We start from the raw sequence: 54714 nt of genomic DNA, 5'->3' as shown, positions 1-54714 counted from the left end.
CGAGCCCCGGCCCTCCTTTATCGGCCTGGACGCGCTCGACTAGAGCATCCCGCGACGCACGACCAGCAGCCGCCGCAGCCGACGCCGCGCCTCGGGGGCGGCGCTATCCGGCCATACCCAGAGCCGTCGCGCCCCCAGGCGCAGGCCGATCAACCAGGGCCCCAGGTAGTCGCAGTCCAGTCGGACGCGTCGCCACTCGCCCCGCGGCTCGGCCCACTGCCACTCCCCGCCATCGCCCAGCGGCACGAAGCGCAGCCGCCCCTGCGGCCGCCGCCGAGCCAGCCACCCCAGCCCGACCACCAACGACAGCGCCGCCAGGGCGGCAATCCCCGGCGGCGCTTGCCAGACCAACAGCAGGATAACGCCACCGCCGCTCAGCAACGGCGGCAGCAGCGCCCACCTAGAGGGCGCGAAACTGATCGCGATCGCCGTGCTCGGCATGCTCGATGATCTGCGCGACGATGCGACGCAGCGCCGGCGCTTCGGGGGGCTCACGGCGCATCAGCCAGACGAACAGGTCCTGATCCTCCTCCTCGAGCAGGGCCCGGTAGGCGGCACGATCGTCGGCATCCAGGCCGTCATAGCGCGTCTCGAGAAAGGGGAGCAGCAGCAGATCCAGCTCCCACATCCCACGCCGGGAGTGCCAGTGGAGCCGCTTGCGTTCGACGTCTTCGGAGGGGGTCGCTTCGCTCAAGGGAGAACCTCGGACAAGTCTTCGATGGGTGTGGCGACAGTATAACCGAGGTGGCACCGACAAGCAGAACCCCGACCGTCGCCGGCCCGCCTCGACCACTGTGTTGTAGTTCGTTGTTTTATCACGATTTGCACAGTATGCTGAGAACAAACAAGAACCGTAGACCCGGCATTGCCCTTGGAGAAGCGCCGATGACCAAGTCCGAGTTGATCGAGCAGATCGCCATGCGACAGCCAGAGCTGTCGATCAAGGAAGTCGAGGCCGCCGTACGCATCATTCTCGACGACATCACCAATGCCCTGGCCGACGGGGGGCGGGTCGAGATCCGCGGCTTCGGCAGCTTCTCCCTGCACTACCGGGAGCCGCGCGTCGGCCGCAATCCCAAGACCGGCGACCCGGTCGCCTTGGACGGTAAATTCGTGCCACACTTCAAGCCCGGCAAGGAGCTGCGCGAGCAGGTCAATGCCAGCCGTGCCCTGGGGTACTGAGGGCGAAGGGCGCCCCGCGCCATGACGACAGACAAGATCGAAGGAAGCTCCATGCGTTGGTTAAAAGGCGTGATCCTAGCCGTCATCCTGATCGTGGTGCTGCTGGTCGGCATTCTCTTTGCCGTCAACAACCAGCAGGCCGTGCCCCTCAACCTGATCTGGCTCGACCTCCCGCCCGCCTCGCTGTCGGTCTGGCTGCTGGCCGCCCTGACCTGTGGCGTATTGCTGGGCATGCTGGCCATGAGTGGCGTCTACCTGCGCCTGCGCACTCGGCTGACCCGCGCCCAGCGACACAACCAGCAGCAACGCAAGGAGCTGGACCAGCTGCGCGTCCAGGAGCTCAAGGAACTGCCGTAAATGATGGACCTTCTGCTGCTGGCCCTGTTGTTGGCAGCGGTCGCCATCGGCTGGTGGCTGGGCCGGGGCAGCGTGGCTGGCAACGACGAGACGACCTCCCAAACACGCCTCTCGCGCGACTACTTCGTGGGCCTCAACTACCTGCTCAACGAAGAGCCGGACCGGGCCATCGAGACCTTCGTCGGCGCCCTGGAGGTCAACAGCGACACCATCGAGACCCATATCGCCCTGGGCAGCCTGTTTCGCGCCCGGGGCGAAGCCGATCGCTCGGTGAAGATTCATCAGAACCTGCTGGCCCGCCCCACCCTGACCCCCGCCCAGGGGCAGCGAGTGCAGCTTGAGCTGGCCCGGGACTTCCTCAAGCTCGGCCTGCACGACCGCGCCGAGCGACTGCTCCAGGGGATCACCCGCGAGGCCCAGGACGAGGAACTGCGCCTGGCCGCCAAGCGCCTGCTGGTCGACCTGCTGGAGCGGGAGAAGGCCTGGCAAGCGGCCCTGGAGGTGGCGGTGCCGGAGCTGGTGCGCGAGCAGGAGGAGCTACGCCGCGCCGCCAGTCACTGGCTCTGCGAGCTGGCCGAGCAGGCACTGCAGCAGGCCAGCCCCGGTCCCGCTCGCAAGCAGCTGCGCCAGGCGCTCGGCATCGACCCGCAATGCGTGCGCGCCACCTGGCTGCTCGCCCGGCTGGAGCATGACACCGGCCACTACAAGGCCGAGGCCAAGCTGCTCAAGCGAATTCCCGACCAGGACCTCGACTTCAGCCCCATTATCCTCGAGCCCCTGGCGGAGGCCTATCGTCGCCTGGAAGATCCCCAGGGGTTCGAGGACTACCTCACGACCCTAATCGAGCGCGCGCCCTTTACCAGCGCCCTGTTGGCCCTGGCCAGGAGCCGCCAGCACCACGAGGGCAATGCCGCCGCCGAGGCGCTGATTCGCGAGCAGCTGCTGCGTACTCCCAGCCTGCGGGCGCTGGACTACCTGATGGATCTCTATGCGCGTAGCGCCGACGCCGAAGAGCGCGAGCGCGTCGAGCTGCTCAAGCAGCACACCGAGGCGCTGCTGGCCCGGCACCCGCGTTTCCGCTGTCGACGCTGCGGTTTCTCGGGAGAGCGCCTGCACTGGCAATGCCCCAGCTGCCGCGAATGGGGCACCACCAAGCCGGTCACCGGCATCGAGGGAGAGTGACTGCACCGGCACCGAGGGGGAGTAACGAAGGGACGGCGTCAGGCGTCGGCCAGCTCGGTCTCGATAGCGGCCAGGGCCGCCATGGGGTCCTCGGCCTGGGTCACCGGCCGCCCCACCACCAGGTGCGTACTGCCCGCCGCCATGGCCTGGGCCGGGCTCAGGATGCGCCGCTGATCCCCCGCCTCGGCGAAGCTCGGCCGAATCCCCGGCGTCACCTTGAGGAACGCCTCGCCGCACAGCTCCCGTAGCCGCGCCGACTCCTGGGCCGAGCAGACCACGCCATGCATGCCGCTGTCCTGGGCCAGGCGTGCCAGGCGCTCCACCTGCTCGGCCGGCGAGACGCTCACCCCCACCTCGGCGAGGTCGGCCGCCTCCATGCTGGTCAAGACGGTGACCGCGATCAGCTGGGTCGCGAGAGCGTGGCGCTCGAGCCGCTCGCGAGCCGCCTCCATCATCCGCCGCCCGCCCCCGGCATGCACATTGACCATCCAGACGCCCTGCTCCGCCGCCGCCTGGACGGCGCCGGCCACGGTATTGGGAATATCATGGAACTTGAGGTCGAGGAACACCTCGAAGCCGCGGCCATGCAGGGCCTCCAGCACGTCGGGCCCACTGCGGGTAAACAGCTCCTTGCCCACCTTGAGCCGGCAGCGGCTCGGGTCGAGCCGGTCGGCCAGGCACAGGGCGGCGTCCAGGGACGGGAAATCCAGGGCAATGATCAGGGGGGAGTCGGTGGACATGGGGCGGGCGTCTCCTCGGCGCGTTGATAGGGCGCCTCAGTATACCAGCCGCACCGGGGCGCGTCGGCCCGCACGCGCCGCCAATCGCCCACGGAGAAGATCGCTAAAGGCTGACAGCACGGCGGAGGTCAGGGGCTAGGGTTAATTTGTAACCCACCGGTTACACAAGAACCTCTAACCCTTAGGGAGGATAGGCAATGAAAGCAACCCTCAAGGGGCTGGTATTCGCCCTGCTACTGGGCCTGGCCCCGCTGACCCTGGCCCAGGAGATGGCCCCGATCAATGTCAATCAGGCCGATGCGGAGATGCTCGCCGAACTGCCCGGCATCGGCCCCAGCAAGGCCCAGGCCATCATCGAGGATCGCGAGAGCAACGGCCCCTTCAGCGACCCCGACGACCTGACCCGGGTCAGCGGCATCGGTCCGGCCACCGTGGAGGCCATGCGTGATCAACTGGAGTTCTGAGCCGCTCCCGGGGGCACAGGCCCCCGGGCTTCTTCTTTCCTCCTTCTCAGATCCTCAGGCCACCATCACATTCGATGACGCGACCAGTGAAGTAGGCGTTATTGAAGATAAAGGCCACGCTCTCGGCGATATCTTCCGGCTGCCCCAGCTTGCCCAGGGGAATGCCGCGGGCGATCTTCTCGAGCATCTCCGGGCGAATCGCCGCCGTCATGTCGGTTTCGATAAAGCCCGGCGCCACGGCACCCACCCGCACCCCGTGACGCGCCAGCTCCTTGGCCCAGGTCACGGTCAGCGCCGTCACCCCGGCCTTGGCCGCGGCATAGTTGCTTTGTCCCATGTTGCCGGCCTGGGAGATGCTGGAGATATTGACGATCACCCCGCCCCGACCCGCCTCGACCATCTGCTGGGCCGCCGCCTGGCCACACAGGAAGACCCCGGTCAGGTTGACGTCGATAACCTGCCGCCACTGACTCAGCGAGAGGCCTTTCTCGACCTTGCCGTCCTTGGCCTTGATCAGCAGGCCGTCGCGGGTGATACCGGCGTTATTGACCAACCCCTGCACGGGCCCCATCCGCTCGGCGATATCGGCGAAGGCCTGGGTCACCGAGGCCTCGTCGGCCACATCGGCGACGAAGGCTTGGGCCTCGATGCCCGACTCGGCCAGTGCCCCCACGGCGCTATCCAGGGCCTCGGCCTCGCGATCCAGGAGCGCCAGTCGCGCACCCTGGCGACCCAGCCGCTGGGCCATCGCCAGCCCCAGCCCGCGTGCGCCACCGGTAATGGCGATCACCGTCTTGTCCATCGACATCCGTCTTCTCCTCATCGTCAGGGAGCGGCGCGGGGCGAACCCGCCCGCCCGTAATTTTGTGCAATGCAGCAACCCATATAAGCTAGCATGCCCAGGTGAAATCGCCCAGGCGGCGCCTTGAAAACCCTCCCGCCTCCCCCCATCTCCTGGCTATTGCGATGCCCGGAGGCCTCATGCCGTTTCTGCTCTTCTTTACCCTCTTCGCCCTGCTCGACTTCGTGATCCTCTTCTCGGTGGGCAGCCAGATCGGCTTGCTGACCACCCTGCTGATGGTGCTGGCCACCGGCTTTATCGGCCTGCACCTGATCCGCCGCGAGGGCGTGGCCACCCTGGCCCGAGCCCAGGAACGCTTCGCTCGCGGCGAAGTACCCACCGGCGAGCTGCTCACCGGGGCGGCCCTGATCTTCGGGGGTGCCCTGCTGATGGCGCCGGGCTTTGTCTCCGACGGCCTGGGCCTGCTGTGCCTGATACCCGATGCCCGGCGACTGCTCGGCAAGGGACTGGCGCGTCTCGGGCTGCGCTTCCAGGCCGCCTCGATGGGCGCCGGGGGTCGCCGGCACCATCAGCCGGCCGACGACTGGCACCAGGCCGGACGCGATAGCGGCGAGTACAGCGCTCGGACCACCCCCGAGGACGGCCCCCTGGAGGGCGACTTCATTCCCCGGGGCGACGCGCGCCGCTGATCAGTGCTCCCGAATGAAAAAATTTTCTTCCGGGGCCTTGAAAGCCATTCACCCGCCCCCACTGTTGGGCTAGCAACGGTTTCGGCTCGGCGCCCCGGCGACGAGCCAACGACACGGAAGGCATTCGCCTTCACTTCGCGGCCCCGCTGCGGAGCCGATAACGACCACCGTCACGCCAGGCGTGACATAGCCAACCATCAGGAGTACGTGAGCAATGAACATCCGTCCTCTGCACGATCGCGTCGTCATCCGTCGCGTGGAAGAAGAACAGAAGACCGCAGGCGGCATCGTGCTTCCGGGCAACGCCCAGGAAAAGCCGACGCGTGGCGAGGTTCTCGCCGTCGGTAACGGCCGGATTCTCGATAACGGCGAAGTGCGCCCCCTGGACGTCAAGGTCGGCGACACCGTGATCTTCAAGGAAGGCTTCGGCGTCGAGAAACAGAAGATCGACGGCGAAGAAGTCCTGATCATGAGCGAGTCCGACATCCTCGCCGTGGTGGAAGGCTAAGCCCCAGAGCCCGCCAAACGACGTTTGCGTTCTTGTTTGACAACCGATGCATAGGAAGTAACGAAAATGGCAGCGAAACAGGTCAAGTTTTCCGACGACGCCCGTAAGCGCATGGCTCGTGGCGTGGACGTCCTCGCCAACGCCGTGAAGGCCACCCTGGGGCCCAAGGGCCGCAACGTGGTGCTGGAGAAGTCCTTCGGCGCCCCCACCGTCACCAAGGACGGCGTCTCCGTGGCCAAGGAGATCGAACTCAAGGACAAGTTCGAGAACATGGGCGCCCAGATGGTCAAGGAAGTCGCTTCCAAGACCTCCGACGTGGCCGGCGACGGCACCACCACCGCCACCGTGCTGGCTCAGGCCATCGTCAATGAAGGCCTCAAGGGCGTGACCGCCGGCATGAACCCGATGGATCTCAAGCGCGGCATCGACAAGGCCGTGATCGCCGCGGTCAAGGAGATCCAGGCCCTGGCCGTGCCGTGCACCGACTCCAAGGCGATCGCCCAGGTCGGCACCATCTCCGCCAACGGCGACGCGCGCATCGGCGAGATCATCGCCGAGGCCATGGAGAAGGTCGGCAAGGAAGGCGTGATCACCGTCGATGAGGGCCGTGGCTTCGAAGACGAGCTGGAAGTCGTCGAGGGCATGCAGTTCGATCGCGGCTACCTCTCGCCGTACTTCGTCACCAACCAGGACACCATGGCCGTCGAGCTGGAAGATCCCTTCCTGCTGCTGGTCGACAAGAAGATCTCCAACATCCGCGAGCTGCTGCCGGTGCTGGAAGCCGTCGCCAAGGCCGGCAAGCCGCTGGTGATCATCGCCGAGGACATCGAAGGCGAGGCCCTGGCCACCCTGGTGGTCAACACCATGCGCGGCATCGTCAAGGTCGCCGCCGCCAAGGCGCCGGGCTTCGGCGATCGTCGCAAGGCCATGCTGCAGGATATCGCCATCCTGACCAACGGCACCGTGATCTCCGAGGAAGTGGGCCTGACCCTCGAGCAGGCGACCCTGGACCACCTGGGCAGCGCCAAGCGCGTGACCATGTCCAAGGAGAACACCACCATCATCGATGGCGCCGGTGCCGAGGGCGATATCGAAGCTCGCGTCAACCAGATCCGCGCCCAGATCGAGGAGACCTCCTCCGACTACGATCGTGAGAAGCTCCAGGAGCGCGTCGCCAAGCTGGCCGGCGGTGTCGCCGTGATCCGCGTCGGTGCCGCCACCGAAGTGGAGATGAAGGAGAAGAAGGCTCGCGTCGAGGACGCCCTGCACTCCACCCGCGCCGCCGTCGAGGAAGGCGTGGTGCCTGGTGGCGGTACCGCCCTGGTCCGCGTGCTGACCAAGGTGGCCGGCCTGACCGGTGACAACGACGACCAGACCCACGGCATCACCCTGGCCCTGCGCGCCATGGAAGCCCCGCTGCGTCAGATCGTCACCAACGCCGGCGAAGAGGCCTCCGTGGTCATCAACCGCGTCAAGGACGGCGAGGGCAACTTCGGCTACAACGCCCAGACCGGCGAGTTCGGCGACCTCTTCGAGATGGGCGTGCTGGACCCGGCCAAGGTGACCCGCACCGCCCTGCAGTCCGCCGGCTCCGTGGCTGGCCTGATGATCACCACCGAGTGCATGGTGGCCGATGATCCGGAAGAGAAAGAAGCCGCCGCTCCGGACATGGGCGGCATGGGTGGCATGGGCGGCATGATGTAAGCCGACCCGGGCAACCCGCCTGACCGACCCCGCCGGCTCGCGCCGGCGGGGTTTTTTTATGCCCTGAAACGCATCAGGCCCCCGAGTGGGGGCCTGATGCGTTTCAGGGCATGTCAAGTGACTAGGGGTTACTCCAGCTCCATGCACAGGTACTTGGTCTCCAGGAACTCCTCCATGCCCTGATGGCCGCCCTCGCGACCCAGGCCGGAGGCCTTGACCCCGCCGAAGGGCGCCGAGGCATTGGAGATCAGACCGGTATTGATGCCCACCATGCCGTACTCCAGGGCCTCGGCGACCCGCCATACCCGGCTCAGGTCCCGGGAGTAGAAGTAGGCCGCCAGGCCATATTCGGTGTCATTGGCCTGGGCCACGGCATCCTCCTCGTCCTCGAAGGGGAAGACCGCCGCCAAGGGCCCGAAGGTCTCCTCGCTGGCCACCGTCATCTCGGCGCTGGCGAAGTTGATCAGGGTCGGGGTGAAGAAGTTGCCACCCAGCGGGTGCGGGTTGCCTCCCAGCAGCAGCTCGGCCCCCTTGTCCACGGCATCGTGGACATGCTCGGAGACCTTGGCCACCGCCTTGTCATCGATCAGCGGGCCGATATTGACGCCGGCCTCGGCGCCGTTACCCACCCTGAGCTCGCTGTTCATGGCCGCCGCCAGCTTCTCGCAGAAGGCGTTGATCACGCTGGTCTGGACCAGGAAGCGGTTGGTGCAGACGCAGGTCTGGCCGGCGTTGCGGAACTTGGCGGCCATGGCCCCCTCGACGGCGGCGTCCAGGTCGGCATCCTCGAAGACGATAAAGGGCGCATTGCCGCCCAGCTCCAGGGAGAGCTTCTGGATATGCCGGGAGGCCTGGGCCATCAGGGTGCGTCCCACCTCGGTGGAGCCGGTAAAGGTGATCTTGCGCACCGCCGGGGATTCGGTCAGGGCCGCGGCGATCTCGCTGGCCTTGCCCGGCACCACGTTGAAGACACCCCGCGGCACCCCGGCCCACTCCGCCAGCAGCGCCAGGGCGGTAGCCGAGAAAGGCGTCTGACTGGCCGGCTTGATGACGATGGGGCAGCCCGCCCCCAGGGCGGCACCGGCCTTGCGGGTGATCATCGCGGCGGGGAAGTTCCAGGGGGTAATGGCCCCCACCACCCCCACCGGCTGCTTGGTCACCAGGATACGCTGATTGGGCTTGGCGGCGGGCAGGGTCTCGCCGGAGACCCGCCGCGCCTGCTCGGCGAACCAACGCAGGAAGCTGGCGGCATAGGCGATCTCGCCGGCGGCCTCGGCCAAGGGCTTGCCCTGCTCCAGGGTCATGATCCAGGCCAGCTCGTCCTGGTGCTCGAGCATCAGGTCGTGCCACTTCATCAGGATGTCGGCACGCTCCAGGGCGGTCAGGGCCCGCCAGGCGGGAAAGGCCGCCTCGGCGGCCTCGATGGCACGCTCGGTCTCGCCACGCCCCAGGCGGGGTACCTGGCCGATCTGCTCGCCGGTGGCCGGGTTGATCACGGCGATCTGCTCGCCGCTGTCGGCGGCCACCCAACTGCCATCGATATAGGCGAAGGGTCGATAGAGGGTACTCTCTTGCAGGGATTGCATGGTGTTTGCTCCTTCCCGGGAAGCCGGCGACCCAGGCCGCCGAGAGAAAAGGGGATCCCGACGGCGCCTAGCTTACCGGCACCGCCGCGGAGGGGGCGACCAGGGCGCCCAGCACCGCCACCAGCAGTGCCAAGGCAATCGCCAGCCAGCTGAACAGCCGGCCCCGATAGCGGGCCGGATCGCGCTGGACCTGGCGCAGGCCCCACCAGGCACAGGCCGCCGCGGCGGCGGCGAGCAGCGGCACCTGGCCGTCGAGAAACAGGGCAAGAAAGGCCAGCAGCAGACCGCCCAGGCTCCAGCCGGAATAGCGGGGGCGCTCGCCCCCCTCCCCCCCCTGGGCGGTACCGGCACGCAACTGCGGCACGGGGCGCAGGATCACCTGCACCGCCTGGCCATCACGGGGGGTAAAGGTCACTTCCTGGCCGGCGGCGGGCAGGCCCCTGCCTCGCCAGCCACTCAGGTCGAAGAGGTAGCGGCGGCCGTCACTGGCCGCGATCTCGCCCGCTTGGGTCGCGTCGTCGAAGGCAATGATGTCGCCATTCAAGGCGAGTCTCCTTGGATAGGGGGCTTCTCCCCCATGCTAAGACGAATCGGCCCTGGCACCAACCCCGCAAGGGGCCGATTCGATCACGCTACTCGGGTCGGTGGGCGGGCAGCTCCCGAGAGTCGGAGAGAGTGATGGAGACGGAGTCGGCGAAGCGCAGCGCATGGGGCTTATCGATCTCCACCTGGGCCGTCAACACCTGATCATAGGACATGATGATATCCAGCACCTCGCGGGTCATGCGCTCCAGAAGCAGGAAGCGATTCTCCTCCACATGAGCGATCACATGCTTGGTGATGGTGCGGTAGTTGAGGGCCTGATCGATATGGTTGAACTGCACCGCCCGGGCGGCCCGATAACGAATCACCGCATTGATCACCACGTCCTGGCGGTTGGCGATCTCCTCTTCCTTGATGCCGATATAGGTGCGCAGCCGCAGGTTCTTGATGCGGATGGTGGCCAGGTCATGATCGAGGTGCTGATCATTCAGGGAGTGCATGGGCATGGCAAGGCTCCGGCTCAGCGACCATTGATCAGGGTCAGGAATTCCTGACGGGTCGGGGCATTCTCACGGAAGGCGCCCAGCATCACCGAGCTGGTCATGCTCGAATTCTGCTTCTCCACGCCGCGCATCATCATGCACATGTGCTTGGCCTCGATCACCACGGCCACGCCACGCGCCTGGGTCACCTGCTGCACCGCCTCGGCGATCTGCCGCGTCAGGTTCTCCTGGATCTGCATGCGCCGGGCATACATGTCGACGATACGCGCGAACTTGGAGAGTCCCAGTACCTTGCCGCTGGGCAGGTAGGCGATATGGCACTTGCCGATAAAGGGCAGCAGATGATGCTCGCACAGGGAATAGAGCTCGATGTCCTTGATCAGCACCATCTCATCGGTCTCGGACTCGAAGACGGCACCGTTGACCAGGGTCTCCAGGGACTGCTCATAGCCCCGGGTCAGGAACTGCATCGCCTTGGCGGCACGCTTGGGGGTGTCGCGCAGCCCTTCTCGCTCGGGGTCTTCCCCGAGGCCCAGGATGATCTGGCGGTAGTGTTCGGCGAGTGCTTCGGTCATGGTGTGGCCCACTTGTCGAATAAATCGCTACAAAGTATTGCAGCTAGTACATGTCTTGTACAACAAAATCCTTGCCAGGACACGCCTTCCAGCGCCTCGATCATGGCGGGTCATGCATCGTGTCCGGGCAAAGGGGCGATTCTAGCGCATGGGCGCCCGTCTCGCAGGTCCTGATGCGCCATCGCACCTTGGCGCCGAGACGCGCCACAACGCCGTGGCATAATGTCACGCGGGCCCGGCGGCAGCGCTCCCGGCTGTGCTAGCATGGGGGGCCTAGCAACATGCTGCTTGGCCGTTATCGCCCGCTATCGTCAGCTATTGATCAAGAGTCCCGCCATGGCACAACGCACCCTTCGGCTTACCTCCCTGCTCACCGGCCTGTCGGCCTCCCTGCTGCTGAGTTCCGGGATGGCCCAGGCCGAGACCCTGCACCTCCCCAACGAGGCGATCATCGAAGTCGCCGTGATCGAGTCCACGGCTTTCACGCCCGAGGCGCCACGTCGCGGCGATATGCTGCTGCGCCCGGTGGCCAACGCCGCCGGCGACATTGCCCTGCCTTCCCACTGCCTGATCACCGCCGATGGCCTGCTGGATGGCGGGCGGTTGCGCGTCTCGGCCCAGACTCTGACCTGCATCGCCACCGATGGCGGCGAGAGCGAGATCTTCAGCGGCGAGATGTCCGCCACCGCCTACGATGCCGATGGCCGCTTCGGCCTGGACGCCTGCGTCGATGCCGAGTGCCGCGAGGCGCGCCTGCTGCCCTCCCGCACCTTTATCATGCGCCTGGGCCATGACCTGACCCTGGAGCCCAAGGACAACCCCTCGGCGCGGATCAACGAGGAGCGCCGACAGGCGAGCGGCGGCGACACCCCCTGACGTCACGCCCGCGACCGGCAGTATCGAAGAGGCCCCGCCAATGGCGGGGCCTCTCGCGTCGGCTGGCGGCCTCCGACCTCAACCGGGGCCCGCCAGCCAGCGCGGCTGGTTCGTCAAGGCCAGGCTCTGCTGCTCCAGATCGCGGATATGCTGGTCCCAATAGCCCGACTCGGCGACCCAGGGAAAGACCCGCGGAAAGGCCGGATCTTCCCAGCGCGCCACCAGCCAGGCGCTGTGGCGCATCAGCCGCAGGCCACGCAGCGCTTCGATCCAGCGCAGCTGGCGACGATCGAAATCACAGGCCTGCTCATAGCCTTCGAGCAACTCCGAGAGCTGCATCTGCCACTCCTGTTCATGCTGGGCGCTGAGCAGCATCCAGAGGTCCTGCACCGCCGGCGCCATCAGGCAGTCGTCGAAGTCAACCAGGGCGAAGTCGCCGCCGCGGCCGAGCATATTACCCAGGTGGCAGTCGCCATGGGCGCGAATCATCGAGGCCTCGGGCCAGGCCAGTTCGAGAATGGCCGCCGCCAGCTCGCCGCTGATGCGCTCATAGGCGCGCCGCTGGCGGGCATTGAGCCAGGGCCCGGCCAGCACGATGGCGCGGCTCTCCTCGGCCAGGGGGCCGGGCTCGAGGCGCCGACGATGGACGAACTCGCCGCGCCCACCCACCGCATGCAGGCGGCCGATCAACTCGCCCAGGGCGAAGAGGTGATCCGGGTTGTCGAGTTCCGGGGCGCCCCCCGGCAACTGCGGGAAGAGCGCAAAGCGAAACCCCTCATGGCGATGCAGGCTGACGCCCCCGGCATCCCGCCAGGGCGCGGCCACCGGCACCGCCTCGGCCAGCAGCTCGGCGAGGAAATCATGCTCCTCCTGGATCGCCTCGTCCGTCCAGCGCTGGGGACGATAGAACTTGACCACCCAGCGGCGCCGCTCCTCGTCATGCAACTGGAAGACCCGGTTCTCGTAACTGTTCAGCGCGAAGGGCTCGCCGGGCAGCCAGAAGCCCAGGGACTCCACCGCCTCGACCACCCGGGCCGGAGAGAGGAATTCGAAGGGGTGTGGATCCGGAGTCATGGCGCGTCCTTTGCTGGTGCGTTGCGAAGATCGACAGTGGGCATCATAGCAGCCCCGGGGCCTTCAATCGCCGCTTATTCCAGGGGCGCCCGCGGCTGACTCTAGAGGCGTGCGCGCCATGGCCCAGGCCTCGACCGTCTCGGCCCCGGCCCGTCGACAGGCCAGCGCCAGGGCCTCCAGGGTGGCCCCGGTGGTCATGACGTCATCGACCAAGGCGACCCGCGCCGGTAGCGCCGAGTCGATGCGGAAGGCCCGACGCAGGTTGGCGCGTCGAGCCGGACGATCGAGGCCGCGCTGGCTCGGGGTGTCGCGCACACGCCGGGCCTCGATCCACGGCAGCTCCAGGCGACGCGCCAGGCGCCGGGCCAGCCAGTCCGCCTGGTCGAAGCCGCGCCGTCGCGCCCGCCGGTCATGCAGCGGCACCGCCACCAGCGCCGCCACCGGGGGCAGCGTCAGGTCGCGCAGGAAGAGCTCCAGTAGCACGCTGCCGGCTCGCGGCGAGGCATGGAACTTGAAGGCCCGCACCAGCCCCTCGACCGCCCCCGCGTAGCGCAGCGGCGCCCGGGTCCGGTCGAAGGCCGGAGGACGCCTCAGGCAGGCGCCGCAGGGCCTGCCGAGCCCCTGCCCCGCCTGGGGCTCGCCGCAGCGGGGACAGGCCGGCAAGTTCCAGGGCAGGGCCAGCAGGCAGTCATGACACCAGGGCGCCTGGCGCTCGGCGGGGCCCAGGCAGAAGGCGCAGCGCCCCGGCAGGGCCCGGCGCAGGGCATGGTCAACCCAATGTATGATCGAAGTTGACAAGGCGTGGCCACGCCCTATCATCGTGGTCAACCTAAAGTGATTCATATAGTTAACCAAATCAGCCGCGAGCCCTACCCATGACTCTAGCCAGCCCCACCCCACCCCGCCACGACTGGACGGTGGAGGAGATCGAGGCACTCTTCGCCCTGCCCTTCAATGACCTGCTGTTCCAGGCCCAGCAGGTACATCGCGCCCACTTCGATGCCAATGCGGTGCAGGTCTCTACCCTGCTGTCGATCAAGACCGGCGCCTGCCCCGAGGACTGCAAGTACTGCCCCCAGTCGGGGCACTACACCACCGGGCTGGACAAGGAGAAGCTGCTGGAGATCGAGAAGGTGGTGGCCCAGGCCGAGGCCGCCAAGGCCGCCGGCGCCAGCCGCTTCTGCATGGGCGCCGCCTGGCGCAGCCCGCGGGAGAAAGACCTCGAGGTGGTGCTGGAGATGGTCAAGCGGGTCAAGGGCCTGGGCCTGGAGACCTGCATGACCCTGGGCATGGTGAATGACGCCCAGGCACGGCGCCTGGCCGAGGCCGGTCTTGACTACTACAACCACAACTTGGACACCTCCCCGGAGTACTACGGCGAGATCATCACCACCAGAAGCTATGCCGACCGCCTGGAGACCCTGGGACATGTCCGCGATGCCGGCATGAAGATCTGCTCCGGCGGCATCCTCGGCATGGGCGAATCGGGCCGCGACCGCGCCGCCCTGCTGCAGCAACTGGCTCGCCTGGCCCCCCACCCGGAGTCGGTGCCGATCAATATGCTGGTCAAGGTGCCGGGCACTCCCCTGGAAGGCGTCGATGACCTGGACCCCATCGAATTCGTGCGCGCCATCGCCGTGGCGCGTATCCTGATGCCACGCAGTCATGTACGACTCTCCGCCGGACGCGAACAGATGGACGACAGCACCCAGGCCCTGGCCTTCCTGGCCGGCGCCAACTCGATCTTCTACGGCGAACGCCTGCTGACCACCGAGAATCCCGAGGCGGCGCGGGACAAGCGCCTCTTCGAGCGCCTCGGCCTGCATCCGGAGCGCCGCGAGGCCTGCGCCGACGACACCCAACAGGCCGCGGCGCTGGAAGACGCCATGCGTCGCCAGGCCAGCGCCGGCCTCTACTACGACGCCACGGTGGCCTGATGACCTGGCGGCAACGACTCTCGGCCCGCCTCGCCAGCCAACGCGAGGCCGGACTGTGGCGCACCCGCCTGACCATGACGCCGGCCCCGGGCAGCCGGGTGCGCGACTTCGCCAGCAACGACTACCTGGGCCTGGCCCGGGACCCGCGGCTGGCCGAGGCCCAGGCCGAGGGGGGGCGGCGCTTCGGCGCCGGCGCCGGCGCCTCGCACCTGGTCAGTGGCCACCTGTTGCCCCATCAGCTGCTGGAGGAGCGCCTGGCCGAGCTGACCGGCCGCCCGCGGGCGCTGCTCTTCTCCACCGGCTACATGGCCAATTTCGGCACCCTCCAGGCGCTCTGCGACCGCCAGACACACCTGTTTCAGGATCGCCTCAATCATGCCTCCCTGCTCGATGGCGCACGGCTCGCCGGGGCCCGCAGCCGGCGCTACCACCACGGCGACCTGGCCGACCTGGAGCGCCTGCTGAGTCGTGCCGAGGCGGGCCCGCGCCTGGTGGTCAGCGACGGGGTCTTCAGCATGGACGGCGACGTGGCGGATATCGACGGCCTGGCCTCGACCTGCGCCCGTCACGACGCCTGGCTGATGATCGATGACGCCCACGGCCTGGGCGTGCTGGGCGAGCACGGCGATGGCTGCGTGGGGCGGCGCTTCCCTGCCGAGCGGGTGCCGGTACTGGTGGGCACCCTGGGCAAGGCCCTGGGCACCGCCGGCGCCTTCGTCGCCGGCGACGATCTCCTGATCGATACCCTGATCCAGTTCGCTCGCCCCTATATCTACACCACCGCCCAGCCCCCCGGAGTGGCCATGGCCACGCTTCGCGCCCTGGACCTCCTCGAGACGGAGCCGGAACGCCGGCGGCGACTGCACGAGCACCTCGATCACTTCCGCGCTCGCGCCAAGGCGCTGGGGCTGCCGCTGCTGCCCTCGCCGACGCCCATCCAGCCCCTGCTGCTCGGCGATAGTGCCCGGGTGATGCGCTGGAGCCTGGCGCTGCGCGAGGCGGGCTTCATGGTCGGGGCCATCCGTCCCCCCACCGTGCCCCAGGGCCAGGGGCGCCTGCGCATCACCCTCTCCGGCGGCCATCGCCGGGCCGATATCGACGAGCTGCTGGAACGCCTCGCCGAGCTGCTCGCCGCCGACCCGGAGCCGCTGCCGTGAGCCATCTGGTGCTGCTCTCCGGCTGGGGCTGCGATGCGCGTATCTGGCGCTCCCTGGCGCACCACTGGTCGGCGGACGTGACGCCCTCGACGCCGGACTGGCCCGGCTATGGCCAGGCGCCTGCTCTGGCCAGCCCCGCCGGCCTCGACGCGCTGGCCACGGCCATGGCCCCGAGCCTGCCCGGCGAGGCGCTCTGGGTGGGCTGGTCCCTGGGCGGCCTGCTCGCCGCCAGCCTGCTGGAGCGACTGCCCCCGCCCCGGGGCCTGGTGCTGCTAGGCTGCGCCCCGCGCTTTACCGACGGCCCGGTCTCCCCCGCCGCGCTGGGCGATTTTCGTCGCGCCTTCGCCCGGGACCCGCGGGCCACCTGGCGCCATTTCCTACGCCACCAACTAAGCGGCGAGCCGGCCCCGCGCCAGGCCCTCGGCGAACTGCGCGCCCTGCTGGGGAGTGTTCCGCCCGCCGACGACGCCACCCTGGCGGCCGGCCTGGAGCAACTGGCTGACCTGGATATCGGCGCGACGCTCGGCGCCCCGCCCTGCCCCATCCGGCGACTGCGCGGCGCCCGAGATCCCCTGCTGCTCGCCCCACGGCCGGAGGAGCGGGTGCTCGAGGAGGCGGGCCACTGCCCCCAACTCAGCCAACCGGCGGCCCTGGTGCGGCAGCTGGAGTCCCTGGCGATGGAGGTGAATGCATGAGCGTACCGATGCCTGCGGCCACCGAGCTCCCGGACGCGGACGATCGCGCCTGGCGCCGCCGCGTCGCCCGGGCCTTCGGCCGCGCCGCCCCCCACTACCGCCGGCGCGCCGCGGCCCAGGCCGCCCTGGGAGAGCGCCTCTGGGCCCATCTGCCGGAGCACGCCGAGACCATCCTCGACCTGGGCTGTGGCCCCGGCCACTGGAGCGCGCGCCTGGCGCACCACTACCCCGCGGCCCGGGTGATCGGCCTCGACTTGGCCATGGCCATGCTCGACGAGGCCCGCCGCCGTCACCCCGAGACCATCGCCTGGGTACGCGGCGATGCCGCCGCCCTGCCGCTGGCCGACCAGGGCCTGGACCTGCTCTTCTCCAACCTGGCGATCCAGTGGTGCCCCGACCTCGAGGCGGTGCTCGTCGAGGCGCGTCGCGTCTTGCGTCCCGGCGGCCGCGCCCTGATCAATACCCTGGGCCCGGGCACCCTGGCCGAGGTCGCCCAGGCCTGGTCACGACCCGGTCGCCCCGCCGCCCTGCTCGACTTCCTCGATGCCGGACGCCTGGAGGCGGCGGCGCGGCGGGCGGGCTTCGCCACGGTACGCCTGGAGCGCGCCCGGGAACGCTTCTTCTACCCGGACCTGGCCGCGGTGATGGCCTCCATCAAGGGCGTCGGCGCCCAGGTAGCCCCGGGGGCCGGCGCGCCACGACTGGGCCGTGCCGACCTGGAGCGGGCCAAGGCCCGCTTCGAGGCCCTGCGCGAACCCGCCGGCCTGCCGGTCAGCTACCAGCGCCTGACCCTGATTCTCGATAGATAACTCGGTCCCCGGGGCCGACGCTCGATAGGTGAGTCAAAAATGCGTGCTTATTTTGTTACCGGAACCGATACCGACGCCGGCAAGACCCTGGTCGCCGCCGGCCTGCTGGCCCGGGCCCAGGCCGCCGGCCTCACCACCCTGGGCCTCAAGCCGGTGGCCTCCGGCTGCGAGACCACACCACAGGGCCTGCGCAACGCCGACGCCCTGGCCCTGCAGGCGGTCAGCGCCCCGGCCATGGACTATGCGGCCATCAACCCCCACGCCTATGCCCCCGCTATCGCCCCCCACTTGGCCGCCGAGCGCGCCGGCGACCACCTGACCCTGGCCGGGTTGGTGGAGTGCCTGGCCCCGCAGTTGGCCCTGCCCCGGGACCTGATCCTGGTGGAGGGCGCCGGTGGCTGGCGAGTGCCCCTCAACGACCGGGAAGACCTGGCCGGCCTGGCCTCGCGACTGGCGCTGCCGGTGATCCTGGTGGTGGGACTCAAGCTGGGCGCCATCAACTATGCTCGACTCAGCGCCGAGGCGATCCGCGCCGACGGCCTGACCCTGGCCGGCTGGGTGGCCAACGGCATCGATGCCGAGATGCAGGAGCAGGCCGCCAACCTGGCCTGCCTACGCCGCCACCTGCCCGAGCCCTGCCTGGGGGTGGTACCGCCCCTGGGCGACGGCTCGCCCCAGGCCCTGGCGAGTGCCGCCGCGGCGCACCTGCGGCTGCCCGGCGAGGCCAATAACGCCTTGACTTGAGGCACTATTCACCTAGAATATGGGGCCCTGTCGACGAGTCATCTGACTCCGTTCACCCTGCGGATGTGGTGGAATTGGTAGACACGCCAGATTTAGGTTCTGGTGCCTTCGGGCGTGGGAGTTCAAGTCTCCCCATCCGCACCATTTTATTCTTATTTTTCAAAGCACTGGCTGAATATTCCGGCCTAATCGACAGCTTCGAACACTCGACGACGCCCCGCTTGTTGCGGGGCGTCGTCGTTTACCAAGACCGCCTGCGAAGCCTAGAAGGTCGATAGCCCCGAGGCCTCCATCAGCCGGTAGCGCCAATAGCCCCAGGGCCCCACCCGATCCTCGCCGTTGAGGGCCTGGCTGGTGCGTCGCTGTGGACCATTGTCCCAGCGCGCCTCGAAGAAGGCGGCGGCCTCCGCCAGGGCCGGGGCCTCCGATCCCCCCGTCAGGCGCACGCTGGTCTCCAGGTTGAGGTTATCCAGGTTGCGGCGGGTAAAGTTGGCCGAGCCGAGGAGCAGCGTCGCCTCCCCCGCACCGGCGGGCCGATGCAGCAGCAGCTTGCTGTGGCACTGCTCGCCGCGGGTCAGGCACCAGCGCACCGCGACCCCCGCCGCGGCCAGCTCCTGGGCCACCGGCCGGTTGGGAATGCCGTTCTTGGCGAAGCCGAAGGCATCACGGTTGGGGTCCAGTAGTACCCGCACCCTCACCCCTCGCGCCTGGGCCGCCGCAAGGGCCTCGATCACTCCGCGGTGGGCGAGGTAGAAGACCGCCAGGTCGAGGCGATCCCCCGCCTCGGCATCGGCGATGGTGGCCAGGAGGGCATCGCGGATCGCGCCTTCGGTCAACAACTGCAGGGCCAGTGCCGACGCCGGCTCGGCGACCGGCGCCGGTTCGGGCAGGCTCACCCCGCTCCAGGCCGCCACCACCCGCTCGCTGGCCAACAGATCCAGCGCCGCCGGGCCGCGGAAGCGCAGGGCCACGTTGCCGTGCCGGCTGCTGGCATCATGGGGGTTGGCGGAGGTCACCAACCCCAGCCAGTCATCGCCGCTGTCCACCACCAAGGTCTTGCGATGGTTGGCATTGAAGTTGAGCAGGCTCAGGTAGCTGCGCAGGGTGACACGGCCAGGGCCCATGGCATTGGGCAGCCAGCCCGCCTCGGCGCTGTTGCCGAACCAGCGGGGTCCCAGGTGCCAGCCCCCGGACCACAGGGGATTGGAGGCCCGCAGCCGGGTCAGCTCGGTCTCCACCACCCGAATGCCCGCCGCGCGCAGCGCCTCCAGATGCTCGAGGGCCAGGCCCCCATAGAGGGTATTCAGCGGGTCGGTGATCACCACCACCTCGAGCTCGGGATAGCGACGCTTCTGCGCCAGCAGCGCCTGGCTCAACTCGCTGGAGAGCGGCCGAAATCCCGCCCCCGCGGCCTCGCCGGCAAAGTCATTGAACAGGAACATATCGACCACCACCAGGCGCCGTGCCTGACGGATCATCGCCAGCACCTCGTCGAAGATCGCCTGCTCCTGATGGCGCCGTCCCTCGGCGTCATACCAGGTGTGGTCCGCCAGGAAGCGCACCTCCTCGACGCCACGCACCGGCCAGGCCCGGCCGATGCCCTCCGGCAGCGGCTTGACGCTCTGCCAGAGCCCCATGGCCATCCAGGCCAGCAGGATTGCCCCCAATACCCAGGGCCACATAGGCCGCCTCCGTTTTTCCATTCCGGTCTCCCTACCCAACACTGCGACTCACTGCCGCGGCGCCAGCATAGCCGCTTCCGAGCCGAAACGCAGCGCGCCCGGCCAAGGCCGGGCGCGCGACGCCTGGGTGCAGATAGCGCTTAACCGACGACGAACAGCGCCCCCACGCCAGCCAGGGCGACGCCCAGCCCACGCAGAATCCGGTTATCGCGGGCCATCAGCCAGCCCCCCGCCAGGCGCCCGGCTAAGGTGATCGCCAGGGTCGCCAGGGTAAAGCCGGCGAGATAGGCGATCAGGGAAGCGCCAAGCGGCATCTCGCTACCATGGGCATGGCCATGGAAGAGCATAAAGAGCAGGATCACCCCGGCACCGACGAGGCTCGGCAGGCGCACCAGGGCGGCGATCAGCACGCCCACCAGCAGTAGGCTCAGGGCGATGCCGAACTCCACTCCGGGCAGGGCGATACCGGACCAGGCCAGGCCCGCCCCCAGCAGCATACCGGCCACGGCCAGCAGGGGCATAAGGCCCCCGCCAGGCTGATGCCGGCTCCACAAGCCCACGGCGAGCATGGCCAGCAGGTGGTCGGGGCCCAGCAGGGGATGGGCCAGGCCGGCGACGAAGCCGCCGCCATGGGCATGATCATGGCCCGGATGCGCCAGGGCCGCCCCGACGAACAGCAGCAATAGGGGCGCGGCGACCAGGGCGGCACGGCGAGAGGGGGTAACGTTCAACATGGTGGCATATCTCCTTGCCGGGGTGTCTGTGTCGGTAATACGTCTTAGGCGGACTCTGGGCGACGCTCCGGCGGCCGGCGCTCCGGGAGCATGCCGCGGTCGAGGAGAAAGCCGATGATCGTCTCCAGCCCGATGCCGTCGTAGAGGTTGGTGAAAACGAAGGGGCGCTCGCCACGCATCTTGGTGGAGTCGCGTTCCATCACCTCCAGGGAGGCATGCACCTGGTCGGCGATATCGATCTTGTTGATGATCAGCAGGTCCGACTTGGTGATGCCCGGCCCGCCCTTGCGGGGGATCTTGTCGCCGGCGGAGACATCGATCACATAGAGGGTCAGGTCGGAGAGCTCGGGGCTGAAGGTGGCCGAGAGGTTGTCGCCGCCGGACTCCACCAGCACCAGCTCCAGGCCCGGATGGCGCGCCTGCAGCTCGTCGATGGCGGCGAGATTCATGGAGGCATCCTCGCGAATGGCGGTGTGTGGACAGCCGCCGGTCTCCACGCCGAGGATGCGATCCGCGGCCAGCGCCTCATGCTTGAGCAGGAAGTCGGCGTCCTCGCGGGTATAGATATCGTTGGTGACCACGGCGATATCGTAGTGGTCGCGCAGCGCCAGGCAGAGCTGCTTGAGCAGCGCCGTCTTGCCGGAGCCCACCGGGCCGCCGACGCCAACGCGTAAACAATGGGTCATATCGTCACTCCTCTTGCACTCTTTCGTCGTTTTTCTGTCTGCGCGGGCGACTCACTGGACTCACCACACCACGCGTCCGAAACCCTGGCGCCCCGGCCGTTCTCCCGCGGTCGGAAAGACGGTACGTCCCTGTACCGACTTTCCTAAATCTTCTTCCCTGAAGATTTCCCGCGTCGCCTCGGCCGAGTCGCCAGCGGCCGCGCGAGGTGGATTCGCCAGTGATCGCCCTACCATCCTGTCTTAGCCCGCGGCGCTCGGCGCTAACTTCTGAACAGCCGCGAGTACTGGGTCTCGTGCAGGGCGCTGGCCAGTGCCAGGCCGGGCAGCGCCGGGCCGAGCTCGTCATCACCCAGCGAGAGCGCCTCGTCCACCGCATGAACCAGGGCCGGGCGCACCCGTTCGACGAGCTGCTGGGCGGCGGTATGGCCAAGCGGTAGCGCCTTGCAGGCCACCGCCAGCTGGTTCTCCAGCCAGGCCCAGGCGAAGCCGAGCAGCGCCTGGCGCGGGGCGATGCCGCGCACCCGGGCCGCCCAGGCGAAGACCGTCACATGGCCCGCCTCCGCGGGGAGCTCCGGGGCATCCGGCGCGAGCCCCAGGCTGCCCAGCAGCCGCGCCAGCGACGCCCCCAGCCGGCTATCCTCGGCGACGAGTTCCGCCGTCTCGCGATTGGCGGCCAGCCACCGGTCCCACGCCACCAGTGCCGGCTCATCGCCCTCGGCCCAGGCGGCATAAAGGCGCGCCAGCACCGGCAGCTCGCAGCGGGTCAGGCCATCGGCGAGTACGCCCTCGAGCCAGTCGCCGAGGCTCGCCTCATCGCTGACCCAGCCCAGCTCGAAGGCGCTTTCCAGCCCCTGGGAGAAGGCGAAGGCGCCGATTGGCAGCGCCGGGCTGACCAGTTGCAGCAGGCCCAGCAGCGCCAGGTCGTCGCCCTGCCCGCTTCCCGACTCAGTGGGCATGAGGGTGCCGATGCTCGTGGTGGTGATGCCCCTGTGCATGGGAATGACCGTCCAGTTGCTGGTAGGCCCCGGGCTCCGGATCGAAGGGGGCCTCGTGGCGCTCCAGGCTAGCGCCCAACCGCTCGGCCAATGCCTCCAGCACATGGTCCGGCGGGAAGCGTACGTAACTACCTCGCGCGTCCTCGCCCAGGGCTAGCTGCACATGACGGTTGCCCAGGTGGTAGGCGAGGCGTGCCAACGGCAGGCCGGGGGCGATACGGGCGGTGACCACCGGCTCATCGGCCGCCCTCACCCGCACGATCTCGCCGCCCTCGGCGCGCAGCCCCTCGCCGTCGCGCAGCACCGATCCACGCTCGAGGAACCACCCCAGCGCGCGGCCGCCATCGCTTTGCGCCTTGAGGCGGCCCAGCACGCGCCGCTCATAGGGCAGCGTCAGGGTGTCGGTGGCCTGGTCCGCCGCGATGGGCCCCAGGCGTTGGGTCAGTTTCAACATGATTCTCTTGACTCCTCGGACAGTCCGGCTGGAGGCCGTCGGTTCTCTCTTCAGGCTGCTAGGCAGGCGCACTAGAACAGGTGATAGCGCTGCGCCAGTGGCAATTCTGTCGCCGGCTCGCAGGTCAATAACTCGCCATCGCAGCGCACCTCGTAGGTCTGGGGGTCGACGGAGAGCTCGGGGCAGGCGTCGTTAAGCTTCATATCCCCTTTCCTTACCCCCCTGACGTCGCGGCAGGCCACCAGCCGGCTCTGCAGGCCCAGCCGCTCACGGATGCCACCCTCCAGCGCCGCCTGGCTGACGAAGCTGACCCGGGTCTCGCTGGCGGCACGCCCCAGGGCGCCGAACATCGGCCGGTAGTGCACCGGCTGGGGCGTGGGGATCGAGGCGTTGGGGTCGCCCATGGGGGCGGCGGCGATCATGCCGCCCTTGAGGATCAACGCCGGCTTGACGCCGAAGAAGGCCGGGCTCCACAGCACCAGGTCGGCGAGCTTGCCCACCTCGATGGAGCCCACCTCGTGAGCGATACCGTGGGTGATCGCCGGGTTGATGGTGTACTTGGCGATATAGCGACGGGCGCGGAAGTTGTCGGCGCCGAGCGCCTGGTCCTCCGGCAGCAGGCCACGCTGCACCCTCATCTTGTGAGCGGTCTGCCAGGTGCGACACACCACCTCGCCGACCCGGCCCATGGCCTGGGAATCCGAGGAGACCATCGAGATCACGCCGAGATCCTGGAGGATATCCTCAGCGGCGATGGTCTCGCGGCGGATCCGCGAGTCGGCGAAGGCCACGTCCTCGGGAATGCTCGGGTCCAGGTGGTGACACACCATCAGCATGTCCAGGTGCTCGTCGATGGTGTTGACCGTATAGGGCCGCGTCGGATTGGTGGAGGACGGCAGCACATAGGGCTTGGCGCAGGCGGTGAGGATATCCGGCGCATGGCCGCCCCCGGCCCCCTCGGTGTGGTAGGTATGGATGCCGCGCTCCTTGAAGGCGGCCAGGGTGTCCTCGACGAAGCCCGACTCGTTAAGGGTGTCGGTGTGGATGGCGATCTGGACGTCATAGCGCTCGGCGACCGACAGGCAGGTATCGATCGACGCCGGGGTGGTGCCCCAGTCCTCGTGGAGCTTGAGGCCCATGGCCCCGGCCTCGAGCTGCGCCTCCAGGCCTTCGGGCAGGCTGGCGTTGCCCTTGCCCAACAGGCCGATATTCATGGGCAGCGCATCCACCGCCTGGAGCATGCGGCCGAGATGCCACTCGCCCGGGGTGCAGGTGGTGGCCTTGGAGCCGGTGGCCGGCCCGGTGCCGCCGCCCAGCATGGTGGTGATACCGCTGGCCAGCGCCTCCTCCACCTGCTGGGGGCAGATCAAGTGGATATGCGCGTCGATGCCGCCGGCGGTGAGGATCATGCCCTCGCCGGCGATCACCTCGGTGCCCGGGCCGATGACGAGCTCGACCCCGGGCTGGGTATCCGGGTTGCCCGCCTTGCCGATGGCACTGATCCGCCCGGCCTGGATCCCCAGGTCCGCCTTGACGATGCCCCACCAGTCGAGGATCAGGGCGTTGGTGATCACGGTATCCATCACGGCGGCGTCCTGACGCTGGCTCTGACCCATGCCGTCACGGATCACCTTGCCACCACCGAACTTCACCTCCTCGCCGTAGTGGCTGGCGTCCCGCTCCACCTCGATCCATAGCTCGGTATCGCCCAGGCGCACCCGATCGCCCACCGTGGGGCCATACATATCCGCATAGGCTTGGCGGCTGATCTTCATGACTGCCCTCCTTGATCTGCATCACCGGAAGGCGGCCTTTGCGCGGTGTCGGGCGCGGTAGACGGCCTTCGCGCGGCGTCGGGCGCGATAAAGAGCGCGCCCATGACCTCGCCGCGAAAACCATAGATATGCCGGCGGCCGACGAAGGGAATCAGGGTCACCTCGCGGGTCTGGCCCGGCTCGAAGCGGATCGCCGTGCCGGCGGCCACGTCCAGGCGATAGCCGCGCGCCTTGGCGCGGTCGAAGAGCAGCGCCGGATTGGTCTCGGCGAAGTGGTAGTGGGAGCCGACCTGGATCGGCCGGTCGCCGGTGTTGGCCACCTCGACGGTGATCCGTTCGCGCCCCGCGCAGAGTTCGATCTCCGCGTCCTTTAACTGATATTCACCGGGAATCATGGGGTTCTTCCCTCTCGTTTAATGCTGCTGAACCGCGAAAACTGAGCGAACGAAGGCCAGGCAAGGCGGCGAGCGGCAAAAAAGCGGAGTTTGCTTTAGTAAATGAGCAGTTTTTGTCGTGAAGCCAACACAGCATGGCCGAGTGCAGCCAGTCTTAGACAATCGGGTCGTGGACGCTGACCAGCTTGGTGCCGTCGGGGAAGGTGGCTTCGACCTGCACCTCATGCACCATCTCGGCCACCCCCTCCATGACCTCGTCACGGCTCAGGATCTCGCGGCCATGGCTCATCAGCTCCGCTACCGCGCGCCCGTCCCGGGCGCCTTCCAGGATCTCGAAGCTGATCAGCGCTACCGCCTCGGGATAGTTGAGCTTCAACCCGCGGGCGCGGCGCCGCTCGGCCAGTTGGGCGGCCAGGAAGAGCATCAGCTTGTCTTTGTCTCTCGGGGTGAGTTCCATGGGCCTCTCCGGGTAGGTGTCAGGTAAACCAGATGCGTGGCGGATGTGCCTCGCGTCCGACGAGCCGCGGTCGCAGCACTCGCCAGGCGGCCTCGCAGAGCGACCAGGCCGCGTTGCGCTCCTGGCCCAGGTAGCGCAGCAGCAGCACCCCGTGGCGCAGCGTCACCGCCCAGCGAGGACCGGCCGGCAGGGCCTCGCGCAACGCCTCGATGGCCTCGCGCCCGTCGGCCAGCCCCACCGCCCAGAGGGTCGCCTGGACGCTGGCGCCGCCCTGCCCCCAGCGTCCGTGAAAGCGCGGATGCCTCGGGTCCAGCGGCTGGCGCTCCAGCCATAGCGGCTTGCCGTCGCGACGCAGGGCGAAGCGCTGCTCGATGCGCCCGCTGACGTAGGGCAGGTGGCTCGCCGGACGCCCCAGCGCCAGCACTTCCCAACCCAGGCAGCGGGCATTGCCGGAGAGATCGATGCTGGTGGCCTGCTCGCCCCAGGAGCCATCGAAGGCGATCGTCTCCTGGGGCAGCCATTCGAGGACGCCGCCATCGGCCACCTCGAGCTCGGTATGTTGCCGCCAGGCCACGCCATGGCTGTCGGCCCGGTAGAGCTTGTTGGCCGCCGGGGTAGTCAGCAGCACCCGGGTCCCCGCCTCGACCCGGGCCCGGATGGTCAGGGCATCGCCGCTGACCAGGCCACCGGGGGGGTGCAGCAGATAGACATGGCAGGCCTCGTCCCGCCCCTCCGGATAGAAGGGGCGCTGGACCCGCAAGGGTCCCTGGTGACGCGCCCTGATCATCCGCGTGGCCCCCCGGCGCGCCGCGAAGCCGAGTTCCAGCGAGGCCACCCAGCGGCGGCCGGCATCGAAACGATGCCCCGAATCGGGGCAAGGGGCGCGGAGATCGAGGCGGGCCGTCATCGGCGAGGCTTCCTGGCGGTGGCGTTACCCAGCACAAGGCAAGGCTCGTACCAGAGCACGCGATTTTTCTAATTTATCAATGATAAACAAATAGTTATTTTGTATACCCGGATGTACACCAGGACCTCGACAGGGCCCCGGCCGCGGGGCACGGCACCAAAGGAGGGCGCCGCCATGGCGGACTGCACCATGGTGGCGCCTAACGGCTGGGCACCTTGACCCACGCCGGAGGAGCAAGCAAAAAAAAGGGGCATCGGCGCTGCCGATGCCCCCGAGGCGACGAGAGGTCGCCTTCGTCATCAATCCCCTTCGGGGCCACCGCTGCCGGCGGCCACCTTCATGCGACGGCGCAACAGCGGGCCGACCAGGTAGGGCAGGATCAGGCCCAGGCCGGCGAACACCCAGAGACCGATGGCCAGGCCGCTGTTCCACAAGACGCTCCAGTCGCCCCCGGAGATATCCAGGGCATGGCGCAGGTTCTTCTCCATCTCCGGGCCCAGCAGCAGGCCGAGGATCACCGGCACCAGGGGAATCTCCAGCTTGCGCAGCACATAGCCCGCGACACCGAAGGCCACCATGAAGTAGAGATCGAAGGTGGTGTTGCTGATCGAGTAGATGCCGACGAAGGCGATCATGGTGACGATCGGCAACAGGTACTTCGGCGGCACCGAAAGCAGCCTGACGAAGATGCCCACCAGGGGGATATTCAGCACCAGCAGCAGGAAGTTGCCGATCAGCAGGGCGGCGATCACGCCCCAGACGATATCGGCGTTCTGGGTGAACATCAGCGGTCCCGGGGTGATATTCATCGAGATCAGCAGCGCCAGCAGCACCGCGGTGGTGCCGCTGCCCGGCACGCCCAGGGTCAGCATGGGCACCAGGGCACCGCTGGAGGCGCCGTTGTTACCGGCCTCGGGGCCGGCCACGCCGCGCGGGTCGCCCTTCCCGAAGTACCCCTTGCTGCCCACCATCTTCTTCTCGAGGGTATAGCCGATAAAGCTGCCCAGGGAGGCGCCCGCGCCCGGCAGCACGCCGGCGATAAAGCCCAGCACACCGCCGCGGATGCTCGACGGCATGATCCCGCGAATCTCCGCCCAGGAGAGCGACAGCTTGTTGACGGCCATCTTCTCCTTGCCGCCCCCCGCCTTCTCCTCGATGAAGAACAGCAGCTCGGAGATGGCGAACAGGCCGACGATGGCGATGATGAAGTCGACGCCCTCGTAGAGCTCGAGCACGCCGAAGGTGTAGCGCTGCACCCCGGTGTTGTCGATGCCCATGGTGGCGATCATCAGCCCCAGGCAGGCCGCGACCACCGTCTTGACGGGGTTCTTGCCGGTGATGCCGCCGAGGGTGGCGAAGGCCAGCAGGAAGAGCGCGAAGTACTCGGCGGGACCGAAGGTCAGGGCGAAGTCGGCGAGGATCGGCGCCAGCAGGATCAGGCCCACGGTGGCGATCAGGCTGCCCATGAAGGAGGCGATGGCCGAGATCGCCAGCGCCTCGGCGGCCTTGCCCTGCTGGGCCATGGGGTAACCATCCAGGCAGGTCATCATCGCCGGCTCGTCGCCGGGAATATTGAGCAGGATGGAGGAGATGCGCCCGCCATACATGGCCCCGGCATAGACCGAGGTCAGCATGATCAGCGCCGTCTCCGGGGCCAGCCCCAGGGTAAAGGCCAGCGGGATCAGGATCGCCACGCCATTGGCCGGGCCCAGCCCGGGCAGCGCGCCGATCAGGGTCCCCAGGAAGGCCCCCAGCAGGGCGAACATCAGGTTGTGGGGCGCCAGGGCCACACCGAAACCGTCGATCAGATAGCCTAGGGTTTCCATCAGTTCACCTCCAGGAAGGAGAGCAGGCCCAGCGGCAGGGCGAGGTGGAGGGCATAGTTGAAGATCACGAACACCACCACCCCGGCGATGCCGCCGGTGACATAGGCACGGATCGGCGTGGCCCCCATGCGCCAGCACAGGGTGCCCACCGCCAGCAGGGTGCTGAGGATAAAGCCCAGCGGCTGCAGCAGCGCGGTGTAGACGATCAGCACCAGCACGGCGATGACCATCTCGATTCCGGTGCGACTCCAGGGCCAGGCGTTATCCGGGTCGGGGCGCACGATCAGGTAGAGGCTCGCGACCCCGAGCACCACGGCCAGCAGGTAGGGGAAGGTCTCGGGGCCGACGCCTTCGGCCCCGCCGAACGGTTCGGGAAACTGGGTGGCGCCCCAGCCGTAGGCAACGGCCAGGACGATCAGCAGCACCCCGAAGATGCGGTCGTTGAAGGTCATCACTGAACCAGCCCGATGTCTTGGGAGAGTTGTTGGATCTCGGCGATCTGCTCGGTCACGAAGCGCTCGAATTCGCCGGCGCTCATATGGAAGGGCATCAGGCCGTTATTGGTCATGACGTCCTGCCACTCCTGGCTGGCGTAGAGGGTATCCATGGCGTCGATCCAGTACTGCCGCGCATCCTCGGAGATCTCCGCCGGCATATAGAAGCCACGCCAGTTGGGGCCGAGGGCATCGATGCCCTGCTCCCGGGCGGTGGGAATATCGGCGAACTCACCGGGCAGGCGCTCCTCGGAGAGCACCGCCAGCACGCGCAGGTCGCCGGACTCCAGAAAGCCCTGGGCCTCGGTGATATCCCCGGTGAAGGCATCGACATGGCCGCCCACCACCTGAGTCATGGCCTCGCCGCCGTTGTTGTACGACAGGTAGGGAATGCGCGGCAGCTCATCGACGCCGGCGGCTTGGGCGGCGATCAGCACCTTGAGATGATCCCAGCCCCCCTTGGCACTACCCCCGGCGAACTTGACGCTGCGCGGGTCCTCATCGAGGGCGGCCATCAGCTCGGGCAGGTCGTCGTATTCCGAGTCGGTGGCCACGGCGATGACCCCGTAGTCGGCCCCCAGGGCGCCGATCCAGTTGACCATATCGGCGGTCATGCCCGGGAACTGCCCCTGGGCCAGGCGGGTGGTGGTCGCGGTGGAGGCCGCCACCAGCAACTGCTCGTTGCCGGCGCGCCGGCTCACGGTATGCGCAAAGGCCACGCCGCCGCCGGCACCGGCCATGTTGATGGTCTGCACGCTGGCCGGCACCAGGTCCAGCGCCTCCAGTACATTGCCCACGCTGCGGCAGGTGAAGTCCCAGCCGCCGCCGGGATCGGCGGGGGCGATGCACTCGACCCGTCCCTGGGGCTCGAAGGCCTGGGCGGCCCCGGCGCTAACGGTGAGAGCGGCGATGGCGAACAGCTTGAGTGGCGTGGTCTTGGGCATTGTTGTGGTCTCCCTTGGATGCGCCTGAGATGGCACTTGTCGAATCGGTCGGGCTAGCTTACAATTCTGTAAGGCAGAACTTCATTCCTCAGGATAGAAAGCTAGGCGTCCCCTTCGACGGGGTCAACGCCGCGCCGTGAATTTACGACCAAAGTTGCACCCCCTGCCCCGGAGACGTCGTCATGGCACAGGATCGCGTGGAGGCCGTGGAACGGGCGCTGACGGCGCTCGAGGCCTTCGACACCGACCGGGAGACGCTGAGCCTGGCCGAACTCGCCCAGGCCACCGGCTTCTACAAGAGCACCCTGCTACGCCTGCTGGGCTCGCTGGAGCGCTTCGACTATGTACAGCGTAGCGCCGATGGCCGCTGGCGCCTGGGGGCCAGCCCGGCGCGCCTGGCCCGGCGGCACCCCCCCTCCCGGGAATTGGCGGCGCGCCTCCAGCCCGCGCTGGACCGGCTGGCCGCCACCACCGGCGAGACCGCCGCCCTGCTGGCGAGTCGCGGCGACGAGGCCGAGTGCCGCCTGGTGGCGCTGCCGAATCAGGAACTGCGTCATGAGCTCAGTCCCGGGCGCCGCTGGCCGCTGCAAGCGCCGGGCGACCCGCGCCTCGCCTTGCCCGGCGGCACCATGATCTGCCAGGCGCTTCCCGAGGCGCTCGGCGCCGAGGCGCTGTGGCTGTCGCTCTCCGGCCCCGCCGGCCGCCTGGCCCCCCAGGCGGCACGCCGGGCCCTGGCCACGGCCTGTCGGACCCTCGCCGGCGCGGCGGAGGTGGCCCCATGAGGCTACTGCTGGTAGAAGACGATCCCCTGCTGGCGGAGACCCTGGGCGATGCCCTGAGCCTGGAGGGGCACCGGGTCGAACGGCTCAACGATGGCAACGCCGCCCGTACCCGCCTCGACACCGCGGACCATGGCCAGGACCTGATCCTGCTCGACCTCAACCTGCCCGGCTGCGGTGGGCTGGAGGTGCTGGCCACCATGCGCCGCCATGACGGCGACACCCCGGTGCTGATCCTCACCGCCCGCGGGGCGGTGGAGGACCGGGTGCGCGGCCTCGACCTGGGCGCCGACGACTACCTGGCCAAGCCCTTCGCCCTCGACGAACTGGAGGCGCGGGTCCGCGCCCTGCTGCGCCGCCGGGAGCGTGGCCAGGTCCTGCAACTGGGGCCGCTGCACTTCGACGCCCTGGCCCAGCGCTTCACCCTGGCGGGTCAGACGCTGGCGCTACCGCCCCGGGAGCAGCGCCTGCTGGCCTGCCTGCTGCGCCATGCCGGCGAGCCGGTGGACAAGGCGCGCCTCGCCGAGGAGGCCTTCCAGGGAGAAGCCATGGGCGACAATGCCATCGAGGTCTATGTGCATCGCCTGCGCAAGCGCCTTTCGCACGAGGAGATCGCGCTGCGCACCGTGCGCGGTCTCGGCTACCTGCTGGAAGCCCGGTGATTCGCCGCGACAGCCTCTACCGCCGCCTGCTGACCTGGCTGCTGCTGCCGCTGCTGGCCCTGGGCGGGCTGATGATCCTGCAGGCCTGGGTCGAGGCCCGGCGCACCGCCGACCGTGCCCATGATCGCCTGCTGGAAGCGGCCATCCTGGCGATCGCCGAGCAGGTGCAATGGCTGGACGACCGCCTGTGGCTCGACCTGCCGCCGGCGGCCCTCGAGATGCTGGCCACCGATGCCGAGGAGCGGGTCTTCTACGCCCTCTATGACGCCGAGGACAACTTCATCACCGGCAACGCTCGCCTGCCCGGGGATCCCCGGGATCCGCCACCCGAGGGTGACGGCCTGCTGTATCGCGATATCCAGCGGGGCGAGCTGCCCCTTCGCCAGGGCGTGGGCCGTGTGCGGCTCGAGGACTGGCGCCGCGGCGAGCGTTTCGAGGTGCGGGTCGCCCATAGCCGCGAGGGGCGCGAGCGCCTGGCCGGGGAGCTGCTGCGCTCCAGCCTGGCCTATATCCTCGGCATGGCGGCCCTGGCGGTGACCATCCTGTTGCTGGCGATTCGCGCCGCGCTGGCGCCGCTGACCCGCCTGCGTCGAGCGATTCAGGCCCGAGACCCGCGCACCCTGGCGCCGCTGGAGCTGCCGCTGCCCCGGGAGCTGGCGGAGCTGCGCGAGACGCTCAATGAGCTACTGGCGCGCATGCGTCGAGTACGCGCCAATCAGGAGCGCTTTATCGGCGATGCCTCCCACCAGCTGCGCACCCCCCTGGCCGGCTTGACGGCGCGGGCCGAGCTGGCCCTGCGCCAGGAGGACCCCGCGCGCTGGCGGGAGGCCCTGGAGGCGATCCGGGCCAGCGGCAACCGCATCTCGCGCCTGGCCGTCCAGCTGCTCTCCCTGACGCGACTCAACAACCCCGAATACCACCCCGAACGGGTCCGCCTCGACCTCGTCCCCCTGGCCCGGGAGGCGGTACGCCACCACTGGACCGGCTGTCATCGGGAGGGCATCGACCTGGGCGTGGAGACCCCGGAGACGGCGGTGATGATCTCGGGCATCGACTGGCAACTCGAGGAGGCGCTGGGCAACCTGATCGACAACGCCCGACGCTACGGCGCCCGGCGCATCACCTTGAGGGTCCATGCCAGCCCGCCGACCCTGGAGGTGGAGGACGACGGGCCGGGCATCCCCGCCGCGCAGCGCCGGCTGATGCTGCGCCCCTTCCATCGCGGCGGCGACGGTGGCGGCGACGGCTCGGGGTTGGGCCTGGCCATCGTCGACGGCATCGCCCGCAGCCACCAGGCACGCCTCTTCCTGGAGGATGGCGTCGCGGGACGGGGCCTGAGAATCGGCCTGCGCTTCCCGGGAGACACGCCATGAAGGCCCTCGCGACGACCTGCCTGCTGCTGCTTCTGCTCGGGCATCCCGCCCTCGCCGAGGAGTCACTCCACTATCCGGCCGAGGCCGGGAGCCAGGCGCGCGACGCCCTGGTCGTGCACGGCGCCCTGGACCTGCCCTATATGCGCCCGCTGCTCGAGGCCTTCCACGCCCGCCACCCGGAGATCGCCCTCACCTACCGCAATCTCGACACCCTGACGCTGCACCAGCGCTTCCTGGCGGCCCCGGACGAGGCGGACCTGCTGATCTCCTCGGCCATGCCCTGGCAGTATCACCTCGCCAACGCCGGCCAGGCACAGGCCCTGGAGAGCGACGCCGCCGCGGCCTGGCCGCGCTGGGCCCGCTGGCGTCAGGAGCTGTTCGCCTTCACCTTCGAGCCGGTGGTCATGGTGGTGCGCCGGGAACTGATCGAGCGCTTCGGGCGGCCCGACAGCCACGCCGCCCTGCTCGAGCTACTGGAGCGTCACGGCGACGCCCTGCGTGGTCGGGTCGTCACCTATGACCCGAGGCGCAGCGGGGCGGGCTACTCCTATGCCATCGAGGAGGCGCGCCGCTCGCCCCGCTACTGGGACCTGGTAGCGGCCTTGGGCGAGGCGGAAAGCGTCCTGGCGACCACCACCGGCGAGATGCTGAACGGACTCGACGAGGGCCGCTACTGGCTGGGCTACAACCTGCTGGGCAGCTATGCCAGCGCCACCGTGGCGGCGAACCCGGCGCTCACCCTGGTGATTCCCAGCGACTACACCCTGGTCACGCGGCGCCTGGCGCTGATCCCGAGGCAGGCCCCGCACCCACGGCAGGCCCGGCGCTTCCTGAACTTTTTGATCGGCGAGCCGGGGCAGCGAGTGATCGCCGCAGCCACGCCGCTGGGGGCCCTGCACCCCTCGCTGCGCGGCCCCGGCACCGCCGAGGCCCTGCGCGATGCCCACGGTGAGGCGCTGCGCCCCATCCCGCTAGGGCCGAGCCTGCTGGCCACCCTGGACGACCTCAAGCGCCAGGCCCTGCTGGCCCGCTGGCGCCGGGAGTTTTCGCGCGGTATCGATACCGCGCCCTCCCCCTGACCCCTGAACGCCGATGCCCCACACCAGGCTGGGCATCGGCGGGCGGCGCACCAGGAGCCCAATCAATCGACCGGGTAGAAGGCCTCCTCGGCCAGGCCCATCAGCGGTTCGGCGCCGCCGCGGATGCGTGCCTCCAGGCTTAGCGCCTTGGGCAGTTGGCGGGAAAGGAAATACCGACCCACCGCCAGCTTGGCACGGTAGAAGGCCTCACCGCTGGCACCCTCCGCGGCCAGGCCGTGACGCGCCGCCCGGGCCATCTTCCACCACATCCAGGCGTAGGCCACCAGGCCCAGCAGCTCCAGGACATCGGTGGCGGCGGCGCCCAGCTCATCGGGATTGTCGCCGGCGCGCGCCAGCAGGCCGTCGACGACCGCCTCCAGGCGCACCAGGGCCTGGGTGGCGGCATCGCGGAAATCGGCGATCTCGGCGTCGCCCCCCTCCGCCAGGTCGGCGCGCATGGCCGCGGCGAAGCGGGCCAGGTAGGCGCCACGATTGCGGGCCAGCTTGCGCCCCACCAGGTCCATGGCCTGGATGCCGTTGGTGCCCTCGTAGATCATGGCGATGCGCGCGTCGCGCACATACTGCTCGGCGCCCCACTCCACGCAGTAGCCATTGCCGCCGTAGAGCTGCTGGGCGGTGACCGTGGCCTCGAAGCCGCGATCGGTGAGGAAGGCCTTGGCCACCGGCGTCAGCAGCGCCACCATCTCATCGGCCTGGTCGCGCACCGCCGCCTCGGGGTGGAACTTGGCCAGGTCGAGCTGACCGGCGACGAAGGCGGTGAAGGCTCGACCACCCTCGTTCCAGGCCCTCACGTCCAGGGCCATGCGGCGCACATCGGGATGCACCAGGATGGGATCGGCGGCGGCCTCGGGCTCGGCGGGCCCGCTCGGGGCACGGCTCTGTCGACGTTCCCGGGCGAAGTCCATGGCGCTCTGGTAGGCCACCTCACCGAGGCCCAGGCCCTGGATGCCGATGGAGAGGCGCTCGTAGTTCATCATGGTGAACATGGCGGCCAGGCCCTGGTGGGGCTCGCCGATCAGGATGCCCTCGGCGCCGTCGAAGTTCATCACGCAGGTAGCGCTGCCCTTGATGCCCATCTTGTGCTCCAGGCCGCCGCAGCCGAGCGCATTGCGCTCGCCGAGCTCGCCCCGCTCGTCGACCTTGAACTTGGGCACCAGGAACAGCGAGATGCCTCTGGACCCCGCCGGGGCGTCCGGCAGCTTGGCCAGCACCAGGTGGACGATATTCTCGGCCAGGTCGTGCTCGCCGCCGGTGATCCAGATCTTGGTGCCGGTAATGGCGTAGCGCCGCTCATCCAGCGGCTCGGCGCGGGTCTTGATCAGCCCCAGGTCGGTGCCGCAGTGAGGCTCGGTGAGGCACATGGTGCCCAGCCACTGGCCGGCATACATCTTCGGCAGGTAGCACGCCTTGGTGACCGCATCGGCGTGGCTGTCGAGCAGCAGGGTGGCGCCACTGTTCAGCGCCGGGTAGAGGGCGAAGCCGGTATTGGTGGCGTAAAGCATCTCCTCGAAGGCCACGGTGAGCTGCTTGGGCATGCCCTGGCCGTCATGCTCCGGGTTGCCCCCCAGGCCGAACCAGCCGCCCTCGGCCAGGGTCGCGAAGGCTTCCTTGAAGCCCGCCGGGGTGCGCACCTCACCGTCTTCGAGGCGACAGCCCTCGGCGTCGCCGCTCTGGTTGAGGGGCAAGAGCTCGGCGCCGGTGACCCGGGCCCCCTCCTCGAGGATCGCCTCGGCCAGGTCGGCATCCAGGGCCTGGGTCGCGGGCATGGCGGCCCAGGTCTCCGGCGCCGCGAAGACCTCGTTGAGGATAAAGCGCATATCGCGAAGCGGGGCACGGTAACTGGCCATGGAACTCTCCTCGGAGCGGTTGAAAGCAACAGACGATTTAAAACAACTGTTTTAATCATAGCGCCCCCGGGCGCGACTGTCATACCGACCTTGGCCTAAGGGCAGCGGGCCCAAACGATCACGGGGTCGCGCTACGCGCGACCCCGTGATGGCGTTTCCTCGGCGGCCCACTGCGGGCATGCGATGGCGAGCCCCTTCAGGCGCTCCGGCTGCTGGCTCGCGGCGTGGGGTGCTTGCCTTCGTCCCAGCCCTGGCTAGCGCTCTCGCCGCGGAACCAGGCGAGGCGGTCATGGAGGCCGACCACGCTACCGACGATGATCAGCGTCGGCGGGCGCACCACCCCCGAGCGCAGCGCCTCGGGCAGGCTGGCCAGGGTGCCGCGGTGCACCCGCTGACGGGCCGTGGTGCCCTGCTCCACCAGGGCCAGCGGCGTCTCGCCGGGAAGGCCGTGCTCCTGCAGCCGGGCGCGGATAATCTCCAGGCTGCCCAGCCCCATATAGAAGACCAGGGTCTGCCCCGGCCGCGCCAGGGCCGGCCAGTCCAGGTCGCAGCTACCGTCCTTGAGGTGGCCGGTGACGAAACGCACCGACTGGGCATGGTCGCGATGGGTCAGGGGAATCCCCGCATAGGCGCCACAGCCGGCGGCGGCGGTGACTCCGGGGATCACCTCGAAGGTCACGCCGGCCTCGACCAGGGTCTCCAGCTCCTCGCCGCCGCGACCGAAGATAAAGGGGTCGCCGCCCTTGAGACGCACCACCCGCTTGCCCTGGCGGGCCCACTCCACCAGGGCCTGGTTGATCCCCTCCTGGGGCAGGCTGTGTTGCGAGCGCGCCTTGCCCACATAGAGGCGGCGCGCCTGGGGATTGGCCAGGGCGAGGATCTCGGCGCTGACCAGGCGATCATGGAGGATCACCTCCGCCGCCTGCAGCCGCTTAAGGGCCTTGAGGGTCAGCAGCTCCGGATCGCCGGGGCCGGCCCCCACCAGGCTCACCTGCCCCCGGGGAAAGTCGCGCAGCAGCGCCAGGCGTTGGGCATCGGCAGGGGACTCATCGCTGGCGATCATGGGGCGGACTCCTGAGAATAACGGCACGAGATATTCTATTTTAATCGATAGAGAGGATTTCTTATAGCCAAATATAAGGTCTCGTGCCCCTGCCGGCCACCCTCCCTGGCGTCGCGGCTAAGCGCTTAGACGACGCGCTCGGACGACGCGCCCGGACGAAGCCCCCAAACGAACGACCCCCGCACCGGGCGGGGGTCGCGGGACGCCAGGCGTCCGGGGTGAGCGTCAGACTCGGGAGAGCTGGCGCTTGAGTCGCGGGCTGGCCAGCTCGCCGACCAGGGTGATGACGATCAGCAGGGCCAGCAGCCAGGGCCACTGGGCGGCCAGGTTGAGGCTGGCCAGGCCCAGGGCATCGACGAAGATCAGCACGATCCCCAGGGGGCTGACGTAGCGGACCATGAAGAGCCACAGGGCGTGCTGGGCGTTGGAGAGCCCCAGCTCCTCCTTGAACAGCTCGTTGCGCAGCAGGAAGCCGGCCATCAGCGCCATGCCCAGGCCACCCAGGGGCATCATCCAGCGCGAGGTCAGGTAGTCGAGCCAGTCGAAGAAGTTACGCCCGCCCAGGGTCCAGTCGGCGCCGACATTGAAGGAGAGCATCGCCAGGGTGCTGACCACCCACAGCAGGATCCCCACGCCCCAGGAGGCCTGCTTGCGCGAGACGCCCTTGTTGTCGGTGAGCCAGGCCACGGTGGCCTCGATCATCGAGATGGAGGAGGTCAGGGCCGCCATGGAGAGCATCAGGAAGAACAGCACGCCGAACAGGGTACCGAAGGGCATGGCCTGGAAGGCCAGCGGCAGGCTCATGAAGATCAGCCCCGGGCCGCTACCCGGACTCATGCCGTTGGCGAAGATGATCGGGAAGATCGCCAGGCCGGCCATCAGCGCCACCACGGTATCGGCGATGGCCACGCTGAAGGTGGTCCGCGCGATGGAGTGGCCCTTGGGCAGGTAGGCGCCGTAGGTGAGGATGGCGCCGGAGGCCAGGGAAAGGGTGAAGAAGGCATGCCCCAGGGCCGCCAGCAGGCCCTCGCTGCTCAGGCCCGCGGTGTTGAAGGAGAACAGGAAGGCGAAGGCCTCGCCGAAACCACCGGAATAGACGCCGTAGCCGATCAGGATCGCCAGCATCACCACCATGCCCGGCATCATCCAGCTGACGCTGCGTTCGATACCGGCCTGCACGCCCTTGCCGACGATGAGCATGGTCAGCACCGTGACCAGGGTGCTCCAGGCCCCCAGGTTGAAGGGATTGGCGTTGTTGGCGCCGAAGATCGCCGCCATGTCATCGACGCTGGACCCCACCAGGCCGCCGCTGAGCATCTTCCACAGGTAGGAGAAGGACCAACCGGCCACCACCACATAGAAGGTCAGGATCATGAAGCCGCAGAGCATGGCCATCCAGCCGAAGAGCGACCAGAAGCCACCGCCGCCGGATTCCTGTACCACGCGCCGGATGGCATCGATGGGACTACCGCGGCCGCGGCGTCCGAAACTGATCTCGGCCATCATGATGGGCACGCCCACCGCCAGGATACAGGCCAGGTAGACCAGCACGAAGGCACCACCACCGAACTCGCCGGTGATATAGGGAAACTTCCAGATATTGCCGAGGCCTACCGCCGAACCGGTGGCCGCCAGCACGAAACCCCATCGCCCAAGCCAGAGGGTCTTGGGAGCGTCATTTGTCGTCGTCATCGGGATACCTTACAGCGCTTGTTGTTGTCGGGAATTCTAGCGTTATTTGTTGCTATCTAGCTATTAGACCAAATGGAAAGTCTGTCTTTCTCGCCATGCTTGACACTAAGGCCTGACTTGTAGCAAAAACGCCACCTCGAGTCGAGGCGGCGGTATCGCTTTAGTCGGACTTGAGCACGCCGCGGCGGATCTGATCCTCCTCGATGGATTCGAACAGGGCCTTGAAATTGCCCTCGCCGAAGCCGTCGTTGCCCTTGCGCTGGATGATCTCGAAGAAGATCGGGCCGATCACGGTCTCGGTGAAGATCTGCAGCAGCACGCCCTGATCCGGGGCACCGTCGACCAGCAGGCTCAGCTCGCGCAGCTCATCGACGTTTTCCTCGTGGTTGGGGACCCGGGCATCGACCTTCTCGTAGTAGGTGTCCGGGGTGGTGAGGAACTTGACGCCCTTGGCCTTGAGGGCCTTGACGGTGGCGTAGATGTCGTCGGTGGCCATGGCCAGGTGCTGGATCCCCTCGCCGTTGTACTCGCGCAGGAATTCGGCGATCTGGGAGTTGTCGTCGGCGGACTCGTTGATGGGGATATGCATCTTGCCGCAGGGGGCGGTCATGGCCCGGGAGAAGAGCCCGGTCATCTTGCCCTCGATATCGAAGTAGCGGATCTCGCGGAAATTGGCGATACGGGTGTAGAAGCCCGCCCAGACGTCCATCTGGCCGCGATCCACGTTGTGGGTCAGGTGATCCAGCACCTTCAGGCCGACGCTGTTGTCCTGGGGCGTGCGTCCGTCGATGGCCTCGAAGTCGATGTCATAGATGGTGCGGCCCTGGTCGTCGAGCTTGTCGTCGACGAAGTAGAGCAGCGAGCCGCCGATGCCCTTGACCGCGGGGATGCCCACCTCGCCGGGGCCCACCGGATTCTCCGCCGCCTCGGCGCCGTTGGCCAGGGCATGCTCATAGGCCTGCTTGGCGTCGGCCACCTTCCAGGCCATGGCGCAGGCGCTGGGACCATGAATGCGCGCGAATTCCGCGGCGTGGCTGTCCGGCTCGGCGTTGAGCACGAAGTTCACGCCCTCCTGCTGGAAGAGGAAGACCTGCTTGGAACGGTGCTGGCGAGTCTCGGTGAACCCGAGCTGGGTGAAGAGCCCGCGCAGGGCGGCGATGCCCTCGGCATCCGGGGCGGTGAATTCGACGAATTCGAAGCCGTTGGTGCCGATGGGGTTGTGGGATGAGATCTCGGCGGTCGTCTGGGGTTGTGCCACGGCATTCATGATTGAGCCTCCGGTTGTTGTGTCGTCTTGGCCCGGCCCTCGGCCAGGCGGGATGGCTACAGGCTAGGGCCAGGGAGGCGTGACGGGAATGCCACCAAGGCACCGCGGGGCGGCCTTGCCCCTGGTTCGACGACCATCGCGCGTAAAGCTTTCGTGACAGACGGGTATCCCGCCGCTATCCCGCCCTCCGGGTGGTGCGCCGCCCTGACAGGGCGTAAAGAAAACATGACAGGCTAAGCCAGCAGGGCCCCGCTGGCCAGCTGCCAGGCGATCCAGCCGAGCATGGCGGCGATGCCCAGGTCGACGAGCCGCCAGGTCAAGGGGCTGGCGAGCCGCGGCGCCAGCCAGGCGGCGGCACCCACCAGGCCGAAGAACCAGGCACAGGAGGCCAGGGCCGCTCCGACCACGAAGGCCCCGGGACTGGGCTGCAGGGCGCCCACGGCGCCGAGCAGCAGCAACGTATCGAGATAGACCTGGGGATTGAGCAGGGTCACCGCCAGGGTGGTGAGGATCACCATTCGGCGGGAGCGCGGCGACGCGCCCCTCCCCACCAGCCCCTGGGCCGTGCCGGCCCGACGCAGCGCCAGCCCCGCCTGCCAGGCCAGGAATAGCGCCCCGCCCCAGCGCGCCACGGCGATCAGCGCCGGCTGTTGAGCCAGTAGGGTGCCGACGCCCAGTACGCCGAGGCCGATCAGCAGCCAGTCGCAGAGGGCACAGATCGCGGCTACCAGGTAACCGTGCTCGCGACGCAACCCCTGATTGAGCACGAAGGCGTTCTGGGCCCCGATGGCGATGATCAGGCCGGCTCCCACCGCCAGCCCATGCAATAGTGACGTCCACACCTGACTCTTTCCTCGATGGCAAAGCGAAGGCATCGAGGCTAGAGTGCGACCTGAAATTAATGAAATTAATTCACCGAATATTCAATAAGCCAAACTAATGCTCGACTACAAACTCCTCGAGGCCCTGACCGCGGTGGTGGACCAGGGCGGCTTCGAGCGCGGCGCCCAGCGGCTGGGACTGACGCAATCGGCGGTCTCGCAACGCATCAAGCTACTCGAGGCCCGCCTCGGCCAAGCAGTGCTGGTACGCGGCCCCCGCCCCGCCCCTACCCCGGTGGGACGGCGCCTGCTCAACCATGCTCGCCAGGTACGCCTGCTCGAGCATGACCTGCTGGATCAGGTACCGACCCTGGGCGAGGCGGATACGCGCCTGCGCCTGGCCATCAACGCCGATAGCCTGGCCACCTGGTGGCCCGCCAGCATGGCCAGCTTCTGTCGCGAACAGCGGCTGCTCTTCGAGCTGCTGGTGGAGGATCAGGAGGTGGCGCTCAAGCGCATGCGCGACGGCGAGGTGGCGGGCTGCCTCTGCGACAGCCCGCGTCCGGTCCAGGGCGCCCGCAGTCATGCCCTGGGGCAGATGCGCTATCGCGCCCTGGCCAGCCCCGACTTCGTCGCCCGGCACTTCGCCCAGGGCCTCGATCACGCCGCCCTGCGCCGCGCCCCGGCCATCGTCTATGGACCGGACGATCGCCTCCAGCATCGCTACCTGGCCCGGCACGATTTCCATGAGCCCTTTCCCCACCACCTCTGCCCCTCCTCCGAGGGCTTCGTGGGCATGGCCCTGGCCGGGCTCGGCTACGGCATGATCCCCGAACGCCAGGTGGCCCGCGAGCTGGCCGAGGGTCGCCTGGTGGAGCTGCCCAGCCCCGAACCGCGAGCACGCCGGATCGAGGTCCCCCTCTACTGGCACCACTGGCGCCAGGGGGGCGAGACCCTGGCGGCCCTGACCCGGCACCTGCTGCGCCAGGCCGGCGACCACCTGGAACCCCTGTCCACCAACGACGATGCCCCGCACCAGGCGGGGCATCGATAACCGGGCGGTCAAGCCGCCCGCTTTATTGGGTTCTTCGCACGTTGGCGTGCCGTCATAGCTAGCCAGGTGGTCACTGGTTTTGTGGGAGCGTGGGTTCTTCCGCGCGGTTGGGCGACGCCGTCGCCCTTAGCTATCGCTCGGCACAGCCGGAACACGAGCTCCCCTGCGATGAACCTAAATGTTACGCTGCCACGCTGCCATGGGGGTCAATTCCAGGAATACGCTGGCCGCGCCGCTCATCGGCGCGGGCCATCCTCGGCAGCTACATTTTACGCCGCCACGCTGCCATGGGGATCGATCACGAATTTCTTCGCCGCCCCGCCATCGAAGTCGGCGTAGCCCTGAGGCGCCTGGTCCAGGGTGATCATCTGCACATTGACCGCATCGGCGATCTTGACCTTGCCGAACAGGATCGCCTGCATCAGCGGCCGGTGGTACTTCATCACCGGGCACTGGCCGGTGTGGAAGCTGTGAGACTTGGCCCACCCCAGGCCGAAGCGCATGCTCAGCGCGCCCTGCTTGGCGGCGTCGTCGGCGGCGCCCGGGTCTTCGGTCACGTAGAGACCGGGGATACCGATTTGGCCGCCGGCGCGGGTCAGCGACATGGCCGAGTTGAGCACCGTGGCCGGCGCCTCCTTGCCATGGTTGCAGCCGCAGGCATGGGCCTCGAAGCCGACGCAGTCGACGAAGGCATCGACCTCCCGCTCGCCGAGGATCACCTCGATCTTGTCGGCCATGTCGCCGTCCTGGGTCAGGTCGATGGTCTCGCAACCGAAGCTGCGGGCCTGGGCCAGGCGATCCTCGATCATGTCGCCGACGATCACGCAAGCCGCCCCCAGCAGCTGGGCGGAGACCGCCGCGGCCAGGCCCACCGGGCCGGCACCGGCGATATAGACGGTGCTGCCGGGCCCGACGCCGGCGGTCACACAGCCGTGGAAGCCGGTGGGGAAGATATCGGAGAGCAGCGTGAGGTCCTTGATCTTGTCCATGGCCTGATCGGCGTCCGGAAACTTCAGCAGGTTGAAGTCCGCATAGGGGACCATGACGTACTCGGTCTGGCCGCCGACCCAACCACCCATGTCCACGTAGCCATAGGCCGCGCCGGGCCGCGCCGGATTGACGTTGAGGCAGATGCCGGTCTTGCCTTCCTTGCAGTTGCGGCAGCGACCACAGGCGATATTGAACGGCACCGAGACCAGGTCGCCGGGCTGGATAAACTCGACATCGCGGCCGCACTCGACGACCAGGCCGGTGATCTCGTGGCCCAGCACCAGGCCGGACGGCGCGGTGGTGCGGCCACGCACCATATGCTGATCGCTGCCGCAGATATTGGTGGTGACCACCTTGAGGATCACGCCGTGATCGCACTTGCGGTTGCCGATGGCGAGTTCCGGATAGGGGATAGACTCGACGGCGACTTCACCCGGGCCCTTGTAGACGACTCCGCGGTTGGCTTGACTCATGGCTGGCTTCCTTTGGTTGTTGTCTGTGCGGTTTCCGCGCCATCAGCCTAGCCACTATTGTCACCCGGCCAGTGTCAGGATAAGGCATCGCCATATCCGTGAGAGACACTCAGCGCTCGAGTAGCGCCTCCACGCTGGCCACCTTGTCATCCAGGCTCTGTACACGATCGATGCGGGTGCCCACCTTGAGCGTCGAGGTGATGCGCGGCGCGCCCATCTCGTGCACCACCTCATGACAGCGCTTGACCACCGCCATCACCTCGTCCCAGGGCCCTTCGATATTGGTGCCATAGGCGTGCAGGCAATGACTCAGGCCGGAGGCCCGGATCACCTTCTGGCAGGCCGCCACCTGGGGCGATACCGAGACACCCACCCCCAGGGGGACGACACAGAGGTCCACCATGACATGCATTTTCACTGCTCCTGATGTTGGAAGTGCCTTGATTACCAAGGCTTAGCGCCTTGAACTATGCTCAATCCTAAGTCGACGGCAGCCGCGCAGCCAGCCCGCGCCCACCCGGCCCAGGAGGACGCCATGACCAGTGATAGCCGCATCGCCCCCCTCACCCTGCCCGATACCCGCGCCAGGCGCATCGTCGAGCAGCTGCTGGCCGGGTCCGGCGTCACCCTCAACGGTAACCAGCCCTGGGACCTGCGGGTCTACCACCCCGACTTCTTCTCCCGGGTGCTGCATCAGGGCACCCTAGGGCTCGGCGAAGCCTATATGGATGGCTGGTGGGAGTGCGATCGCATCGACGAGATGGCCTGCCGTCTGCTGTTGCATGGCCTGGGCGAGCGCGCCCATACCCCCACCGAGCGGCTGATGTATCGCCTGCAATCGGGCTTCTTCAACCTGCAGAGCAAGGCCCGCGCCTATATCGTCGGAGAGGCCCATTACGACCTGGGCAATGATCTCTTCGAGCGCATGCTCGATCCCACCATGTGCTACTCCTGCGGCTACTGGAAGGAGGCCAAGACCCTGCACGAGGCGCAGCGGGCCAAACTGGAGCTGGCCTGTCGCAAGCTGGAGCTGCGCCCCGGCATGCGGGTGCTGGATATCGGCTGCGGCTGGGGCAGCTTCGCCGAACATGCCGCCCGCCACCATGGCGTCGAGGTCACCGGTATCACCATCTCCCGGGAGCAAGCCGCCCTGGCTCGGAAGCGCTGCGCGGGGCTGCCGGTGGAAATTCGCCTGCAGGACTATCGGGAACTGGAGGGCCACTTCGAGCGCATCGTCTCCATCGGCATGTTCGAGCATGTGGGGCACCGCAACTACCCCACCTACTTCGCCACCGTGGAGCGCCTGCTGGCCGAGGACGGCCTCTTCCTGCTGCACACCATCGGCTCCAACAGCTCGGAGATCACCGCCGATCCCTGGATCAACAAGTATATCTTCCCCAATGGGGTACTGCCCTCGGCGGCGGATATCGCCGCTACCAGCGAGGCACGGCTGCTGATGGAGGACTGGCAGAACTTCGGGGCCGATTACGATCGTACCCTGATGGCCTGGCTAGCCAATGTGGACGAGCGCTGGCACGAGATCGCCGCCAACTACAACGAGCGTACCCGGCGGATGTTCCGCTACTACCTGTCCGCCTGCGCCGGTGGCTTTCGCGCCCGCCATCTGCAGCTCTGGCAGGTGGTCTTCTCCCGGGGACGCCTGGGACGCTACGATGCCCCCCGATAATGGAGCGCTCACCATCTGCGTGCGGCTATGGCAGGTGGTCTTCTCCTGGGAGCGCCTGGGACTCTTCTCTCGGGAACGCCGAGCGCGCTATGATACTCTCCGAAAATGCTCCCGGCGCCAGGTTCGGTTTGTAGCCAATCTCCTACAAAAGCTGTGGAAAATAGCCTACTTCCAAGAGACGATACCCTCCCGGTTCTCAACGGGTAGGATGTTCGTTCGTTAAAGACTAATAAAGTCGCCGGCGCCGACCGGCGGATAATAAGAACATCATACGCAGGGAAGGCCCATGCCTTTCGACACCACCACCCTGGAGCAGACCGGGGAGGCCTCGCAGCCGTTGGCGCTCCTCGGCGATCGCCTGCCGGGGCTGATCTTCCAGTGCTATCGCAGCGCCGAGGGTGCCATCCGCTTCCCCTACCTGGCCGGCGCCGACCGCCGGGTGCTGGGCGATGCCCGTCAACGGCAACGCCTCGCCGTGGATGGGCGCCACGCCTTCGACCGGGTCCATCCCGAGGACTTTCCCCGGCTCATGGTGGCCGTGGAGCGTTCCGCCAAGAGCCTGAGCCTGATCGCCACCCAGGTGCGCCTGACCCGCCCCGGCGGCAGCGAGGCCTGGTTCGGAGTGCGCGCCCAGCCGGAACCCCATGGCGACGGCACCCTCTGGCACGGCATCATGGTCGATATCAGCGAGCAGATCGCCCACCAGGCGCACCTGCGCGAACTCTCCGACACCGACGAACTCACCGGCCTGCCCAACCGCCGCAAGCTGATGAGCTGCCTGGATCACCAACTCTCGCTGAGTTGTCGCCACGGCACGCCGCTGTCGTTGATTCTCTTCGACCTGGATCACTTCAAACGGGTCAACGACACCTGGGGGCACCTCAAGGGCGACGAGGTCCTGGGGCGACTCTCCGAGCTGTGCCAGGAGCTGCTGCGCGGTGAAGATATGCTGGCGCGACTCGGCGGCGAGGAGTTCGCCGTGCTGCTGCCACTGACCCCCAAACCCCAGGCCCTGAACGTGGCGCAGCGACTCCGCGAGCGAGTCGCCGGCCACGACTTCGGCCTGCCCCGCCACCGACTCACCATCAGCCTGGGCGTCGCCGAATACCGCATCGGCGAGAGTCGCGAGGCGCTGATCGATCGCGCCGATTGCCACCTCTATATCGCCAAGGAGTCGGGGCGCAATCGCGCCGTCGGTAGCGCGGAAGAGTAACGCGACCGGTACATCTCGGCAGTATCGGGGCACCACCGGCGTCCCGAACGACTAGCGCGACCGGCACATCTCGGCGGGATGACGCAGCTGCGTCAGCAGGTAATGACGCAACGGTTCGGCTACCGCCATCTCTGCCAATGCCACCGCCATGCAGCTAAGCCAAGCATCGCGCTCCGCGGGGCCGATATCCAGATGCCGATGAGCGGCGGGAATGGCGATCGGGCCGAAGCGCTCCCGGTAGCGCCGGGGGCCACCCATCCAGCCGATCAGGAAGGTGGTGAGCTTGTCCCGGGACTCGGCCAGGGAGTCGGGGTGCATGGCGCGAATGCGCCGTGCCTCGGGCAGCCGCTCCATGGCCGCATAGAAGCGGCACACCAGCTCCGCCACCGCCGCTTCGCCGCCCAGGGCTTGCAGGGTGGCGTCGCCGACGCCATAGAGGGGGACCCGGGAAGACATAAAGACTCCTGCCGCTGCGAACGCCTCGAGAGGCAAAATGAGTGGAGCGCCCCATTATGCCACTCCTGCGACGCCGACGCAGGCAGGGTAAGATGGCCAGACAGTCATCTCAGGGACGCCCTCGCCATGGACACCATCGATACCACCCTGCAGCGGGTCTTCGGCCATGACGCCCTGCGCCCCGGGCAGCGCCCGGTGATCGAGGCGATCGTCGCCGGCCGCTCGGCGGCGGCGATCTTCCCCACCGGGGCCGGTAAGTCGCTCTGCTACCAACTGCCCGCCCTGCACCTGCCCCACCTGACACTGGTGGTCTCGCCGCTGCTGGCGCTGATGCAGGACCAGCTCGCCTTCCTGACCCGCCACGGCATCGCCGCGGCGAGCCTCGACTCCACCCAGAGCCGCGAGGAGGCGGCACGGGTGATGGCGGGGGTACGCCAGGGCGAGATCCGCATCCTGATGGTCTCGGTGGAGCGCCTCAAGAACGAACGCTTCCGCGCCTTTATCCGCGGCCTGCCGATCTCACTGCTGGTCGTGGACGAGGCGCACTGCCTCTCGGAGTGGGGCCACAACTTCCGCCCCGACTACCTGAAGCTGCCCGCCTACCGGCGCGAGTTCGCCATCCCCCAGGTGCTGCTGCTCACCGCCACCGCCACGCCCCGGGTCATCGAGGACATGCGCGACGCCTTCGGCATCGCCGCCGAGGACGTCACCACCACCGGCTTCTATCGCCCCAACCTGCATCTCGGCGTGCATCCCACGACCGAGGCGGAGCGCGCCCGGCAACTGGCGAGCTGGCTGACGCCGCGCCTGAGCGGCCCCAGCCCCGAGCCCAGCATCGTCTATGTGACCCTGCAACAGAGCGCCGAGCGCCTGGCCGCCTACCTCAACAAGGCCGGCCTGGCCGCCCGGGCCTATCATGCCGGCCTGGATCATCAGCGCCGCGACGCCATCCAGGCCGCCTTCATGGGCGGCGAGCTGCACTGCATCGTCGCCACCATCGCCTTCGGCATGGGCATCGACAAGGCCGATATCCGCAACGTGGTGCACTTCGACCTGCCCAAGTCGATCGAGAATTACAGCCAGGAGATCGGCCGTGCCGGCCGCGACGGCGGCCCCTCCCAGTGCCTGATGCTGGGCGATCGCGGCGCCCTCACCGTGCTCGAGAACTTCGTCTACGGCGATACTCCCACCCGCCTGGGCATTCGCCGGGTGCTCGACGAGATCGCCGCCGCCGGCCCCCAGTGGGAGCTGACCCTCAACGCCCTGGCCCAGGAGAGCGATATTCGCCCCCTACCGCTGAAGACCCTGCTGGTACAGCTGGAGCTGCGCGGGGTGATCGCCCCCCGCTACAGCTACTTCGCCGACTACCGCTTCGAGTGCCTGAGCGAGCCGGCGGCGCTGGTCGAGCGCTTCCAGGGCGAGCGGCGGGCCTTCGTCGAGGCCCTATTCGAGGCCGCCCCCAAGGCGCGCCGCTGGCACGCCCTGGACCTCGAGACCCTGACACGCCTGGGCGCCGAGCGCGGCCTCGACGTGCGTCGCGAACGGGTCCTCAAGGCCCTGGAGTACTTCCAGGAGCAGGGCTGGATTCGCCTGGAGAGCAAGGGACTCACCGAGGTCTATGCGGTGACCGGACCGATCGAGGTCGCCCCCCTGAGTGACGACCTCCATGCCCACTTCCTGGCCAAGGAGCGGGCGGAGCTGGCACGCCTCGAGGCCATGCTGACGCTGTTCGAGAGCGGCAGTTGCCTGAGCCGGCGCCTGGCGGCCTACTTCGGCGACACCCAAACCCCCGAGCGCTGCGGCCACTGCTCCGCCTGTGCCGGCCAGCCGGCCCGGCTACCGGCACCGGAGACGCCGCCCCTACCCTCCAGCGACGCCCTGGCATCGCGCTGCCGGCCGCTGGTCACGGCGCTGGCGGATGCCGGCCTGCCGGCCACGGCGGCGCTGCTGACGCGCTTCCTGTGCGGCCTGACCAGCCCCTGGCTGACCCGCCTCAAGGCGCGCCGCCTGGACGGCTTCGCCGCCCTGGAGACACAACCCTATGGCCGGGTCCGCGAGGCGGTAGAGGCGCTGGGGCTGGCCCGGGAAGACTAGCACCATCGCCAGCGCCAACAGATGCACGGGCTGGGTGGAGGCGTCGGGCCCGACTGGCAAGCCTCAACGCCGTCGGCTCGCCCAGAGGGTCGCCAGGTGCACGGGCAGATAGAGGGCCAGGGGCCAGGCGATCATCAACAGCGGCAGATAGAGCATCGGGGCCAGGGCCTCCTGGGGAACCCCGAAGGGCCCCTCGACCCAGTTGATATTGCGCTCGGCCTCGGTGACGAGATAGGTCAGTGGAATGACCGCCGCGGTGAGCAGGGCCTGGCCGACCAGGGCGCGGCGATCATAGCCCAGGCGCCAGACCGCGAAGCCGGCCACCAGTGGCAGCCCCAGGTGATAGAAGGAGAGGCCCCGGGTCAGCAGGGGTTGCCCCGCATCGAACATGTATTCGGTGCCGCCGATGGGATGGACGCCGAACAGCGCCGCCCCCGCCACGTCCAGGCCCCACAGCAGCCCCACCAGGGCCACCGCCAGCCACTGCATGGAACACAGCAGGCGGCTCTCCCGCCACAGGCCGATCAACAGCAGGAAGTTGGCCAGGTTGCATAGCCAGAAGAAGTTCTGCGGACCTAGCAGCCAGGCATAGGTCGGCGCCCAGACCAACATCCAGAGACTAAAGGCCAGCTTGATGGTCAGCGGTATTCTCATCGGCCCCCGCTTATTCCTCTCCTGCGATCCCATGACGCTTGAGCTTGTTGGCGATGGTGGTATGCGAGACCCCCAGGCGCTTGCCCAGTTGGCGACTCGAGGGGTACTGGGGATAGAGGGCCGCCAGCACCCGGCGTTCCACCTCGCCGAGGATCTCGGTCAGTGGACCCTCCAGGTCGATGCCGTCGAGGCCCTGGCGCTTGCCCACCGCCGGCAGGCGCAGGTGCCCCGCTTCGATCACCTCGCCCTCGCAGAGCGAGGCCGCCTGGAAGAGCACGTTCTCCAGCTGGCGCACGTTGCCCGGCCAGTGGTAGCCGGCCAGGCGCGCCAGGGCCTCGGCGGAGAGTCGCGGCAGGGGGCGGCCGATCTGGCGGGCCGCACGGTCGAGAAAGTGCTCCGCCAGGGGCTCGATGCCGTCCAGGCAGTCGCGCAGCGGCGGTACCGTCAGGGACAGCACGTTGAGGCGATGGTAGAGGTCCTCGCGGAAGCCTCCCTCGGCACACAGCGCCGGCAGGTCCTGCTGGGTGGCACAGATCACCCGCACGTCCAGGTAGGTCTCCTCGTCGCTGCCCACCCGGCGGAAGCCGCCGTCCTGTAGGAAGCGCAGCAGCTTCACCTGCAGCCGCGGGCTCATCTCCCCCACCTCGTCGAGGAAGATGGTGCCGCCGGCGGTCAGCTCCAGCAGCCCCAGCTTGCCCTCCGGGCGCGCGCCCTCGAAGGCGCCGGGAGCATAGCCGAACAGCTCGGTCTCGGCCATGGACTCCGGCAGGCCGGCGCAGTTCAGCGCCATAAAGGGCGCCTGGCCCCGGGAGCTGGCCAGGTGGCAGGCCCGCGCCAGCAGCTCCTTGCCGGTGCCGGTCTCGCCCTGGATCAGCAGGGGGGCATCGAGCGGGGCCATGCGTCGCGCCTCCCGAATCACCGCGGCGAGCCGCGGGCTGGCCTGGAAGAGCGCATCGAAGCCACGCAGCTCCTGACGCTGCACCTGGTAGATGCGCTTGCCGATCCTATCGGCCCGATGCAGGGTCACCACGGCCCCGGCCAGGGAGGCCACATCGTCGTCCTTCTCGCTGTGCAGCGGCGAGATATCCGCCAGGTAGGTGGCCTCCTTGAGTTTGAGCCGCAGGCCGTTGACCCGAGCGTTGTTACGGCGAATCAGCGCCGGCAGGTCGAGGTCCGGCAGGTAGCGATCCAGGGACAGCCCCGGCACCTCGTCCACCCGCACCCCCAGCATCTGCCCGGCGGCGCGGTTGGCGGCGACGATATGCCCCTCCATGTCGATGGACATCACCGGGTCGGAGAGCGACGACAAGAGCGCATCCAGCTCCAGGTGGCGCCGCTCGCTGGGCATCAGGCTGACCCGCTTGACCCCGAAGACCCCGGGAATCTGCTCCAACACCGGCTTCAGCGTCGCCAGCTGGGCGTTGAGCAGTTGCGGCAGGTAGAGGTAGATGGTGTTGCCGTGATCGCCCCCCACCTCGCCCCGGGCCACATTGACCCCGTAGTCGGCGAACTGGGCGACGATATCCCGCAGGATGCCGATGCGGTTCTGGCAGTGAAACTTCAATCGCATAGCCGTCTCGTAAAATAACGTGTCGTGCCGCCACTTTGGGCGTCACGCTGACCTGACCGGTTTGTAAAGATATCGTGACACCGCCCGGGGCGCCTGGCAAGCCACACCCGTCGGGGCCATTCCGCGATAAGGAACGCCATGACGCCACCGCGGGTCGTACGGGTAGGTTGACGGCACGGCACTGGGTCTCGGGTTCGGGTCTCGGGTCTCAACCGCTGCCGTCTACACTGCAAGAGCGTCCACGGCCAGGCCGGAGGTGCCCCATGACGACCCAGTATCAGGCCCACCAACCCGATGCCCGAGGTCATATCGCCTACAGCGCGGTGGAAAACGCCACCTGGCAGGCACTGATCCAGCGCCAGCTCGAGCTGCTTACCGGACGCGCCTGCCAGGCCTACCTGGACGGCCTGGAGTGCCTGGCCCTGCCCCGGGAGCGCATTCCCCAACTGACCGAGGTGGATCGTGTGCTGGAGGCCGCCACCGGCTGGCGCACGGCCCCGGTGCCGGCGTTGATCCCCTTCGATACCTTCTTCGAGCTGCTGGCCAGCCGGCGCTTCCCGGTGGCCACCTTTATCCGTACCCCGGAGGAGATGGACTACCTGCAGGAGCCGGATATCTTCCACGAGCTCTTCGGCCACTGCCCCATGCTGACCCATCCGGCCTTCGCCGATTTCACCGCCACCTATGGCCGCCTGGGCCTGGCGGCGAGCCCCGCCGAGCGGGTCTATCTGGCGCGCCTCTACTGGATGACGGTGGAGTTCGGCCTGGTGGACACCCCCCAGGGGCGGCGCATCTACGGCGGCGGCATCCTCTCCTCCCCCAAAGAGACCCGATACGCCCTCTCGGAGGCCCCGGAGCACCACCGATTCGATGCCCTGGATGCCCTGCGCACCCCCTATCGCATCGATATCCTCCAGCCCCTCTACTATGTTCTCGATAGCCTGGAGGCCCTGCAGGAGCTGGCCCGGTGTGACATCATGGCCCTGGTCCACCAGGCCATGGCGCTCGGCCTCTATCCTCCCCGTTTTCCTCCCAAGGAGGCGGCGAACGCGTCCCGGGCCGCCCATTGAGTCATCCACCGACCGACCAGGAGCCACGCCATGAGCGAACTAGCCCAGGAAAAATGCCAGGCCTGCCGCGGGGATGCCCCCCAGGTCACCCCGGAGGAGCGCGACACCTACCTGGCCGATCTGCCCCAGTGGCAGATCGTCGAGCGCGATGGCATCATGCAGCTGGAGCGGGTCTTTACCTTCCGCAACTTCCAGCAGGCCCTGGCCTTCACCAATCGGGTGGGGGAGATCGCCGAGGCCGCCGGTCACCATCCGGCCCTGCTCACCGAGTGGGGCAAGGTCACGGTGACCTGGTGGTCCCACGAGATGAAGGGCCTGCACAAGAACGATTTCATCCTAGCCGCCAGAACCGACGAGGTAGCAGCGTAAATGTTCGAGCAGATTCAGCGGGTGCCCGGGGATGCCATCCTCGGGCTGATCGAGGCCTTCAACAAGGACACCAACCCCAACAAGGTGGACCTGGGGGTCGGGGTCTACCGTGATGCCAAGGGCAACACCCCGGTAATGCGCGCCGTCAAGGAGGCCGAGGCGCTGCTGCTGAAGAACGAGACCACCAAGACCTATATCGGCTCCCATGGTGACCCCCGCTATGGCAAGGTGATCCTGCCGCTGATCTTCGGTGCCGACTCCCCGGTGCTAGATGCCGGCCGCGCCAGCGCCACCCAGTCCCCGGGCGGCACCGGTGCCCTGCGCCTGGCCGCCGACTTCATCAAGAGCCAGCTGCCCGGCAAGGGCATCTGGGTCAGCGACCCCACCTGGCCGAACCACCTGGGCATCTTCGAAGCCGCCGGCCTCAAGCTCGGCAAGTACCCCTATGTGGACGCCGAGAACCGCCTCGACTTCGCCGGCATGCTGGCCGCCCTCAAGGAGATCCCGGTGGGCGACGTGGTGGTGCTCCACGCCTGCTGCCACAACCCCTCCGGCTTCGACCTCTCCCAGGAGCAGTGGCGCCAGGTGCTGGCGGTGGTCCAGGAGCGCGAACTGCTGCCGCTGGTGGACTTCGCCTACCAGGGCTTCGGCGAGGGCCTCGACGAGGACGCCTTCGGCGTGCGCCTGCTGGCCGAGAACCTGGACGAGGTGCTGATCACCAGCTCCTGTTCCAAGAACTTCGGCATCTACAGCGAGCGCACCGGCGCCATGATCGCGGTGGCCAGGAACAACGAGCAGATGGAGAATGTACGCTCCCAGATGGCCATCGTGGCCCGGGAGAACTACTCCAACCCGCCCTCCCATGGCGGCGCCATCGTCACCGAGATCCTCGAGTCCGCCGAACTGGCCGCCCAGTGGCGCAGTGAGCTCACCGAGATGCGCGACCGCATCAACGGCCTGCGTCAGGACTTCGTGGCGGCCCTCGCGCCCCACGGCCTGGCCGAGAAGTACGCCTGCGTGGGCGAGCAGCGCGGCATGTTCTCCTACACCGGCCTCGCCCCGGAGCAGGTGGACCGCCTGCGCGACGAGTTCGGCATCTACATGGTGCGCTCCGGTCGTGCCAACGTGGCAGGCTTCTCCACCGAGAATCTGGAGTACCTGACCAAGGCGATCGCCGCGGTCAACTAAGCCGTCAGCACTCCCGCCTCTCGCAATGCCCGGGCCTTGGCCCGGGCATTGTGTTTTCTATCAACCGCGCCGGTAGCTCTCTCCTCGCCCTCTTTCGCCATGATAAACGGCATAGCTTGCGCTGATATATCAGTGGGTTAGAATCCGCCGCCTACCATCGCCGGACGCTTCGCGCAAGCAAAAATTGACCAAGCGGTCAGTTTTGGGTCAGACTGATTCCGCTAATCAAGCCTTTGCCTTGCCACAACGTCCAATAACACGAGGCCGCTATGACCGCTCCCGCCGTGCACTATCCCTGGTACAAGAAGGAGGACACCGATGCCTTCTTCGCCCTCTTCCAGAACAATATCGCCAACTTCGTGATCATCGCCATCACCATGCTGGGCCTGGGCTTCCCGGCCGCCATCGTCTTCGGCCAGGTGCTTCCCGGCGCCGCCGTGGCGGTGATGGTGGGCAACTTCTACTACGCCTATAGCGCCGCGCGCCTGGCCCGCAAGGAGAACCGCGCCGACGTCACCGCCCTCTCCTACGGCATCTCCACCCCGGTGATGTTCGTCTTCCTGTTCGGCGTGCTGCTGCCCGCCAAGCAGTTGACCGGCGATGCCGAGCTGGCCTGGAAGGTGGCCGTGGCGGCCTGCTTTATCAGTGGCGCCATCGAGGCGGTGATCAGCCTGATCGGCCGCTGGGTGCAGCGTAACCTGCCCCGGGCCGCCATGCTCGGCGCCGTGGCCGGGGTGGCGTTGACCTTTATCGCCGGCGAGATGCTCTTCAAGACCCTGGAGATTCCGGTGGTGGGCCTGCTGGTGCTGGCCATCATCATCGTCGGCCTGGTGGCCCGGGTGGCCATGCCCTTCCGCCTGCCCACCTCGCTGTTCGCGATCATCATCGGCTCGGTGCTGGCCTACCTGATCGGCGCCACCGAAGAGGGCCAGTTCTCTGACGCCTTCACCCACCTGGGCTTCTATCCGCTGCTGCCCAATATGGCCTGGTTCGAAGGCCTGGGTCTGCTGTTCACCAGCATGCTGGCGATCCTCACCGTGGTGCTGCCGATCACCCTCTACAACGCCATCGAGACCATGAACAACGTCGAGGCCATGGAGGCCGCCGGCGACAAGTACGATGTCCGCGAGTGCCAGGCGGTGGATGGCGTGGGTACCATGCTCGGCGCCCTGTTCGGCGGCGTCTTCCCCACCACCGTCTATATCGCCACCGTGGGCGCCAAGTGGATGGGCGCCGGCCGCGGCTACAGCCTCCTCAACGGTGCCGTCTACGCCATCACTACCATGTTCGGCCTGATCGCCGTGCTGGCGGCGATCATTCCGGTCTCGGTAGTGGCGCCGATTCTGGTCTTCGTCGGCATGTCGATGATCGCTACCGCCTTCCAGGCCAACGACACCCGCTACTACCCGGCGGTGGCCCTGGCCATGCTGCCCTATTTCGCCAACTACGTGATGACCCGCTTCGGCCGCGCCGCCGAGGAGACGGTGGCCGGCATTTCCAGCGGCATCGTGCCCCTGGGCCAGGGCGCCATGTTCACCGCCATCATGCTCGGCGCCATGACCGTCTCGGTGATCGACCAGCAGTTCCGTCGCGCCGCGGCCTTCGCCCTGGTGGCGGCAGGCTTCTCCTTCGTGGGCCTGATGCACGCCCCCAAGCTGGCCTTCAATGCCGCCCCGGACTTCGCCCTGGGCTATGTGGTGATGGCCGCCTTCTTCGCCTACTTCGCCCTGCAGGGTGCCAAGCAGGAGCGTCCCCTGCCTTCTGGCGATTGATTCCCACCCGCTAACGCAAGCGGCCCCGCCAATGGCGGGGCCGC

General features: G+C 68.1%; 57 protein-coding genes, 1 tRNA gene and 1 pseudogene (1 of these 59 only partly in view). 27 read left to right on the top strand and 32 right to left on the bottom strand.

Features of this window, described 5'->3' with window-relative positions:
• A protein-coding gene (gene nadB, locus HPA02_RS08785; protein ID WP_146802811.1) for an L-aspartate oxidase crosses the window boundary here: on the top strand, positions 1-43 show its 3' end. Its footprint begins 1529 nt before the window's first position; 43 of the gene's 1572 nt are visible here — the last part of the coding sequence; the start codon falls outside the window, past its left edge; its stop codon occupies positions 41-43.
• Here nadB and HPA02_RS08780 read toward each other — a convergent pair.
• Together HPA02_RS08780 and HPA02_RS08775 are read right to left on the bottom strand one after the other, a co-directional pair.
• A complete protein-coding gene (locus HPA02_RS08780) occupies positions 40-441 on the bottom strand; it encodes a protein YgfX (protein WP_146802810.1) in 402 nt (133 codons plus the stop codon). The two genes, nadB and HPA02_RS08780, sit on opposite strands and share 4 nt — an antisense overlap.
• Entirely contained in the window at positions 401-694 is a 294-nt protein-coding gene (locus HPA02_RS08775; RefSeq protein ID WP_146802809.1) for an FAD assembly factor SdhE, read from the bottom strand. Before HPA02_RS08775 ends, HPA02_RS08780 begins: the two co-directional genes overlap by 41 nt.
• Positions 695-885: 191 nt before the next feature.
• Here HPA02_RS08775 and HPA02_RS08770 point away from each other — a divergent pair, with 191 nt between their 5' ends.
• From HPA02_RS08770 to lapB, 3 genes are read left to right on the top strand one after another with little or no spacing between them, the layout of a single operon-like run.
• Positions 886-1182 carry an integration host factor subunit beta gene (locus HPA02_RS08770; protein WP_146802808.1) on the top strand — a complete coding sequence of 99 codons (297 nt, stop codon included), beginning with the start codon at positions 886-888 and terminating at the stop codon, positions 1180-1182.
• Between the two features lie 51 nt (positions 1183-1233).
• Entirely contained in the window at positions 1234-1539 is a 306-nt protein-coding gene (locus HPA02_RS08765; RefSeq protein WP_146802807.1) for a LapA family protein, read from the top strand.
• Positions 1540-2721 carry a lipopolysaccharide assembly protein LapB gene (gene lapB, locus HPA02_RS08760; RefSeq protein ID WP_146802806.1) on the top strand — a complete coding sequence of 394 codons (1182 nt, stop codon included), beginning with the start codon at positions 1540-1542 and terminating at the stop codon, positions 2719-2721.
• A gap of 38 nt (positions 2722-2759) precedes the next feature.
• Here lapB and pyrF read toward each other — a convergent pair whose 3' ends face one another.
• On the bottom strand, positions 2760-3461 hold the full coding sequence (gene pyrF, locus HPA02_RS08755; RefSeq protein ID WP_146802805.1) for an orotidine-5'-phosphate decarboxylase: 702 nt from the start codon (positions 3459-3461) through the stop codon (positions 2760-2762).
• A gap of 197 nt (positions 3462-3658) precedes the next feature.
• On the opposite strand from pyrF, the gene HPA02_RS08750 reads away from it, so the two are divergent.
• On the top strand, positions 3659-3925 hold the full coding sequence (locus tag HPA02_RS08750) for a ComEA family DNA-binding protein (protein WP_146802804.1): 267 nt from the start codon (positions 3659-3661) through the stop codon (positions 3923-3925).
• A gap of 46 nt (positions 3926-3971) precedes the next feature.
• On the opposite strand, the gene HPA02_RS08745 is transcribed toward HPA02_RS08750, so the two are convergent.
• Entirely contained in the window at positions 3972-4733 is a 762-nt protein-coding gene (locus HPA02_RS08745) for an SDR family oxidoreductase (protein ID WP_146802803.1), read from the bottom strand.
• A gap of 173 nt (positions 4734-4906) precedes the next feature.
• Between HPA02_RS08745 and HPA02_RS08740 the strand changes: the two genes are divergently transcribed.
• From HPA02_RS08740 to groL, 3 genes are all read left to right on the top strand, one after another.
• Positions 4907-5416: an FxsA family protein gene (locus tag HPA02_RS08740; protein ID WP_146802802.1), complete on the top strand. Its 510-nt coding sequence runs from the start codon at positions 4907-4909 to the stop codon at positions 5414-5416.
• 214 nt (positions 5417-5630) lie between these two features.
• Positions 5631-5924, top strand: coding sequence for a co-chaperone GroES (locus HPA02_RS08735; RefSeq protein ID WP_146802801.1), 294 nt, complete (start codon positions 5631-5633; stop codon positions 5922-5924).
• Positions 5925-5990: 66 nt separating this feature from the next.
• On the top strand, positions 5991-7628 hold the full coding sequence (gene groL, locus HPA02_RS08730; protein ID WP_146802800.1) for a chaperonin GroEL: 1638 nt from the start codon (positions 5991-5993) through the stop codon (positions 7626-7628).
• A 128-nt stretch (positions 7629-7756) separates the two neighbouring features.
• Here the strand turns inward: groL and HPA02_RS08725 are convergent, their stop codons facing one another.
• The 4 genes from HPA02_RS08725 to folE form a co-directional block, all read right to left on the bottom strand.
• Entirely contained in the window at positions 7757-9214 is a 1458-nt protein-coding gene (locus HPA02_RS08725) for an NAD-dependent succinate-semialdehyde dehydrogenase (protein WP_146802799.1), read from the bottom strand.
• Positions 9215-9281: 67 nt separating this feature from the next.
• Positions 9282-9758 (bottom strand): hypothetical protein, encoded by a 477-nt coding sequence (locus HPA02_RS08720; protein WP_146802798.1) that lies wholly within the window; start codon positions 9756-9758, stop codon positions 9282-9284.
• 88 nt (positions 9759-9846) lie between these two features.
• Entirely contained in the window at positions 9847-10263 is a 417-nt protein-coding gene (gene folX, locus HPA02_RS08715) for a dihydroneopterin triphosphate 2'-epimerase (protein ID WP_146802797.1), read from the bottom strand.
• Positions 10264-10277: 14 nt separating this feature from the next.
• Entirely contained in the window at positions 10278-10835 is a 558-nt protein-coding gene (gene folE, locus HPA02_RS08710; RefSeq protein WP_146802796.1) for a GTP cyclohydrolase I FolE, read from the bottom strand.
• Between the two features lie 336 nt (positions 10836-11171).
• On the opposite strand from folE, the gene HPA02_RS08705 reads away from it, so the two are divergent.
• Positions 11172-11711 carry a hypothetical protein gene (locus HPA02_RS08705; protein WP_146802795.1) on the top strand — a complete coding sequence of 180 codons (540 nt, stop codon included), beginning with the start codon at positions 11172-11174 and terminating at the stop codon, positions 11709-11711.
• A 78-nt stretch (positions 11712-11789) separates the two neighbouring features.
• Here HPA02_RS08705 and HPA02_RS08700 read toward each other — a convergent pair whose 3' ends face one another.
• Together HPA02_RS08700 and HPA02_RS08695 are read right to left on the bottom strand one after the other, a co-directional pair.
• Positions 11790-12785 carry a serine/threonine protein kinase gene (locus tag HPA02_RS08700; RefSeq protein ID WP_146802794.1) on the bottom strand — a complete coding sequence of 332 codons (996 nt, stop codon included), beginning with the start codon at positions 12783-12785 and terminating at the stop codon, positions 11790-11792.
• A gap of 63 nt (positions 12786-12848) precedes the next feature.
• Entirely contained in the window at positions 12849-13583 is a 735-nt protein-coding gene (locus tag HPA02_RS08695; RefSeq protein ID WP_244945895.1) for a ComFC family protein, read from the bottom strand.
• A 77-nt stretch (positions 13584-13660) separates the two neighbouring features.
• Between HPA02_RS08695 and bioB the strand changes: the two genes are divergently transcribed.
• From bioB to HPA02_RS08665, 6 genes are all read left to right on the top strand, one after another.
• Positions 13661-14722 carry a biotin synthase BioB gene (gene bioB, locus HPA02_RS08690; RefSeq protein ID WP_146802793.1) on the top strand — a complete coding sequence of 354 codons (1062 nt, stop codon included), beginning with the start codon at positions 13661-13663 and terminating at the stop codon, positions 14720-14722.
• Positions 14722-15879: an 8-amino-7-oxononanoate synthase gene (gene bioF / locus HPA02_RS08685; RefSeq protein ID WP_146802792.1), complete on the top strand. Its 1158-nt coding sequence runs from the start codon at positions 14722-14724 to the stop codon at positions 15877-15879. Before bioB ends, bioF begins: the two co-directional genes overlap by 1 nt.
• A complete protein-coding gene (locus HPA02_RS08680) occupies positions 15876-16574 on the top strand; it encodes an alpha/beta fold hydrolase (RefSeq protein ID WP_146802791.1) in 699 nt (232 codons plus the stop codon). Before bioF ends, HPA02_RS08680 begins: the two co-directional genes overlap by 4 nt.
• A complete protein-coding gene (locus HPA02_RS08675) occupies positions 16571-17383 on the top strand; it encodes a methyltransferase domain-containing protein (RefSeq protein ID WP_146802790.1) in 813 nt (270 codons plus the stop codon). Before HPA02_RS08680 ends, HPA02_RS08675 begins: the two co-directional genes overlap by 4 nt.
• A 39-nt stretch (positions 17384-17422) precedes the next feature.
• Positions 17423-18127, top strand: a complete 705-nt coding sequence (gene bioD / locus HPA02_RS08670; RefSeq protein ID WP_146802789.1) for a dethiobiotin synthase — start codon at positions 17423-17425, stop codon at positions 18125-18127.
• 59 nt (positions 18128-18186) lie between these two features.
• A tRNA-Leu gene (locus HPA02_RS08665) sits at positions 18187-18271 on the top strand.
• A 119-nt stretch (positions 18272-18390) separates the two neighbouring features.
• On the opposite strand, the gene HPA02_RS08660 is transcribed toward HPA02_RS08665, so the two are convergent.
• From HPA02_RS08660 to HPA02_RS08605, 12 genes and pseudogenes are all read right to left on the bottom strand, one after another.
• On the bottom strand, positions 18391-19809 hold the full coding sequence (locus HPA02_RS08660) for a phospholipase D-like domain-containing protein (protein WP_146802788.1): 1419 nt from the start codon (positions 19807-19809) through the stop codon (positions 18391-18393).
• A 140-nt stretch (positions 19810-19949) separates the two neighbouring features.
• Positions 19950-20543, bottom strand: a complete 594-nt coding sequence (locus tag HPA02_RS08655; protein ID WP_146802787.1) for a HupE/UreJ family protein — start codon at positions 20541-20543, stop codon at positions 19950-19952.
• Positions 20544-20587: 44 nt separating this feature from the next.
• A complete protein-coding gene (ureG, locus tag HPA02_RS08650) occupies positions 20588-21229 on the bottom strand; it encodes an urease accessory protein UreG (protein WP_146802786.1) in 642 nt (213 codons plus the stop codon).
• A 260-nt stretch (positions 21230-21489) separates the two neighbouring features.
• A complete protein-coding gene (locus tag HPA02_RS08645; RefSeq protein WP_146802785.1) occupies positions 21490-22185 on the bottom strand; it encodes an urease accessory protein UreF in 696 nt (231 codons plus the stop codon).
• A complete protein-coding gene (gene ureE, locus HPA02_RS08640; protein ID WP_146802784.1) occupies positions 22175-22678 on the bottom strand; it encodes an urease accessory protein UreE in 504 nt (167 codons plus the stop codon). The genes HPA02_RS08645 and ureE overlap by 11 nt, the downstream gene beginning before the upstream one ends.
• Positions 22679-22749: 71 nt before the next feature.
• Positions 22750-24453: an urease subunit alpha gene (ureC, locus tag HPA02_RS08635; RefSeq protein ID WP_146802783.1), complete on the bottom strand. Its 1704-nt coding sequence runs from the start codon at positions 24451-24453 to the stop codon at positions 22750-22752.
• 92 nt (positions 24454-24545) lie between these two features.
• A pseudogene (locus HPA02_RS08630) lies at positions 24546-24848 on the bottom strand (urease subunit beta); the annotation flags it as partial.
• Between the two features lie 154 nt (positions 24849-25002).
• Complete coding sequence (locus tag HPA02_RS08625; protein WP_146802781.1) at positions 25003-25305, bottom strand: urease subunit gamma; 303 nt, start codon at positions 25303-25305, stop codon at positions 25003-25005.
• Positions 25306-25324: 19 nt separating this feature from the next.
• On the bottom strand, positions 25325-26212 hold the full coding sequence (locus HPA02_RS08620) for an urease accessory protein UreD (RefSeq protein WP_146802780.1): 888 nt from the start codon (positions 26210-26212) through the stop codon (positions 25325-25327).
• Positions 26213-26511: 299 nt separating this feature from the next.
• Positions 26512-28038, bottom strand: coding sequence for a tripartite tricarboxylate transporter permease (locus tag HPA02_RS08615; RefSeq protein WP_146802779.1), 1527 nt, complete (start codon positions 28036-28038; stop codon positions 26512-26514).
• Complete coding sequence (locus tag HPA02_RS08610; RefSeq protein WP_146802778.1) at positions 28038-28490, bottom strand: tripartite tricarboxylate transporter TctB family protein; 453 nt, start codon at positions 28488-28490, stop codon at positions 28038-28040. The genes HPA02_RS08615 and HPA02_RS08610 overlap by 1 nt, the downstream gene beginning before the upstream one ends.
• Positions 28490-29476: a Bug family tripartite tricarboxylate transporter substrate binding protein gene (locus HPA02_RS08605; RefSeq protein ID WP_146802777.1), complete on the bottom strand. Its 987-nt coding sequence runs from the start codon at positions 29474-29476 to the stop codon at positions 28490-28492. The genes HPA02_RS08610 and HPA02_RS08605 overlap by 1 nt, the downstream gene beginning before the upstream one ends.
• Positions 29477-29658: 182 nt before the next feature.
• Here HPA02_RS08605 and HPA02_RS08600 point away from each other — a divergent pair, with 182 nt between their 5' ends.
• From HPA02_RS08600 to HPA02_RS08585, 4 genes are read left to right on the top strand one after another with little or no spacing between them, the layout of a single operon-like run.
• Positions 29659-30258 carry a helix-turn-helix domain-containing protein gene (locus HPA02_RS08600; protein ID WP_146802776.1) on the top strand — a complete coding sequence of 200 codons (600 nt, stop codon included), beginning with the start codon at positions 29659-29661 and terminating at the stop codon, positions 30256-30258.
• The gene (locus HPA02_RS08595; protein ID WP_146802775.1) at positions 30255-30917 is read left to right on the top strand and encodes a response regulator transcription factor; all 663 of its coding nucleotides are present in this window, start codon (positions 30255-30257) and stop codon (positions 30915-30917) included. Before HPA02_RS08600 ends, HPA02_RS08595 begins: the two co-directional genes overlap by 4 nt.
• Positions 30914-32290 carry a sensor histidine kinase gene (locus HPA02_RS08590; RefSeq protein ID WP_146802774.1) on the top strand — a complete coding sequence of 459 codons (1377 nt, stop codon included), beginning with the start codon at positions 30914-30916 and terminating at the stop codon, positions 32288-32290. Before HPA02_RS08595 ends, HPA02_RS08590 begins: the two co-directional genes overlap by 4 nt.
• Positions 32287-33369: an ABC transporter substrate-binding protein gene (locus tag HPA02_RS08585; RefSeq protein ID WP_146802773.1), complete on the top strand. Its 1083-nt coding sequence runs from the start codon at positions 32287-32289 to the stop codon at positions 33367-33369. The genes HPA02_RS08590 and HPA02_RS08585 overlap by 4 nt, the downstream gene beginning before the upstream one ends.
• A 62-nt stretch (positions 33370-33431) precedes the next feature.
• Here HPA02_RS08585 and HPA02_RS08580 read toward each other — a convergent pair whose 3' ends face one another.
• The 5 genes from HPA02_RS08580 to HPA02_RS08560 all read right to left on the bottom strand — a co-directional run bounded on the left by HPA02_RS08580 (position 33432) and on the right by HPA02_RS08560 (position 40101).
• Entirely contained in the window at positions 33432-35237 is a 1806-nt protein-coding gene (locus HPA02_RS08580) for an acyl-CoA dehydrogenase C-terminal domain-containing protein (RefSeq protein WP_146802772.1), read from the bottom strand.
• Between the two features lie 196 nt (positions 35238-35433).
• Positions 35434-36300, bottom strand: a complete 867-nt coding sequence (gene cobA, locus HPA02_RS08575; protein ID WP_146802771.1) for a uroporphyrinogen-III C-methyltransferase — start codon at positions 36298-36300, stop codon at positions 35434-35436.
• Positions 36301-36525: 225 nt separating this feature from the next.
• Positions 36526-37992 carry a sodium-dependent transporter gene (locus HPA02_RS08570; protein WP_146802770.1) on the bottom strand — a complete coding sequence of 489 codons (1467 nt, stop codon included), beginning with the start codon at positions 37990-37992 and terminating at the stop codon, positions 36526-36528.
• 160 nt (positions 37993-38152) lie between these two features.
• A complete protein-coding gene (gene hppD, locus HPA02_RS08565; RefSeq protein ID WP_146802769.1) occupies positions 38153-39259 on the bottom strand; it encodes a 4-hydroxyphenylpyruvate dioxygenase in 1107 nt (368 codons plus the stop codon).
• Between the two features lie 233 nt (positions 39260-39492).
• A complete protein-coding gene (locus tag HPA02_RS08560; RefSeq protein WP_222593982.1) occupies positions 39493-40101 on the bottom strand; it encodes a LysE/ArgO family amino acid transporter in 609 nt (202 codons plus the stop codon).
• Between the two features lie 97 nt (positions 40102-40198).
• On the opposite strand from HPA02_RS08560, the gene HPA02_RS08555 reads away from it, so the two are divergent.
• Positions 40199-41134, top strand: coding sequence for a LysR family transcriptional regulator ArgP (locus tag HPA02_RS08555; RefSeq protein ID WP_146802767.1), 936 nt, complete (start codon positions 40199-40201; stop codon positions 41132-41134).
• A 269-nt stretch (positions 41135-41403) separates the two neighbouring features.
• Here the strand turns inward: HPA02_RS08555 and fdhA are convergent, their stop codons facing one another.
• On the bottom strand, positions 41404-42597 hold the full coding sequence (gene fdhA / locus HPA02_RS08550; RefSeq protein ID WP_146802766.1) for a formaldehyde dehydrogenase, glutathione-independent: 1194 nt from the start codon (positions 42595-42597) through the stop codon (positions 41404-41406).
• Positions 42598-42706: 109 nt separating this feature from the next.
• Entirely contained in the window at positions 42707-43009 is a 303-nt protein-coding gene (locus HPA02_RS08545; RefSeq protein ID WP_146802765.1) for an MTH1187 family thiamine-binding protein, read from the bottom strand.
• A 123-nt stretch (positions 43010-43132) separates the two neighbouring features.
• Here HPA02_RS08545 and cfa point away from each other — a divergent pair, with 123 nt between their 5' ends.
• Entirely contained in the window at positions 43133-44284 is a 1152-nt protein-coding gene (gene cfa, locus HPA02_RS08540; protein WP_146802764.1) for a cyclopropane fatty acyl phospholipid synthase, read from the top strand.
• A 286-nt stretch (positions 44285-44570) separates the two neighbouring features.
• Positions 44571-45497 (top strand): GGDEF domain-containing protein, encoded by a 927-nt coding sequence (locus HPA02_RS08535; protein ID WP_146802763.1) that lies wholly within the window; start codon positions 44571-44573, stop codon positions 45495-45497.
• A gap of 51 nt (positions 45498-45548) precedes the next feature.
• On the opposite strand, the gene HPA02_RS08530 is transcribed toward HPA02_RS08535, so the two are convergent.
• Positions 45549-45953 carry a group II truncated hemoglobin gene (locus HPA02_RS08530; RefSeq protein ID WP_146802762.1) on the bottom strand — a complete coding sequence of 135 codons (405 nt, stop codon included), beginning with the start codon at positions 45951-45953 and terminating at the stop codon, positions 45549-45551.
• 126 nt (positions 45954-46079) lie between these two features.
• Between HPA02_RS08530 and HPA02_RS08525 the strand changes: the two genes are divergently transcribed.
• Positions 46080-48047, top strand: coding sequence for a RecQ family ATP-dependent DNA helicase (locus HPA02_RS08525; RefSeq protein ID WP_146802761.1), 1968 nt, complete (start codon positions 46080-46082; stop codon positions 48045-48047).
• A 63-nt stretch (positions 48048-48110) separates the two neighbouring features.
• On the opposite strand, the gene HPA02_RS08520 is transcribed toward HPA02_RS08525, so the two are convergent.
• Both HPA02_RS08520 and HPA02_RS08515 read right to left on the bottom strand, forming a co-directional pair.
• Complete coding sequence (locus tag HPA02_RS08520; RefSeq protein WP_146802760.1) at positions 48111-48701, bottom strand: hypothetical protein; 591 nt, start codon at positions 48699-48701, stop codon at positions 48111-48113.
• Positions 48702-48711: 10 nt separating this feature from the next.
• Entirely contained in the window at positions 48712-50271 is a 1560-nt protein-coding gene (locus HPA02_RS08515) for a sigma-54-dependent transcriptional regulator (protein WP_146802759.1), read from the bottom strand.
• A 263-nt stretch (positions 50272-50534) separates the two neighbouring features.
• Here HPA02_RS08515 and phhA point away from each other — a divergent pair, with 263 nt between their 5' ends.
• The 4 genes from phhA (at position 50535) to HPA02_RS08495 (ending at position 54670) form a co-directional block, all read left to right on the top strand.
• Entirely contained in the window at positions 50535-51341 is an 807-nt protein-coding gene (phhA, locus tag HPA02_RS08510; protein ID WP_146802758.1) for a phenylalanine 4-monooxygenase, read from the top strand.
• A gap of 30 nt (positions 51342-51371) precedes the next feature.
• The gene (locus tag HPA02_RS08505) at positions 51372-51710 is read left to right on the top strand and encodes a 4a-hydroxytetrahydrobiopterin dehydratase (RefSeq protein WP_146802757.1); all 339 of its coding nucleotides are present in this window, start codon (positions 51372-51374) and stop codon (positions 51708-51710) included.
• On the top strand, positions 51711-52898 hold the full coding sequence (locus tag HPA02_RS08500) for an amino acid aminotransferase (RefSeq protein ID WP_146802756.1): 1188 nt from the start codon (positions 51711-51713) through the stop codon (positions 52896-52898).
• Between the two features lie 269 nt (positions 52899-53167).
• Positions 53168-54670 carry an NCS2 family permease gene (locus HPA02_RS08495; protein ID WP_146802755.1) on the top strand — a complete coding sequence of 501 codons (1503 nt, stop codon included), beginning with the start codon at positions 53168-53170 and terminating at the stop codon, positions 54668-54670.
• The last annotated feature ends 44 nt before the right edge of the window (positions 54671-54714 follow it).

Source organism: Bisbaumannia pacifica (genome assembly GCF_007989625.1).
GTDB classification, from domain to species: domain Bacteria; phylum Pseudomonadota; class Gammaproteobacteria; order Pseudomonadales; family Halomonadaceae; genus Bisbaumannia; species Bisbaumannia pacifica.
The sequence above is the reverse complement of the archived record's forward strand: the minus strand, read 5'-3'. Positions and strand labels throughout refer to the sequence as shown.

Coding starts and splice junctions, on each gene's coding strand:
- cobA (WP_146802771.1), bottom strand. CDS start 36,300: ATGATCGCCAGCGATGAGTCCCCTGCCGATGCCCAACGCCTGGCGCTG.
- HPA02_RS08530 (WP_146802762.1), bottom strand. CDS start 45,953: ATGTCTTCCCGGGTCCCCCTCTATGGCGTCGGCGACGCCACCCTGCAA.
- HPA02_RS08505 (WP_146802757.1), top strand. CDS start 51,372: ATGAGCGAACTAGCCCAGGAAAAATGCCAGGCCTGCCGCGGGGATGCC.
- hppD (WP_146802769.1), bottom strand. CDS start 39,259: ATGAATGCCGTGGCACAACCCCAGACGACCGCCGAGATCTCATCCCAC.
- HPA02_RS08700 (WP_146802794.1), bottom strand. CDS start 12,785: ATGACTCCGGATCCACACCCCTTCGAATTCCTCTCTCCGGCCCGGGTG.
- bioB (WP_146802793.1), top strand. CDS start 13,661: ATGACTCTAGCCAGCCCCACCCCACCCCGCCACGACTGGACGGTGGAG.
- HPA02_RS08515 (WP_146802759.1), bottom strand. CDS start 50,271: ATGCGATTGAAGTTTCACTGCCAGAACCGCATCGGCATCCTGCGGGAT.
- HPA02_RS08660 (WP_146802788.1), bottom strand. CDS start 19,809: ATGTGGCCCTGGGTATTGGGGGCAATCCTGCTGGCCTGGATGGCCATG.
- HPA02_RS08600 (WP_146802776.1), top strand. CDS start 29,659: ATGGCACAGGATCGCGTGGAGGCCGTGGAACGGGCGCTGACGGCGCTC.
- folE (WP_146802796.1), bottom strand. CDS start 10,835: ATGACCGAAGCACTCGCCGAACACTACCGCCAGATCATCCTGGGCCTC.
- HPA02_RS08605 (WP_146802777.1), bottom strand. CDS start 29,476: ATGCCCAAGACCACGCCACTCAAGCTGTTCGCCATCGCCGCTCTCACC.
- HPA02_RS08520 (WP_146802760.1), bottom strand. CDS start 48,701: ATGAGAATACCGCTGACCATCAAGCTGGCCTTTAGTCTCTGGATGTTG.
- HPA02_RS08585 (WP_146802773.1), top strand. CDS start 32,287: ATGAAGGCCCTCGCGACGACCTGCCTGCTGCTGCTTCTGCTCGGGCAT.
- HPA02_RS08580 (WP_146802772.1), bottom strand. CDS start 35,237: ATGGCCAGTTACCGTGCCCCGCTTCGCGATATGCGCTTTATCCTCAAC.
- HPA02_RS08765 (WP_146802807.1), top strand. CDS start 1,234: ATGCGTTGGTTAAAAGGCGTGATCCTAGCCGTCATCCTGATCGTGGTG.
- HPA02_RS08740 (WP_146802802.1), top strand. CDS start 4,907: ATGCCGTTTCTGCTCTTCTTTACCCTCTTCGCCCTGCTCGACTTCGTG.
- HPA02_RS08735 (WP_146802801.1), top strand. CDS start 5,631: ATGAACATCCGTCCTCTGCACGATCGCGTCGTCATCCGTCGCGTGGAA.
- cfa (WP_146802764.1), top strand. CDS start 43,133: ATGACCAGTGATAGCCGCATCGCCCCCCTCACCCTGCCCGATACCCGC.
- HPA02_RS08525 (WP_146802761.1), top strand. CDS start 46,080: ATGGACACCATCGATACCACCCTGCAGCGGGTCTTCGGCCATGACGCC.
- HPA02_RS08535 (WP_146802763.1), top strand. CDS start 44,571: ATGCCTTTCGACACCACCACCCTGGAGCAGACCGGGGAGGCCTCGCAG.
- HPA02_RS08570 (WP_146802770.1), bottom strand. CDS start 37,992: ATGACGACGACAAATGACGCTCCCAAGACCCTCTGGCTTGGGCGATGG.
- pyrF (WP_146802805.1), bottom strand. CDS start 3,461: ATGTCCACCGACTCCCCCCTGATCATTGCCCTGGATTTCCCGTCCCTG.
- HPA02_RS08675 (WP_146802790.1), top strand. CDS start 16,571: ATGAGCGTACCGATGCCTGCGGCCACCGAGCTCCCGGACGCGGACGAT.
- lapB (WP_146802806.1), top strand. CDS start 1,540: ATGATGGACCTTCTGCTGCTGGCCCTGTTGTTGGCAGCGGTCGCCATC.
- HPA02_RS08770 (WP_146802808.1), top strand. CDS start 886: ATGACCAAGTCCGAGTTGATCGAGCAGATCGCCATGCGACAGCCAGAG.
- HPA02_RS08625 (WP_146802781.1), bottom strand. CDS start 25,305: ATGGAACTCACCCCGAGAGACAAAGACAAGCTGATGCTCTTCCTGGCC.
- HPA02_RS08705 (WP_146802795.1), top strand. CDS start 11,172: ATGGCACAACGCACCCTTCGGCTTACCTCCCTGCTCACCGGCCTGTCG.
- HPA02_RS08645 (WP_146802785.1), bottom strand. CDS start 22,185: ATGCCCACTGAGTCGGGAAGCGGGCAGGGCGACGACCTGGCGCTGCTG.
- HPA02_RS08610 (WP_146802778.1), bottom strand. CDS start 28,490: ATGACCTTCAACGACCGCATCTTCGGGGTGCTGCTGATCGTCCTGGCC.
- HPA02_RS08500 (WP_146802756.1), top strand. CDS start 51,711: ATGTTCGAGCAGATTCAGCGGGTGCCCGGGGATGCCATCCTCGGGCTG.
- phhA (WP_146802758.1), top strand. CDS start 50,535: ATGACGACCCAGTATCAGGCCCACCAACCCGATGCCCGAGGTCATATC.
- HPA02_RS08555 (WP_146802767.1), top strand. CDS start 40,199: ATGCTCGACTACAAACTCCTCGAGGCCCTGACCGCGGTGGTGGACCAG.
- bioF (WP_146802792.1), top strand. CDS start 14,722: ATGACCTGGCGGCAACGACTCTCGGCCCGCCTCGCCAGCCAACGCGAG.
- HPA02_RS08750 (WP_146802804.1), top strand. CDS start 3,659: ATGAAAGCAACCCTCAAGGGGCTGGTATTCGCCCTGCTACTGGGCCTG.
- HPA02_RS08780 (WP_146802810.1), bottom strand. CDS start 441: ATGCCGAGCACGGCGATCGCGATCAGTTTCGCGCCCTCTAGGTGGGCG.
- fdhA (WP_146802766.1), bottom strand. CDS start 42,597: ATGAGTCAAGCCAACCGCGGAGTCGTCTACAAGGGCCCGGGTGAAGTC.
- ureC (WP_146802783.1), bottom strand. CDS start 24,453: ATGAAGATCAGCCGCCAAGCCTATGCGGATATGTATGGCCCCACGGTG.
- HPA02_RS08495 (WP_146802755.1), top strand. CDS start 53,168: ATGACCGCTCCCGCCGTGCACTATCCCTGGTACAAGAAGGAGGACACC.
- HPA02_RS08725 (WP_146802799.1), bottom strand. CDS start 9,214: ATGCAATCCCTGCAAGAGAGTACCCTCTATCGACCCTTCGCCTATATC.
- HPA02_RS08620 (WP_146802780.1), bottom strand. CDS start 26,212: ATGACGGCCCGCCTCGATCTCCGCGCCCCTTGCCCCGATTCGGGGCAT.
- folX (WP_146802797.1), bottom strand. CDS start 10,263: ATGCCCATGCACTCCCTGAATGATCAGCACCTCGATCATGACCTGGCC.
- HPA02_RS08545 (WP_146802765.1), bottom strand. CDS start 43,009: ATGCATGTCATGGTGGACCTCTGTGTCGTCCCCCTGGGGGTGGGTGTC.
- HPA02_RS08615 (WP_146802779.1), bottom strand. CDS start 28,038: ATGGAAACCCTAGGCTATCTGATCGACGGTTTCGGTGTGGCCCTGGCG.
- bioD (WP_146802789.1), top strand. CDS start 17,423: ATGCGTGCTTATTTTGTTACCGGAACCGATACCGACGCCGGCAAGACC.
- HPA02_RS08655 (WP_146802787.1), bottom strand. CDS start 20,543: ATGTTGAACGTTACCCCCTCTCGCCGTGCCGCCCTGGTCGCCGCGCCC.
- HPA02_RS08745 (WP_146802803.1), bottom strand. CDS start 4,733: ATGTCGATGGACAAGACGGTGATCGCCATTACCGGTGGCGCACGCGGG.
- ureE (WP_146802784.1), bottom strand. CDS start 22,678: ATGTTGAAACTGACCCAACGCCTGGGGCCCATCGCGGCGGACCAGGCC.
- ureG (WP_146802786.1), bottom strand. CDS start 21,229: ATGACCCATTGTTTACGCGTTGGCGTCGGCGGCCCGGTGGGCTCCGGC.
- HPA02_RS08595 (WP_146802775.1), top strand. CDS start 30,255: ATGAGGCTACTGCTGGTAGAAGACGATCCCCTGCTGGCGGAGACCCTG.
- groL (WP_146802800.1), top strand. CDS start 5,991: ATGGCAGCGAAACAGGTCAAGTTTTCCGACGACGCCCGTAAGCGCATG.